Origin of the sequence: Draconibacterium mangrovi, from assembly GCF_010586825.1 — a bacterium.
GTDB lineage: Bacteria > Bacteroidota > Bacteroidia > Bacteroidales > Prolixibacteraceae > Draconibacterium > Draconibacterium mangrovi.
On sequence record NZ_JAAAGB010000001.1, the window covers coordinates 230,687 to 288,357 of the forward strand.

The window sequence follows — 57,671 nt, forward strand, 5'->3', positions numbered from 1 at the left end:
AGACTCGCAGATTAAAGGCCTTATGTTACCCGATGTGGCATTAAGTGTATCGCGCGAATTTGCCGACCAGGGAAAAGACGTGTTGGTACTGTTAACCGACATGACCAACTGGTCGAACATTTTGCGTAACGTTGCCAACTACCAGGATCAGATTCCTTCGTTGCAGGGTTATCCGGGTTCGTTGTATTCAGAACTGGCCAAACGTTACGAGGTGGCTGCCGATATTGAAGGCGCCGGTTCGATAACTATTATCGGGGCAACAACGCTTGAATCGCTTGAAGATCCGGTTCCTGATAATACCGGTTATATTACCGAGGGACAGTTTTTCCTTGACAATGGCAAGCTAAAACTGGCACGTTCGCTGTCGCGTTTAAAGCAGCAGGTTAACGACACTACCCGAGATGACCACCGCCCTATTATGACGGCAATGGCATCGTTACTTGCCGATGCTGAAAAAGCATACGAAGCAGCTGAAGTTGGTGCAGCAAACGATACATTCTCGCAAAAACTGCTGCGTTACCGTGAAGATTTTATCGCAAATATGGAGGAACCATTTGGAGAACCCATTGAGCTGGAAGCCGCATTAGACAAATGCTGGGATATTTTAAAACGACATTTTGAACCAACCGAAACCGGGTTGAGTAAAAAACTGATCGAGCAATATTGGAACTAACTACTAATCGGAAAAAGAGATGACAAAAAATAAAGAAAACCTGGAAGGAATTGTTTCCAAACTAAAAGAGCAGGGTGTTAATGCCGGCGAAGCAGAGAAACAACGCATAATTGAAAATGCAAAGCAGGAAGCCGAAAAACTGATTGCCGAAGCAAAAGCTACCAGCAAAAAAATTGTTGAAGAGGCTGAAACAAAAGCTTCGCAAGCGGAAAAGAATGCAGAAAAAGCAATTGCACAGGCTTCGCGCGATATGGTTGAAGCCACAAAAATAACCATCTTAAACCACCTGAAAAAGGTGTTTGGGAAAGAGTGCAAAACTTTATTCCGTCAGGAAGAATACCTGCAAGAACTGCTAAAAGTTGTGATCGATTCGATTTCAGGAAAAAAATCGATAAAAGTACCGCCGGAGTTGCACAAAGAAATGGAAGCATTTTTATTAAAAGAAGCACTTCAGGAAGAGGTAACTTTACAACCACTTTCAGCAAGTAAAGCCAAAATAAAAGTAAAATCGACCGACAAAGACGGAATAAGTTTCGTAGTAAGCTCAAAAGAAATTGAGAGCGGTTTATTTTCCTTACTCAACAAGGATTTAGTTGACCGGATCATTAAAAGCCAGGAGGATTAAATATGTCAAACATGGTTTATCTTATGACCAGTTTGCCATCGTTGTCCCTGGGAGAGGCACCTCCGATTACAATTGATGAATTTAACGATGACGCAAAACGCCAGCTGTCTACACGACATTTCAAGGCGTTGCAATCGGTTGATATTCAGAAATTGGATGCTAAGGTTGGAGTAAAAAGCATTTCCTCGCTTTTAAACAGTATTAAGGAAGATCTTTCAGAAGTTAGAACGGCCAAAGCGCAAAACCGTCAGCCGAAGCCGGAACGGATGCCGAATTCGTTGCTGCGCGGAAATCCCATGGAGCGCGAGATGAATATCTTGCAGTGGCAATGGGAAGAATTGCAGGACATTGAGGCCGGGAAAACATTCACGTTAACGGAAGTTTTGGTGTATAAACTAAAACTTCAGCTGGTGGAAAGATTGTATTCCTTCGATGAAATTAAGGGTGCCGAAGTATTGGCATCAGTGGTAAATCCGGGGAAAAACAAGGAGGGCAAATAATGGCAGGTATAAAAATAAAATATACAAAAACGGAACGGGCCCGTCAGAAGAAAATTCTGAAGGTATCGGAAAGGATGCTGCCGTTGTTTGAAGCGATGGAAAAATCGTTGATGGCAACGATAAATACCATCGCTGAACGGATTGAGCAAATTCGCGAAGAGATTGAAAAGAACCGAAAGGCAGCAGAACCATGGACAGCCGTGATGAGCGACTCGTGGGTAAACATCAATGAATACATTTCGGTGAATAAAATCATCACCAAAACCATTGATGTGGCCGGAGTTCGTGTTCAGCAGTTCGTTAAGGTTGACTTTAACGTAATGCCGGTTAACGACGAAACGCCTTTATGGGTTGACGATGCTATTGAGCTGATGCAGGTACAATTGCAACTGCTGGCCGAAATCGAATGTCTGAAAGAACAAATCGAACTTTTGGAAGAAGAATTGCTTGATGTGCGTGCTCGGGTAAAACTGTTCGAGAATCGTCGTATTCCGAATGCAAAACTGGCCATCCGTAAAATTGGTCAGAAGCTGCAGGACGACGAACGTCTTACAATTGCAACGGCGAAAGTGGTTAAAACAAGCAAACAAAAGGAGGGCAGCTTATGATAGCAGAAATGAAGAAACTGATGCTGTTTATGCCCGACTCAGCCGATGATATTGATGCCGAGCTTACCGCTTTGGGAGAGCTTGGAGTGTTACACATTGCGCCTTTGCAACCGGCAAAACACGAATCGATTGAACGTGTTGATGCCCGGATAAAACAGCTCAAAAATGCCATCGAGGTTCTGAATCAATACGATAATGAGCAGTATTCCGGCCAAAAAAATGAGGAAATTCCGGATTACTCGAAACTGGAACGGGGAGCGGTTTTTCTGATGGAAAAGGTGCTGGATGCTGAAAACCACCGACTGGAACTGGAAAATATTAAACTCAACCTAACCAGCGACATAAGGTGGTTCGAGAATTGGGGAAATATTACCCTAAAGGATATTAAAGACCTCAACGATAAAGGAATTTGGATAAAAACCTATCTGCTTGACGACAAGGACTTAAAAAAAGTATCCGATCGTGATGACATACAGGTTGTTGGCAAATTCTCGGATCTGAACCAGGTTATTTTATTAACCAAGGATGCCGGCGAACGGTTGCTGGATATGGAAGCACTACCATTTCCGCAGAATGAGTTGGAAAACGCAAAAGAATTATTAGCAGCAACCATTAAGGACCTGGAAAGTAACAAGGAGTTTTTACTTCAGCTACGCGAACAGAAAGCTGTATTGGTAGACGGCTTAAAAGAACGCTTGCGTCGTTATGATGTTCGTAATGTGCAGTTTGGAGGTTTGGCTGTGGATAAACACGTACGTTTCTGGAAAGGTTTTATTCCGCTGGAACACGTTGACGAATTTATCGAAACAGCTGAAAAACGTCATTGGGGTTATGTGATTGAGGATCCTTTACCGGAAGAAGAGGAAGAGGTCCCTACCCTTGTGCGAACACCAAAATGGGCACAACGCATTCAGCCGGTTATGGATTTTATGGGTCTGGTTCCGGGCTACAAGGAAATGGATGTTTCCCGGGTATTTATGGTATTCTTTACCTTTTTTACCGGAATTTTGGTAGGTGATGCCGGATATGGCCTGGTATTCTTGCTGATCACCTTTTTGGCACACCGGAAGAAAAAATTCGCCAAACAGATTGAGTTTGGGTTGATCTATACACTTTCGGTGTCGATTATGTTTTGGGGTGTGTTAACCGGAACCTATTTCGGATCGGAAGCAATTGCCGAACTACCGGTGCTGCGCAGCTTAAAAATTGATGCACTGGCCAGCTTTGGTGGCGACAACCTGATTATTCAGAAAATCATGTTCCTTATCGGAGCTGTTCACCTAACGGTCGGTCACCTGCAGGTTGCATGGAAGTTCAATAACAGCGTAAGGGCCATTGCGCAATTCGGCTGGATAGCTATTATCTGGGGCTTATACCTCATTGTAAACCAAATGGTACTGGGCATTGAAGCTCCGGGCTTAATGGTTTGGCTGTTTATTGGAGGCGCACTGCTTGTGGCTTTGTTCTCAAAACCGGGAACAAGCTTCTTTAAAGGCATGCTTTCATCTATTGGTAATTTGCCACTCAGCATAATCAACGGTTTTTCCGACATTATCTCGTACATCCGGCTTTATGCAGTTGGTCTGTCAACCGTTTTAATGGCAGCAAGTTTTAACCAAATGGCAATTGGCGACGGTATTACCACTGTTGCGTCCGGAATTGGAGCGGTGCTGGTTTTAATCTTAGGGCACGGTTTGAATATGATTCTGGCGGCAATGGCAGTGCTGGTTCATGGTGTACGCTTAAACATGCTCGAATACGCCGGGCACGCCGAAGTTGAGTTTTCAGGAAATGAATATAAACCCTTCAATTTGAAGGACAACAAACAATAAAATTTTTAAAATAGTATAAAAATGACTTTAACAACAATTTTAGCAACAACAGTTACAGGCTTTGGCGGACACGCTATTGCTCTGGGTATTGCAGGTGTAGGTTCAGCAATTGGAACCGGTATTGCAGGCATGGGAGCTTTAGGGCTTTGGAAACAATCGATCAGAGATAAGAAAAAACTTCCTTCGCTGGCTTTGGCAATGGTAGGTATGCCATTAAGCCAGGTAATTTATGGTATGATTTTTATGAATTCGATGATAGGTGCAAACCTGAGTCCCGACAGTTATACCAATCAGATGATCTGGGCATTTTTTGTAGGTATCGCCATTGCTGCCTCTGCAATTATGCAGGGTCGTGTTGGTGCTGCAGCTTGTGCCAACCTGGCTGTTGATGATAAACAAGGTTCGGGTATGTACATTGCAGCCATGGGTATCATCGAAACTGTTGCACTTCTTGCCATGGTATTTGGTATGGGAGGCATTCCGAGTGCTTAATAATACGCAAAGCATGACACTATAATATTCCCCCGCTGTTTTTCGGCGGGGGATTTTATTTTATATATGTAAATACAATTGAATATCTTTATCAAAAGAAATCGTTGAATTTACTAGATGAGTTTAAAAATATTATTTCGCGGAAGGGTCTTATTGGCCATTATAATATTCACAACAATAACCTGTACCGGAATTATTTACACCTCCATAAAAAGTTTGCGTCTCGATCGCGAACACCTTTTATTACTGGAACTATCAAAAAACATCGACCTCGAAATTTCTCACAGCCGAATATTTCTGGATGACTACCTTTTACTAAACGACTCTCCAAAAAAATCTACAATTTTAAACTGTTTCACGAACACCAATACATACATCTCCTCACTCGATTCACTTATTTCAGAAAAATATAAAGGAAGCCGCGAAGCCATACTTCGACAATCGCTTGAAGAAGTTGCCATACAAGTAAAACGGTTACAGAATAATGTATTAGCAATACTTGAAAATAATGCGGAGGGTTTTAACGAATCACTATTAAATGAATACCGCGATTTTCAGCTTTCGTACCAGCAACTGGACAGAAAGATTCATGATTATATCTTGCGCGAAAATACCGGATTCAGACAACGGGTATTTACGCTGGTGCTGCTAACCTTTTTTCTGTTGGTGGTATGTATATTTTTAATCTACCGAATAATCAATTCGTATAACGCTATTGAAAAACAACAGGCACTCAGAGCTCTTGAAGTTGAATACAAAGAACGAAAAAGAATTGCGGCTGACCTGCACGACGGACTGGGTTCAATACTTTCTAGCATTGCTCTTTTCATAAAATTAATCGAAAAAGACTGCACAAATAATGCAGAAAACAAAAGTCTGGTTCAGGTTAAGGAACTGTCGGGAATTGCTTTGGAAAACCTGGAGGCTACAATAAACAACTTAAATCCATCAATCCTTAATAAATACGGTTTAATAAAATCGCTTGAAATACTCTGCGACAAAATAAACGATATTGGAGAAGTTTCCTGCGTGGTAAATTCAACAAATTCTGAAATCAAGTTAGATCAGAATATGGAACTAAACGTGTACCGTATTTGTAACGAACTGATCAACAACACCCTTAAACACGCCGGTGCTTCAAAATTGTATATCGACATTCAACAAATTAAAAAGACAGTGGTTATAATTTATCGCGACAACGGGAAAGGATTTAATCCCGAGCTTATTTATACATCAGACGAAGAAAAAATGGGACTGCGAAATATTATCAACCGCATTGAGTCGTTTGGAGGTAAATACGAAATTAACACCGGCGAAGGAAAGGGCGTAGAAATAAAGCTAAGTTTCATGATATAATTCACGAACATGGAGAACACAAACATTATAATCGTTGACGACCACAAAATTTTTAGAGATGGTTTGATAATGCTGTTAAGCAATTTCAATTTTGTAACGGTTGTGGGCGAAGCTGCCAATGGTGAAGAATTTCTGGAACTTATTGAAGATGTAGAACCCGATATTGTTTTAATGGACATTAACATGCCAAAAATGAATGGCATTGAAGCCACAAAACATGCACTCAAAAAATATCCTGAGTTGAAGGTAATTGCACTTACTTCTTTTGCCGACGATGAATATATAGAGCAGATGATTTCGGCCGGCGTGGAAGGTTACATGCTAAAACGCTCGGATATTGAAGATTTTGAGAAGGCCATAAAAAAAGTAGCCGATGGCGGAAGTTACTTCTCTGCAGAAATCATTAAAGTAATTTCGCGCAATTTATACAAAGACAAAGAGCGTAAGTCGGGCGAGCAACTACTTGATAAATTTACTTCGCGCGAGAAAGAAATCCTGAATCTGATTTGTAAAGGCCTAAACAACGAACAAATTGCCGAATTAATTCATTTAAGCCCAAAAACGGTGGAGAAACACAAAAGCAACCTTTTCCAAAAAACAGAAACTTTCAATACTGTTAACCTTGTAATTTACGCGTTTAAAAATCAGCTTATTTCGCTGTAACAACCCGTTATCCTGTCAAAGAAAAAACAGCAAGTCCAAACTTCTGAGCAAAAAGAAAGCTGCTCTTTAAAAGAACAGCTTTCAGATGATTGGTATATATTACTTAATACTAATTTCCATTCATTTCAAGAATCGTAAATTCTGTTCTACGGTTTTTACGATGATCTTCTTTTGAACAAGCAACACCATCATCGCAATGGTTTACTAACTGCGATTCGCCATATCCCTTAGCTGTAATCCTGTCCTCATCTATACCTTTGCTTACGATATATCCAACTGCTGAATCTGAACGTTTCTGACTCAGGATTTGGTTATATGCATCACTACCACGACAGTCGGTGTGCGATCCCAATTCAACTTTCCAGTCAGGATTATCCTGCATAACTTTTACTAACTTATCCAGCTCAACTTCTGATGCAGGTAAAATATTCCATTTGTCGAAGTCGTAATAAATATTTTCCATAACGAACTTCTGTTTAACTTCAACTTTTTCAACCCATAAGGTATCGCGAACTACACCAAAAGGTCTTCCAACTGTAGTAATTGTTTTCGAATCGTTCATATAGCCATCAATATTACTGGCTACAGGATAGCTTTTGCCTCCTTCCAATTCTTTCTTAAATACAGTACCCGCAATCAACTCGGCAACGCCGTCAAATATAATATTTGCATCTTCCATCGGCTCCATTGTCTTTCTATCCATAACCACCAATTCAAGATGGTATAAACCTTCAATCAGAACCTTATAAATATCGTCGCTACCCATTCCTCCTTCTTTGTTCGAGCAATAGTAACCAACTTCTTCATCAGGATGAATTACAAAACCAAAATCATCTCCTCCAGAGTTTAATTCGGTCAATTCGGCAACTCCGCTTATGTTATCGCCAAACAACCCAACATTGTAGATATTAAGATCATCCCCGGCACCTCTTCCATTTGATGCAAAAATCAGGAATTTGCCTTTATGAATAAACGGGAACATTTCGTCTTTATCGGTATTTACTGCGCTGCCCATGTTTTGCATTTCGCCCCAGGTTCCGTTTGTGCGAACCGCCCTGTAAATATCTGTTCCTCCGAGCCCCTTTTCAGGAATATCTGAAACAAAATACAAGGTATCGCCCGTAACGGTAACGCTTGGGTGTCCTACCGAATAAGCCGGATCGTTATATGGCAACTCTCCAGTTTTCTGCCACTCGCCATCAATCTTTTTGGCAATGATAATTTTCAAACGGATATCTGCCTTTTGATAAACTTTATTTCGAACTTCGGGATTTTCGAAATTACTTAATGTTATAAAAAGCTCTCCCGTTGCCTCGCAGTATGAAACGGGGCCTGCATGATAACCTTCGCTTGCCTCAGCCAGCTCAGCACTTTTACCCGATTTTACATTACCTTTCGCGTCTGTAGGAGTTGAATACAGATTATAATAGATTTTCTTTGTTGACCCACTATTTAACTTTTCAATCTCTTCATCGGTATAAGCCGAATACCAAAGTTCATCGCCCACGAAACCAGGGCCAAAATCACTTTGTGTTGTGTTTAGGTTGGTCTTCTCTGCTTCGAGCTTGACCATTTTTTTAAAATAAACACATTCTTGCTGAGCAAAAACCAACATTGGTACAAATGCAAAAAGAAAAAGTAGTAATCTTTTCATAATTATTTGAATTTAGGATTTTCAGAAATTTTGTTCAATATTATACATATAAAATATTAAGAAAGCATCCGGCTTCTTAATACGACCCTTATTTTTGCAACTTTTAATTGCATTTAGAGACACCAAGTTAGGCTATTTTATGTAATTAATCAAGCCTTTTTCTGAGCAGAACTACATTTTCGACATGATGTGTATGAGGAAACATATCAACGGGCTGAATTTTCTCAATTTGGTACAACGAATCAAGCATTGCAAGGTCGCGTGCCTGGGTGGCAGGATTACAACTAACATAAACTATTTTATGCGGCTCCATTTTTAAAATGGTTTCAATTACATCGGCATGCATACCTGCCCTTGGCGGATCGGTAATTACCACTTCCGGATTGCCATGTTCACTAATAAATGTTTCGTTAAGAACATCTTTCATGTCGCCGGCAAAAAAGCTTGTATTTTCTATATTGTTGAGTTCCGAGTTTAATTTGGCATCCTCAATAGCTTCGGGCACATATTCAATTCCCACTACTTTTTTCGCCTTTTTCGCTACAAAATTAGCGATGGTACCGGTTCCTGTGTACAGGTCGTAAACGATCTCATTTCCTTTAAGTTCCGCAAAATCACGGGTTATCTTGTATAACTGGTAAGCCTGTTCAGAGTTGGTTTGATAAAAGCTTTTTGGACCGATCTTAAATTGTAATCCCTCCATTTGTTCCAGCACATAATCGCGCCCTGAAAATACTTTTATCTCCTGATCGGTTATCGTATCGTTTCCTTTTGTATTAATAACGTACATCAATGATGTGATCGCCGGAAACTCGCTCTTCACGGCTTCCAACAACTGTTCACGTACCGGTTCATCTTCGTGATAGAAACTTAGAATAACCATCACCTCACCTGTTGATGTAGTCCTGATTATCAGTGTTCTTAAGAATCCTTTCTGTTCACGAATATCGAAAAAAGAAAGTTTTTCTTTCAGGGCATAATTGTAAATAAAGTTGCGAATTTGGTTCGACGGATCGTCCTGTAACCAGCATTTATCGATATTCACCACTTTATCAAACAAGCCGGGAACGTGAAAACCAAGAGCATTCGGATCTATAATTTCCTCATCGCTCTGAACCTCCTCGAAACTCAACCAGCGTTTGTTCGAGAACGTGAATTCCATCTTATTCCGATAGAAAGTGTTCTTCTCAGAACCCAGAATTGGCAGCATTTCAGGCATTGCCACTTTTCCTATTCTGGATAGCTGGTCCTGCACCTGTTTTTGTTTGTAGAACAATTGCTTTTCATAAGGCAGAATTTGCCATTTGCATCCACCACATACACCAAAATGTTCGCAGAAAGCTTCAGTTCTGTCTTCGCTATATGCTTTAAACACTTTTACAATGGCTTCCTGGTAGCGTTTTCTTTTCTTTGTTACCTGCAAGTCAACTACATCGCCGGGAATGGCCAGCTTGGTAAAAACAACTACATCGCCTACACGTGCTACGGCTTTTCCTTCTGCACCAATATCTTCAATTTTTACATTCTCGTAAAACGGATTTTTTCTTTTACTTCTTCCCACAGCTTTCTAATTTTGCGCAAATATAATTCAATATTCATTACTGCATTATTATTGCATAAACAGTCATTTCCCAAATAAACATAGCTTTTCCCATTCTGGGAAAACCAACCTTTTTTATGTGCTGAGAAGTGATTTTATGTTTCACAAAGCTTTTCTGCTTTAATCATTTCCTTATATTTGCTATTGATTTAATGGTTGGTTTTATTTTCAATAAGTAAAACTTAAAAGGGGAAAGCGACTTCTGTATTTATGATTGGTTTTGTGTTTAGGGGTTTGTAAATTATCAATCATCTTCAAAAAGCGTCCATAGAGCTTTCCCCTTCCTTTTTGCCCGAGAGGGCATTTTTTATGTCTAAATTTTTGATATTCCTTGATTCGGATGGCTATTTAATGAGATCACGCTTATGCTTTGCTGATTCATTAATTTATGCAGAGTGCTGAAAAATGGAAACAAAAAAAGCTCCGAATTTCTTCGAAGCTTTTTTGTGGTGTGACTCAGCTGGGGCTCGAACCCAGGACCCCATCCTTAAAAGGGATGTGCTCTACCAACTGAGCTACTGAGTCATCCTTATAGTACCTTTGTTTTTCAAAGGCGGATGCAAAAGTAACCATTATTTTTTTTCATACAAATAATGTAGCAGCAACCGCTGGACTTTCACATTAAATATGCATCCTTTTTAACAGCGAATAATCTGGGAAAGAAGCAATTCTGCAAATCAAAAAAAATGTACTCAAACAATCAAATACATTGTTTCAATCACGTACATTAAAGAAATTTCAGACTGGTAGAAAAACGGCTTATCATACACCTTTTCCGGCAAAATCAAAATGAATACCCAATGGCTCTTCACCGCGGTCTTTCAATCCCGCCAATTTCGGAAAATAAAAAAGCGCCTAAATCAACGATTTAAGCGCTTTCGATTCGGAATGACATCCGACTTGGTGACTCAGCTGGGGGCAGAACCTCCTCCATACCGAGCTGATTACCAATATTTTAAAAACGCCTAAATCTTTAGGTCTCCAATGGGTCTCTCTCTAAATATTCGTTACTATCTCGTTTTATATTTCACACTAATATTTAAATTAAATTACTGCCGCTCTTCCTGAGCTCAAATATTCCCTAATGGAAGATATATGCAGTAATTTTTGCTTCTTATCATCATCCAACTTGATTTCTTTATTCCCGCTCATTAAAGATTCCAAAGGAATACCAAGGTATCTATTCAATAAGGTTATCATCTTCAGAGTTAAATTTCGTTTTCCATTTAATACTTCAGAGACTCTTGTTTTTCCTCCAAAAAGTGGAGCTACATCAGCCTGTTTCAAGTTCATTTGTTCCATTCTGAACTTAATAGCTTCTATTGGCGATGGAGCGTCCATCTGATGATTTTCCAGCTCGTATTTCTCAACCAACAATGAAAGCAACTCCATTTCTTCACCTTCGGGGCTGTTGGGTTCAACTGCATTCTCAGAAGCATTTATAAGTGAATATATTCTTTCACACGCTTTGTTATATTCTTCTTCTGTTTTTAAAATTTTAGTCTTCATAACTTACTGCTTTTGCATCAATTTTATCGTATTCCTTATGAGAGCCAAACCACACAATAAAAACAATCTTGAGTTTATATTCAATATCCACAATCAACCTATAATCATTTCCTTTTATATTAAACACAACCCGCTTTGAACTTATAATGCTGGCGTTCCTATATTTCGCCTTTAACTCACTTGCATTATCCCAAACAGAAAATTTAACCTCGTAAATCCATGCCTTCAAAGATTCTTCCGCATTTTTGTATTTACTTGATTTGCAATAATCCGTCAGAGTTTTTTCTTTGATAATTCTCATTATTGCAAAGATACAAAAAAGTTACCCCATATGGTAACTGCTGATTGTTTCTTTTTCTAAAATCCTATTTTGATTTTTTTAATAAACGTACCATGATTAGTTTTTTCTGTTGTGCTAATATTAGTAAAACGTGCAATATGACAATCTAACACACTCTATTACTTGCACATATAAGCATCAAAAATTGGAGGGTAACATTAGCTTATAATCAGAATTTCATGGAAAGAGAAGCCGATTTACTTTTCTTCTTTTTAGGCTCAGGAAGAACCGGTTTCGGATTAGAATCCTGATTATCCAAAATATAGTCAACAGCTTTTTGAGCTAAACCGGAAGCGATAACAATAAACTTTTTATCACTTTTTAGCTTCTTCAACCATCCTTGAATATAAGCTGCACTATTATCGATGGTAGCATTTTCAATGCCACAAATACCGCAGAGGTATGCAGCTCCCATCTCTGCAACAAGTTCTTCTTGCGAATAATCTCTACTTGCAAAATTCAGGTTGGAAAACCTTTCGTGTCGGTTAAGTCTTTTCCTGTGTCCAGTGCTGTGGCAAAGTTCATGAAAAATCGTAGAGTAGAATTCTTCATCCTGAAAGAAAGTCCTTGCCCCAGGCATGTGGACTTCATCCAATGAAGGAATATAACAGGCTTTTTTCTGATCAAGCTTTATTACCGGAGAATCGGACCAAAACTGGATAAGCTGTTCACAAGAAGCAATCGGATCGAAGTCGTGATCGTGAGCAGTATTCTCAGGTATTTTGTCAGGTTCGATACCTTCCACATCGTCAATGTGAAATACCCGATAATACCGCAGCATTGGAATTTCTTTAGTTTCATCATCCTTTTCGTATTCCACCATTTTCCAGAATACAATCATAAATGATGATGACCCTTTTTTGATCTTTCCACCAAGATCCTGAACTTGTTTGAAGGAAAGGAAATAAGGCCTTTCGAAACCAAAGCTAAGCAAGTACCAGAAATTAAATCCCCGGTATGGCTTTTTAGAAACCAGGTTACGAGGAATGGCACTGGCAGTTTTCCAAGGCATATGCCATGGAATTACTCCTGTTTCAAGGCGTTCTACAATCAAATTAGTTACTGTTTCATAAATATCAAATTTACTCATTGAATCCACCCATGCCCTTGGGATTTTTTTCAGCTTCTGGCACGCCATTAAATTTTGGCGCATGCCATTGAGCCGGATGGATTCTTGTCAATGGTGCATGTCTGTTTTTTGTGGAGTTAACGGAACAAAAAACTGAACGCACCCGATGGGCGGCTGGCTAAAAATGAGGTATCTCAGCCGCCATTGACTTTTCCGGACGGCGAAGTAACTTTGACAGGATTTAAGGGCAAAAAACTCTTTCTACTAAACATCTATAGAATACTATGGTTTATGAAAGTATTAGCAGATTATAACTTGTTTTACAGCTAATTAAAATTTGAAGTAACAAGAAATTAGTATTATATCTGAAAAAGTCAGCTTTCGAGGACGAGGATCTACTACCTTTTATTTATAGAAATTACAGAATCCATTAAGGATTTACTTATTCCTCCATGTAATTTCAGAATTTCTTTCCTTAGACTAGGTGAAATCTCTACAGAATCTTTTGTAAAAGCGTTATTAAAATCATCATGATCAGTTAAGAATTCTCGGAATTCGACATGTTTGTCTTTTGTGCAATAGCATTTTGATGAAATTTCACTTTTATAGATCTGTTCAAAATTACCTAAACGTATATTCATAACTTGAAACCAACTTAATATATTCCTCGCGTTCTTTTTCCCAGATAAAAGATCATTTAAAAAAATACGATAATCTTCTCTAATATGGTCTGTTTCTCCAATCAGATAATCTTTTAGTGCTCTTTTATCGGATATACGCTTTGACAATACAACCACTACAATGGTTCCAATAATTACATTCACAATTATTGCTACAATATCAATCCAATTTTCAGCATCGAGTGTACATAGAAAGTTCAACAAAAACATAAGTTATAATAGGTAAACATTAGTAATTACTTTTGTTGGGCGATTCTCTTTTTTTCCCACTCTGGGATTATCCTACTAAAAATAATATCAATCCAATCGGGCTCAATATCTGATATAATTTTTAGGTGATTCTTTATTTTTGACTCAGTAAACTCATACACTAAATTTCCAATAGCTTCGTCAAGAAATGAAGATGCATATCCAGCAGTACCATCTAAATCCAAAGTTAAGATACCATCTTTATCTATCACATCTTTCATAAGATCTTTTAAAACATCTTCATAAAATGCTTGACCTGAGTTCTCACCTTGCTTTCGGTATCTCGGGCCTGGATACTCAGTGTATTCTTTAGTGATTGAAAATATCTTTTTCATTTTTTAAGTTTTTTAACGTGAGTTCCCAATAATAGAAAGTGCCACTAAACCTCGATTTCAACAATTTACTTGAATTTCTTCCGAAATCCAAAACAACATTATCAGTTATAATCACAAGGTTATCAACTTTTCCATCTATTTGAACTTTTTCAATGGAAGGTAATCCTGTATTTCTGTTTATTTCTCTTGTACGCGAACCGTATTTTCTTTGAAAAGCTCTTCGCAGAACATCATCATCTTTGGTTATCAAAAGATCTTTTATCTCTTGATGAAATTTTCTTCTAATGGTTTTCAAGATACCAAATCCATTATCCGCAAAAGTAAATATTATTTTATTATTGTATTCATCATACTGCATACTCAGTAACCAATGTTTATTTTCTTCATAAGCATGTTCTACTGAATTTCCGGCCATCTCTAATAACATTGTATAAATAGGAGGATAATGTTTAGACTCTCCAGTCAAAATTTTCATTGCCCGTTTTATAGTTGCACCAAGTCTTGGTCCGGATGCAGTATCCTTTCCTTTTTTAACAAACATATCTGAGTTCTGATTCGGTTTATTATTGCTATCAGAAACATATTTCATATGGCTCAAAAAACCAGAATCTTTGAAAAACTTCTTACAAATGGGATCATTAGGGTAATTACCACCAATCGAAAAATTGAAGATCGAAATATGATATGCTGCGGATAGGAGCATGGAGATTGCACCACTATCAATATCTTTTACATCCGAAAGATCTAAAAGTATATGATCATAGAATTTGTCTTTAGAAGCCATTTTCTTGATTGATCTTATATATTCTAAAACGGCATTAGGTCTTTTAAAGAGATTAAATTCCTCCGGTGCTATCAACCGTTTTATCCGAGGGCGCTTGGGCTGATAATGTTGTTTTATTTCTATGGGCCCTTTAAAATGTTGGTGAATTCTTTTTCGCCTAAAACTGGCATTTCGATATCTTTTTTTAAGCTCATTGCGGCTCCTGATTTTAAAATATAGCTTACTTGTTACCGCAGATTTCTTCATTTATAATTGTGATTTTGAATCTCCATTTTGGGCTTATGAAAATAATTATAATTTCAATGTGGAAACATTTTAAATATGTCATCTAATAGTATTAAAATTATTCCTCTCTCCTTATGCTATTTTCGGTAAAAACGACCCTTTTCTGCTTGAGGTTGAATCATCATATTAGTTGTTTCTCGCTAAGATAATTATATTGTTAATAAGATCAAGTAAAAATGGTGCACCAATTTACTAATGTTCAAAAAATCCGAAAACATAAAGCATCAGCGACTCAGACCTCTATCCCTGTTCTTCACCTTATACTTCATGTTTGGTTCCTTTTTACGCCGGTTACTCCGCTCTATCAACCGGTTGACATCTCTGGCCCATTGCGCCAACTGAAACTCGTCGATCATGGGCGAAGTAATTTGCTGCTCTTGTTCAGCATTTTGAGAATGATGAAATCGTGGCCGCTCTTCAAATTCTGAAAGCCGGATGGGATAGCGTACCGGACTTCCGTTTTCATCCGTAATAAATACCACGTGTCCTCTTCCTGATTTCCGGACTTCCACATTAAACAGCTCCAGCGATTTGTTGTAAAGTTGTTTATTGCTAACCGATTCAATCTGATTCATCTGATAAAACAAACTCTCCAGGTTTTGTTTCAGGTTTCTGCTTCCTGCTGAAAATTTCAGATTGGATTGAACCTGGCTCTGTTCTTTGGTCAGATCATATTTTTGTTCCAGGGATTTGATAAACCGTTGCGTCTTTTGTTTCTCGTAATCATCCCTGATCTTTCGGAAAGTTGTTTTGTCAATTCGTGTGGAAACAATATGAAAGTGTGTCCGGTCCAGGTCGGTGTGTTTGAAAACGAAGTAAGGTTGATTGCCATAGCCCAGGTGTTCCATCAGGTTTCCGATCTCTGTACGCATCCCTTTGTCTCCCAGTTTTACCAGATCAGTCACAGTCGGATTCACAGAAATATGCAGTCCCTTCTTTTTTACCCGAGTATTCATGTCCTCAATCTTCTTAAGGGTATTTAGGCGGTTCTGTTTGGTTCCGGCAAAAGGATTGATTGTTGGTGTATTGTCACTTTTATAAAATACAGCTTTCTTCTGTTCCACTTTCTTCTCATTGTAAAACAAAGCGTTTTGCGTACTGGAGGACTGATGGATGACAATAACCATGGCAAGGATTAGTTTAGTTGCTCTTGTAAAAAAGCAAGGCATTTCATCATCATCTGAAAGGCTTGTTTTAACAATTTCCGGTCGTTATCGCCAACGTTATAGGTTGAAAAAGAATTCATTTTTTTGGAGAGTTGGTTTAGGGTAACACCAATTTTATTGAGTTCAAAATCCAATTCCTGTAGTTGCTGACTGGTATTTTCATCCAGAGAAATAACTTTCTTGTCCAATCGTCTGAAGATCCGGGAACGTACATAATCGCTCATACAGGGATAGCCTTCGGATCGGGTCAAGGCCTTTATCCGAAGCTTCTCATCCCTGCTTACCCTTACGAGCAGCATCTGGTCCCGTTTGTCCTTTTCAGTCGATTTTGTTGGCATTCTGAGCTATAATCTTCGTTTTAGGGGGAGGGGAATCCTTGTCGGTTTTGAAAAAACCGTCCGGCCCCTGCCGGGCAAGATGACAAGGCATTTGTATATACAAATGCACATCTTGCATTCCCCTCCCCCGTAGTTATTTTCTATTGATTTTTCGAGGTCTACTCAGGTCGTGGAATTACCCTACTTTCTGTTTTGCTCCTTTACTCTTGGCTTGTTTTTTATCCAAGTCTTTCTCCTGTTTAAAATCTGAAAAATTGATGGTTCTGTTAGCGGCATCCACCTGCAATGCTGCGCCGAATTTTTTGCCATTTCTTCCGGTCATTTTATCCAGATATACTTTCTTTCCGGCTGCCAGTTTTTGCTTTTGCTCCGCCGACAAGCTTGCTCCTTTGATCTTATCCGGGACTTTAATATTTTTGGTACGCAAGGGAATCAGTTCATTGGTTTTCGGATCAAGCGCCAGGTAGTAATTGTCTTTTTTTCCATCCTTGCCGGTAAGCTCAATGGTTTTCCCCAGGTTGCGTTCGGCCACCAGTTTGTTCCGCTCTGCATCAGTAAATTTATGTCCCATAAACTTTTCAGGAATACTTAAACGCTGAATGGGATGCACTTTTACACTTACTGTTCCGTCATCCTCCTTTTTCAAACGGAGTTTGGCCGGAATACGCTTTTGCTCGTCATTAACGATAGCATTAATGGTGTAGAGTTTTTGAGAACGAAATCCATTCAAAAAATCCCGGAGTTCATTTTCATCCATACGGTTCACGAAATCTTTGTTTACCCCAACTTTTTCCAGTTTATCAAAGGGAATCTCGTCTTTTTTAATACGGGTACTTTGTTCCATAATTAAATGTTTTAATGATTAATAAATATGCTGTCTCTGGTATTTATGTGGCATCACGGAGTATGCCCACAATGTCGTTACATATCTTGTTGCGGTTATATTCCAGTACTCTATCGATATTATCGAAGTCGTAGATATCCGGTATGCTTTGAAAATCCTTTTCCTCCTTATGAATGGCTGCCGTATCCACATCAATCAGGCAGTTAAAATTGCGCTGGCTCACCTGCTGATCAAAGTTATCGGCCACCTGCCCCACCATATAGCCCTGTGGCAGTGTCGCAATTTTCCCTTCCGGTACCAGAAAATCCATCTGTGTGGAGAAGGTTGACGACTGGGTATTCCGGTTGATATTGATGGACTGGCGTTCCTGCAGGATCTTCCCCATCCTGTTTTGGATAAATTTGGCAGTCTCGCCGATGGACTGCCCGGCAAAGACATTTCCGATGTTGGTAAGGATGGCATTGGCTTGCTCCTTCCCATAATCACGAATCAGTTGATCAATAGTCTGAATACCTACTAATGTGGAAATTTTATTACTTCTTGCCGTGGCAATCAATGTATCGAGACCGCGGAAGTAGATCGTTGGGAGCTCATCAAAAACCAGTGATATTTTTTGTTGCCCCTTCCGGTTGATCACCTTTAGCATCCGTGTGATAAACAGAGAAAGTACGGCTCCATACATTTCAATACGAAGGGGATTATTGGCCAGACAAACGACTTTCGGCTCCTGAGGATTATTTATATCCAGTGAAAAATCATTCCCTGAACAGATCCAGTAAATTTCCTTACTGATGATCTTTGAGATGGCAATTTTCAGGCTTCCCAGCTGCCCTTCCAGTTGCTCGTTCGCTCCTCTTTTATGCGCATTTACAAAAGGATTTACGATGTTTTCCACATCCTTTTCTTTGGCAAGGATGGTAAAAAGGTCATCATATTCCAGCTGCAACAGTTCAATGGCATGTGGCAAGGTGCAGTACTCACCCCCTTTGTATTTTTTAAGAAACCAGATCACTGCAGCAAAAAAGGAAACCGCAGATTCGGAAAAGAATTCACCCTGTTTGCGGATCCATTCACGGTTCAGGTTATACAATACCGTCCGGGATGATTCAAAGGCGTCAATGGGACTTTCCATTAACTCCGGGGCCAGCGGATTACAACGGTAGGATTTACGGATATCATCAATATTGATCACATAAAATTTCGTGGCTTCCGGCAAGCTCTTTTTCTTTTTGGCCTTCAGAAAATGGTTAAAGGTGACTTCCGAAAGATCCGGGTATTTAAAATCATAAACGCACATGGAAAAACCTTTTGCCAGGTGCTGTTTAATAGAGGGAAGTACCACCGAAAAGGATTTTCCGGAACCGGGCGTACCGATCACAATAGTTCCCCGAAAAGGATTGATCACATTAATCCAGCCCACCTGCTGCTTTTTGCGATACTGGTATATGGTTTCCAGGTTGACGGAATACTCATTGCCTTTATAGGACTTCTCCTGTGGAAAACTCTCATTTTCCAGGTTAAAACGGTCCTTCATCAGGTTTACATTAATCAGTTTGGAGATGTTATCAAAACCGATATTCAGCAGAACAAAGCCAAAGAAGGACAGCAGCAGATAAACAAGAGGCGTTTGAAAAACCAGTAAACTTCCCCAATACATCACCAACCCAATCAGAACCTGAGTTACAATATTGGCAACTTTCAGGTCCCGGTCTTTTTTTGCTTTGGTACCGATACAGGTTATCTCCAGAAAAGCAAGGCACACCGTTTTTGCCAATACCGTGTTTCCCAAAAACTGTATTCGCATGATCTTCCCGGTTACTGCTGAAAATTCAGCGATAACAAGCCCCACCTCGCTAAAGTATTGGAGCTGACTAATGTAGAGCGCCACAAAAAGCAACAGGTATGAAAAGAACCTGAAACCCTCGTGCAGGCGTTGTAATTCCCTGGATTCGTTTTGCATTTTTCCTTATTAGAATGATTGGGCTTTTAGGATGGCTTTGTTTTTTACCTCAAGTGTTAGTTTGCGTCCGGTGTTTCCCAATGCTTTTTCCAGCAGCTCGATTTTTAGGATACGTTTGTCGGGAACAATAAACTTGGGTAATACGACAACCTCGCGTAAGGTAGTTTTTGCTGGGATACGCTCCCACTTGTAATGCCTGTAAAGTTCTTCCACCTGGTATTCCTGAATATTGGTAGCTTTTACCCGCTTTTTGTCATCGATCCACCAGTGAATGGCTTCCATATCCAATACAATATTTGTGGAGTTGGTGATTTCCAGTTCAAAGAACAGCAGGTCCTGTTTCAGGTAAAGATTCTTCAGACGAAAAATAATACCGTCCTTTTTAGTTCTTAAGCGAACCGGTTTTTGGGTGCCGTCATTCAGAATCTGGATGCAAAATTCTTTTAACAGGTATTCCGGGACCGGACCAATATTTAGATCCCCGGCCTTCTCTCCATGAAATTCTTCCAGCTTATAAGAGATCTTATTGCCATCAGAATACCTTACAAACAGGGAATAGGAACGGTTGGCACTGACCACTGTCAGGGACGATTCGCCTTCAAAATCATCCACAGCTTTTACCCGCACCATATTGGGTTGCTCAGGTACCACTTCAGCAATCAACTTGTCCGGATCCCCCACCTGCAGATAGGTAATTTTTTCTTCGGCGATCAGGTGAGTGGTTTTGTTTTGGCAGATCTCTATTTGATTTTGAGCATTTACTGCCAGTGAAAAAAGAAAGAATGCGATAATAAATATTGTTTGTTTCATGACGTTTATTTTTGATTAATGATATAAACCAGTGTGTTCTTTTTGACGGTTACTTTTTTGAGACGTACCCGTTTAAGCATGGTCTGAGCAGCTCTGTCGGCAGCGCGAATACCGGTATAGGTCAGCGGATTGTTGGTGACACCCATCAGAGAAGAAGTATTGGTAGAAGCCCCCACCTCCTGGTAGACTTTGCGTGCGGCATTATCCGGCACATACAAACCTTCCAGTCCATCCAGATCACAGATCGTGAGTTTTACCGGGACAAAAGAATTTTCAACGGGTAATTGGGTGATCTCAATCAGCAGCCGTTCATTTTTGATCTGGCAAACTCCGTAGATAAAGCTGTTTTTAGGTATCGACTGTCCATTGATCCGGGTGTCTTCCAGCAAGCGTAGTTTTACCCGGTTGCCGTTGAGCACCGTTGTTGTTTCGTAGATCTCAGCTTTTATATGCGGAGTATTTATTGGCTCTTCCCTTTTGAATCCTGATGATTGTTTTTTCTCCAGGGTAAAGGACAGGTTTTGAATGGCCTCAATCTGTTGCAATCTCTCCTGTGCCTGTTGCAGATAAAAATTTAGAGAATCGTTTTTACGACTGAGCAGGACGTTTTTATCGATGATTTCATCCAGTTCTTCAATACCCGTTGTTGGCGAGGTCGTCGTTACTGCTTTCTTTGTTTCCGCCTGCTTTTTCACTACCGTTTCCTTTGGATTACTTTGGGATTGCGGAGATGCAGTTTTTCCACTGTTTCGAACTATTGGCTCCCCTTTTAATTCCTGCTGCACCTGCTTTTCTTTATTTCGGATATGGGCAAGAATTTGTCCCTGATCAGCATTTGGATCAAGTAGCGTATTCTCACGAGCTATTGTATCCTGAACGCTCAGCTCATCTAACTGAGTGGTATCATTTACATCAACCTCAGCGATTTCCGCCACCTGCTGATCATCTTTCTGATAGGCTTCCATCTTGTCATAGATCTTAATGGACTTTTCCGCTTCCGGGAGATCATAGTTAGCACCAATACCAGATGTATTTGGTTGCGTTTCTTTTACCGTTTCGGCCTCCGTGCCGCCACCCAACACCCAAAAGATCAGAATTACAAAAGGAATCAGAACCAGCGGAAGTAAAAACAGGGCCTTATTTTTTATCAGAAGTTCCTTCATTGATATATGTTTTTAATTGGTTTTCAAATGAATCCACAGGCAATTCAAAAGCTGAACGGCCTGTGCTTGTTGGAGCACTGGTCAGCGGTCCGGCCAGTGGTGCATCTACCTTCCTGGATTTTACTTTTCCGGATGGGATCCAGATAAAGGAGATAGCAAACAGGGCAAACAAAAAAGCGGTGATCAATATCCATTTGCTTTTTCGTTTTAAGGGATCCAGTGATTTGTCTTTATCGTCCAGTTCGTTTACCCAGCGGGTAAAACGACTGACATCTTTCAAATTATTTGCTGTCATATTTTTAATGTATTGTCGTTAATGTGTATCTCAGCCATTGGGCTGTTAGAATGATTTTCTTCGGATGCTTTCCAGGTCTTTGTTCTCATCGATCCGCCAGCTTTCCATCAGAAAACCATGCGGATTATTATCTGTCCGGGAGATATTTCTCAGGTAGCCGGAAGTTTTCAGGCTGCGAATGGTAATGTTGGATTTACGCACGATCTTCTGCTTGCCGGTATAGGTAAAGTAATAGGGATAGGCCGAAAAATCCAGTTTTATGGAATCGGTCTGCAGGGTCATACTGATATCTGAAGCGATCACCTGGTTATACAGGTTATTCTCCTTAAAGGCCTGGTATTGCTCCATTGCACTCCGGTCGGCCAGATACAGGGCTTCCCTTACATTGTTTTCAATGTAGGTTTTGTCCGGTTCCAGCGTAAAAAAGAGCTCATGAAAACGTTTAACATGATCCCGGGCTTCTGCATCGCGGTTCTCACTGATATCTTCCCGAAGGGCTACTAATAGCGATTTACCGTTATCCAGTACATAGATTTTCTCTTTGGAAAGTTCCACCAGTTGTACCGACTCATAGTAGATATAACTGCTTACTCCCATAAGCGAGACGCTGATCAGCACCAGCACATAAACGATAAAGCGAAACTTGCGTTGTATATCAAATTGTTTTTGCATTTCTTACTTGTATAATTTTAGATGAAATATTGGCCTGCTATTTCATGGCACCTTTGGTAATGGCCATTACAGCCGCTGTTCGCACCAGTCTTCCTCCTCCGGAGTTGGTTCCTGAGGCATGTATAATCCAGGATGAGATTTTGGGTACCATTGCCATTCCGATAATTCCGCAAACGGGAACGATCAGGTTGGAAACAAAAAACAGTTTGGGCTCATAGATCAGCATAGCATTGATCTGCGCAATTTCCATTTCCAGCACATAAATCAGGATCTCCTGCACGATGGACAGGATCAATAAGGCAATGGGTAGGTACAAATTGACATTGATAAAACGGGCAATCCACTGCAGGTAGTTATCCTGAAAACCATCAAAGATGGACAGCGCAAACACCAGCGGACCAAAGATTACCAGCAGCACACAGAATACCGTTCGCAGAAAAGCAATCAGGTAGACCAGCACTTCAAAAAAGGACTCCAGCAATTGCCGCGTGGCATCCATCATATAAAAGTTAATCTGGTTATGAATTGCCCGACCACTAATGATATTGTAAGAAGTCAGGATCAGATTTACCCCTTTATCCCATAGATCAGCTTCCTTTTCTTCGTTCTCATAAAACAAGGGCAGATCCGTGGATAGAATGGCTTGTTGTTTATCCTCCAGCCGCTCTTTTACGATATGCTTTTTATCGGCATAAACGGCCTCCGACAAATGGGTCAGGCCTTTTGTGGGTGCCAGTAACAGATTCACAAACGGTCCCCAGAAGGTGATCACCAGTACCAGTGCAAAAGGCCGTAACAAGGGCAAAATAGACACCGGGTTGTCAGCGATCAGCTGCTCATAAATCCGTTTGGAGATGTAAAAGAAAGCAGCGATTCCGCCAATGGCCCGTGCCATATCCACCAGGATACGGGCATGGTTTACACCCGAATCCACCAGTGCATCGGTAAAAGCAAAAAAATCATTGGTTGTCAGTACTTGTAATAACATACTTTTTCTGTTAATCGGTTAAATGCTTATTTGCTTAAAAAAGAATAGCTCAATGGTTGACTTTCGAAACTGTTAAAAAAGAGCAGCTTGCCATGGGTATAATCCAGTTCGCCCAGTAGTTTCCAAAGCTCCTGGCTGATTCGTGTAAAAGCATCCAGCTTGCGGCCGTGATCGGTTTGAAACAGGTTCACCATTAAAAACTGCATCAAAAGCTGATCAGCTTCTTTCTCATAAATCGAATAAATTTTTCCGGAGTTACTCAGTCCTCCCAGTTTGTTTACCTTTTGATAAAGTTTTATAAACTGTGCTGCCAGGTTGTAGATATCACTCAGCTCATCCGAGCGTGCACTAAACAATTGATCACTGATCTGTTGAGTAAAGCCAGTATTGACTTTTATGTCATCCGTTTCTTCCTGCCTGCCTTTCATCTGGCTGCGTTCGATTGCTTTGGCTGCGATGCGTAAAAGACCGGTTTTTAGCTCTCCGGCAATCTCTCCTCCATCGGTAACAGGCAGTGCTCCCACTTCAACATAATAGTGTGTTGGCCAGGTACGCACAAAAACATGAGGAATAGGAATCAACCAGCCGGTAAAAGCGATAAACGTAAGCGGATAAGTTCCTTCCATTTCCGGGTAGTAACCATGCCAGGGTTTGATCTCAATAAGCTGTGCTTTTGACTGTTCTGTTGCAGTAAAAAGCAGCAAAACCATTATAAGGATTTGAAATAATCGTTTCATCGTTTTTCGTTGAGTTAGTTGTACAGGCTGTAATACATGGCAAATCCTTCCAGCGTACCACTGTCATGGCTTTTCAGGTAGGAAGCATAGAGGAGTTTATTGTGTAGGTAGCAGATGGTACCGTAATGTTGTTTGACACTCAGGTAAATTCCATTGATGGCATCATAACGCTGTTTATCATCCATCATAAACAGGTTGTCCTTAACGATGATATTTAGTATTGAACTAACCAGCGCTTTGCTGTCATCCAGTATCAGGTCAAAACTTTGCACAATGGCGGCTGCCTGTTGGGTGGTAAAGTTTCCATCCTGCACCAGCAAGGGAACTTTTTCGGTATAGATGGCAATGATCTGCTGCAGGATATCTTTGGTTTCCTGTATACGTTTGTAGTCTTTAATCAACAGGGAAACTTTCTCCAGGCTTTCCAGCATCTTTTGGTCGATGCCCAGGATCTCTCCCGTCAGTCCTTTGATGTCACCGTTCAGTGCTTTTATCAGAATATTGTACAGGTTGATTTTCGAAAGAATTCCTTCCTCCTGTGTCCAGAGTGCTTCACGTTGTATTCCGGCTCCAACATCTGTTACCGGGGTTTGGGCAGTAGATCTACCTGCATTTGCTGCAAGTAGAATTGTAAGGATGAGTACGATTAAATTTTTCATGATTGTACTTTTTTAGGATTTTACATTTGTTTTAAGATCTCAAGGATAGACCGGTCCGCGATCAGCTGTTCCAGTATCTTTTCCTTTTCCTTTTGTTCGGTGGTATAGCAGTAGTATTCTACCCGGCTGACTTCCAGGGCAAACACCCGGGAATACTCCCCCAGTGCGATAAATACTTCCTTAAAACTGCGATCTGAAGGCAGGTTTTTATTAATCGAAAGGATCTGTTGTTGCTGAAAAGCGGTTAGTCCCAAAAAGCTGCTGATCTGTTCAAATTTGTTTTTGAATTTGCCCATGTCCAGCAGGATGCGGGTATCGGCATTGTTAATGATCGCATCACGGATGATTGGTGATGAAATCACATCATCCACTTCCTGTGTCACCACCATGGCTTCCCCAAAAAACTTGCGAATGGTTTTAAAAAAGTATTTCATATACCCGGCCATTTGGGGGGTAGCTATGGCCTTCCATGCTTCTTCAATACAGATTACCTTGCGCGTGTTTTTCAACCGTCGCATTTTTTTGAGAAAAATGTCCATGATAATAAGCGTAGCCACCGGAAAAATCACCGGATGATCTTTGATATTATCCAACTCAAAAACAAGGAAAGGACAGCTGAAAAACTCATCGGTCTTCATCGGCTTGTTCAGCAGGTAATCGTATTCTCCTCCCCGGTAGTATTTTCCGAGGATGAAGAAAAATTCATGGGTATTAAATTCCAGTGACTGCTCTTCCACCAGCGGTGGGATATAATCCCGGCAGAACTCATAAAAACCATTAAAGGACCGTTCAATATCTTCGGTTTTGAAGAACTGTTTTAGCGCGTGGGCAATCACATCCTTTTCCATTTCCGAGAGCTCAGGTTTATACACCGTGTAGATCACCGATAGAATAGTTTGCCGGTGTTCCAGATCCGCGTCACCCTCCACCACAAAGGGATTAAAGGAGATGGGATTGTCTTCGGTAAATTCGATCATCCGGGCACCTCCCCTTTCCTGTAGTCGTTCATCCAGGTATCGTGTCAGTATCTCATAACTTCTTCCCACATCCAGCAGCACCACATGGCAATTGTCATTTTCTACATACTGTCGCAACAGGTGATTGGTAAAAAAGGATTTTCCGGATCCTGATCCACCGATAATGATTTTGTTGCGGTTATGAATCAGGTGCTGGTGCATGGGTTCATCCGACAAATCGATCTTTACCGGGCAACCTTCCATCCGATCCGACAAGTAAAGTGTGAAATCTGATTCGGAATTTCTGACTTCTCCTTCAAAATTGGTCAGGCAGCAGGCCTGCGGCACCTGGGTTAAAAACAGTTCTGTTTCGGGTAGCTGGGTGCTAAAAGGCAATCCCGCAAAAAACAAAAACGGCAGGTCAAAAGTGTGTTGGTATGGAAAACAGTTCATTAGCGAAAAAGCGGTCGCTGCCTCACTTTTGATCTTTTTGAGTTTCGGGATCGAAGTATCCAGCAGGGTCACGTTAAAGTGGGTTTTTACGATCTTTTCTCCTGAGGCTTGTACTGTATCCAGAAAATTTTCGATCAGCCCGGCATTGATCTTATTCTCCGAAGAAAATTTTGAAAGACTGTAAATCTTTTTGTAATCCCCTTCCAGTCCTGCTTTTACCTCCTGTTGTCCGGGTATATAGATAAACTGATTAGTAATATGCGAATACGGCAGATGCCAGCTTAGAGGATACACCATCGACACAGGCAGGCCGGTCCGGGGATGGCCGCCTGTTGGACGAATTTCCGAAGGCAGATGTGAATAATCACTCAGGCTAAGGATTTCCACAAAACGATCCATCACCCGTAAGCGGTCCCTAAAATCAATTCCTCCCAGCAGGGGCTGTCCTTCTCTGAAGTTAAGTGTCAGATAACGTTCAATCAACCCGATTTCGGAGGCTGTCCCCATGGCTTGCTCTCTGGTTATCGGTATACTTTCTATTCCACTTTGCCGGAAAATAGAAGCCAGGTTGGTTTGCAGCTCCCGGATCTTTTCCAGTAGCCGGGCTTCTTCCAGCTTTGCTTTGCGTGAGAAGATCAGCGAAGATCCCAGGTAATTTTTCAAAAGACCGGTGTTCAGCAGGCTTACATAGAGGTAGCATTCGTGTTTAAGATACCTCCTCCCCTGAAAATGATCCAGATAGTTTCCACTCAAACTGCGTTCGTGTTTCAAGGCTGAATCGCGATCGGTGCAAAATTCTTCGGTAAAAAAGAAGTCCTGTTTATGCAGCAGGGTATTTTCCGGAAGGATGTTTATTGCCCGCTGTACGGTATCGTGTAGCATATAGATATTCTCTGTACTGCAGGACAATAGTTCCGGCAGGAACAGCCGTAGTCCAAAACTCATATCCAGGTTATTGGAGATCAGGATATCCCCGTCAAAACCCAAGACGGGCAGACTTATTTGTATCGGTTTTACTCTCATATCAGTGTTGATAAATGCGTTGTTTGATGGTGATAAATTCCGGGAGTTGGCGGGCAATGCGTTTTTTATGCCAGCCCCGGTGTCCGTAGTTTTTCTGAATCCGGTTCAGCCGGTACAGCCAGACAAAAAAAGCGGGTACACAAACTGCAACCGAAACAAAGGTTCCGGCAGCAATGTAGAGCACTACAAATACAATTAGTGTTATAAGTATACCGTACAGTGCCAGGTAAACCAACTGCCCGGAAAATCCTTTGATGTAAAGGTTGGTATCGATCTTTTGAATGGTGTAAGTTTTCATTGTTATCCGTTGATTTAAAAGGTGAGGGAAGATTGAGGAACGATACAGGATCGTCCCTCAATTACACTCTGGTCACACTGTCCGGTTCTCCCCACCGATAATTTTTTAAGCAAAGAATGAGCGAATAACTACACCAACCAGTATCAGGAAGAGACAGGCACCAAACCAGCCCATTATGGCCTTTTGAGTATCCTGGTCCCCGCTCTGCCATTTGATGTACACACGTACTCCGCCGATCAGCCCCACTACAGCCCCGATGGCAATAATCAGGTTAGCAACCGGATCCACATAAGAGTTTACTTCTGTGGTGGCCTGATCGATCCCGGCCGAGCTTTGTGCCATGACGTTATACACTCCCAAAATCAGCATAGCCACTACTGCCATGCCCCTGCGATAAATCGCCTGCATTTGTTTTCTCATAATTTTAATTTTTAATGGATTATTGTTGACATTGAAAATCGTCGATCTTAGCTGCCAGAGCTGGGTGGTTCTTTTGTGTAAAATGGTCCAGTGCCATTCCATCATCTATTCCGGTCTCTTCATACATCGATGCTTCAACCCGCTGGTTTTCGACAGGATTTACCGGTAAAATCGTTGAGGGAAGTTCATGAGAATAAACAGCGATGGGCTGTAATCCTGTTCCGGGAATAATTTCGGTATCACTTGTTTCAAAGTGCCGGTCATTATCTTTATGTTTTGATCTGTACCAGCAATAAACAATTAGAAACAAGTACCATGCTGATAAGCATAGTGCGAGAAAGGATAAAAATTCTGACCAGGTAATTTGATTGATTCCAAACATTTGCCTTAAGTTTTAAGTTTCTTTTCTTTCCGGTGGATTGTATTCTGCACCTATCCGGTTTTGCAAATGTGATGGACTTCAACTTAAGTTTCACCCCATGAACACCCTACTGGGGTGTTTTATATGGTTAAATAAATTCCTTCTATATCATCAGAATTATTCGAATCTGGAGGGAAATAAGCTTTGATTGAAAATGCTATTAACAATTGCATTTAAAATGCTTTCAATTGTTTTTAAATAGTAAAATAACTTTCCCTCAAAAGAAAAGAAAAAAGGGAAAAAAGAAAAGAAACCAATGAAACTGACGGCCGTGGATAAAATGCAGGATTGCCACGGAACCGGTAAATACAGAAAAATAAACCTGTAAAATCAGTAATCCGGGGCATTCATCTTGATCTTGCATTTTTCCCAGGGTGGATTTTGTGGGGAGGCCGGCGATCTTGGGTTTCTTTTTGGTTTTTCCACCTGTTAATTCATTAATACCTGTAAAGCTGTATTTGTGGGCGGCTAAAGAAAAGTGCAGGACTGGAGTGAAACAAAAGGATGGCTCTTTTCGTGCGGTGTCTGAAGGCTCTTTTCCCTGTAACGACGAAACAAGCGACCGTTTCCCGTGAGTGGGCGAACGGGTTTAGGAAGCGTTGCAGGCGGTCAGGGGAATGTGCCGGGGCACTGGAAAAATACCTAAACTACCTGTAAAATTATTAATTGCGGGCAGGCTAATGGCAAGTGCAGGAATGCAGGGAAGCTCAGCGAAACAAGGAAGCGCTGACCGGAGCCTGTTCCGGGTTTTCGCTTTGGGCAGATCAGGGGCGGACGAAAATACGGGGCGGGTGAAGGGAATGCCGGGTAAGGCCTTGAGCATAGCGTACCGGAATTCCGGCTCTTGCCGTGGGGTGCATAAGGCTTTTCATTCCGGGATATAACAAGGAGAGCGAGTAACTGCGAATCATGAGCAGAGCTGCTTAAGCATGCCGGAATGATGGGCCGATGCATAGGAAGATCAAAATTCTGCTCCAACTTTCATGGTTTTGTTCAGTAATACTAAATTTGTCATTTCTTGCAGAAAATAATCAGTTATCCTTTTGAGAAAAACAAACTAAGTCATGAAAACCCACGATATAAAAATCAGAGAAGTAAAACCAGATGATATTCATTTGGTGCAGGAGATTGGCAAAAAGACTTTTAAAGAAACATTTGAAGCCAGTAACAGTACCGAAAATATGCAAGAGTATTTGGACAACTCCTTCTCCATATCAAACCTGGAAACTGAATTATCCGACCAAAATTCGGCATTTTATTTTGCACTTATCGATGAAAATGTAGTTGGCTACCTTAAAGTTAACTGGGGAGAATCACAGACTGAAAATTCGGATAAAAATGCACTTGAAATTGAGCGTATTTATGTCTTAAAAGAATTTCATGGAAAGAACGTTGGACAAATTTTGTATGAAAGAGCAATTGAGATTTCAGTACAAAAAGGCGTAGAATTTATTTGGCTTGGGGTATGGGAGGAAAATCCTCGGGCAATCCACTTTTATAAGAAAAATGGATTTACAGAATTCGACAAGCATGTTTTCCAGTTGGGTGATGACAAGCAGACAGACATAATGATGAAACGGCCAATCAACTATGATTAACCCGTAGCCAATATCAATTATATCCGTTTATCTCCGGCATTTTTGTCAAATGCAATCAGGTTAAACATCTCACGCATACGGCTGCGGACACGGTTGCCATACTTTTCTTCTATTTCACTGGCAGATAAATTGGTGGTCAGGTGTGTAGGAATTCCTCTGGAAACAAAAAGATCATAACGGCTAAGCAGGATCTCCCCCATCACATTGCATTCATTACCGTAGTGTTTTTGAACCTGTTCTACTCCCAGATCATCAAAACAATAAATGTTTGGAACGGGATTGGAATATGTCAGGTTTGCCGGATTTTTGCTGTAACGGTTAATCACCTTGTAACCTTCTTTTTCAAATTCAAAACTGATATCGCGGGCGGATACAACCCGAAATTGCTTTCCGTGTTGAAAAAAATATTTTACCAGGCTCATTAGTGTTGTTTTACCACAACCAATAGGGCCGGTAAGTAAAATACCTTTTTTCAGGTCCAGGTTCCATTTTTCAGCTACTTCTTTGTCTTCAATGGCATAAACAATCAAACGGTAAAGCAATTCCGAATCCTCAGGATACAACAGGAATTGCGACCCGTAAGTTTTTTTCCCAAGGTCTTCCAGCCACTTTCTACAGGCTTTGAACCCAAACTGATGTTTCCCATTTTCAAAACCGGCAATCTCCTTATAAGGGTTCGGAATAATCTTTATCGGTTTCGACATGGAGGGGATTGACTTTTCCGTTTTGTTTTTTTCTTCCATTTTTTTTCAAATTTTGGGAGGAATCTTCTTTACTGTTTTTCTTGTTTATATAGTTTATAAAAGGTGTCCCACTAGTGGTCCCGGTAGCAGTCCCGGTAGCGGTCCCACTAGCAGTACCAGTAGCAGTCCCGGTAGTGGTCCCGAATCTGGTACAGCTAACTTTGCTTACCTGGTAGCGGTTAGCTCCCGGCGAATACCGAATATATCCCCAGTTGTTCAATTCTTTCATACACTTCGAGTAGGTGGTTTTTGAACCGATCCGGGCCATGGCCATCACATCCTGCCTGTTGATTTCAAATTGATCCCTGAAGCGGTTCAGGTTCCAGAGGTTAAAAAGTGCCATATACAGGCTGATGTGCTGAGATGTGATGTTTGCATCTGTTTCCAGGTGGTCGAAAAAACCGCGCAGGTGCCGGATATAATTCATTTTTTCCGGCCCAGGTCAAAGCGATTATGCACCCGGTTTTCTACCATCATTTTCTGGATTTCTTCGCTGTCGTAGAAGATTACACCGCCAATTTTGGTAAAGGCCAGTGTCCCGTTGATACGCATGTTCTGAAGGGTTCCCGGAGAGATTCCCAGAAGCTTTCTTACTTCGTAAGATTTTAACCATTTTTTTGTGGGTTGCCCGTGATGAGCGGCAAAGAGTAGTTTGATTTCTTTGAGTAATTCAAGTTTGAATTCCCGAAGATCGTCGGTGGTTACAATTTCTGTTGGCATAACTTTTTGTTTTTAAATGATACAAATTGAGTTTTGCCAAATTTGAAAAATCTAACTGGATTTTATTCCCCATGTTTTCCCTACTAGGAATTCATTTTTTATTAACAGGAGACAATACCTGCCTGCTTAAAATGCTCGATTAGAACAGGTTGAAGCAAATCTCAAGAAACACTACACTTTCTGATTTTTATAGACCTGTGATGTTCTTTCCTTTGCCTTCTCAATTTTTATTGCAAGACATTTGTGATGAAAGACTCTAAGTTCGTCCAGCTTTACTTCAGGCAATTCGTCTATTATCTTTATCCGCTGTCCCTGATCCTCTATTTTCCAGTATTCCGCAAAAGGACAATCCTTTGTAGGATCCCCCAATGGGCATTTGGTAAATGGTACGACTAAATCTGCGTACTCAACATCCTTTTCAGTAAATATCATTTTGTATAATTATCCCGTTCTGTCCCTAACGGTATTTTATTAAAAAAAGAGCGTGAGACAATAACATTATCTGACTTGAGGTGCCGCTAAACACCCGTACAACAAATAAGTACGTCCCACGCAATACGTGGGCGTTGTACTTATACTCTTGTTGTACTGTAAAATTTAGCGGATTTTCAAGTCAAGAATAAAAGCTAACGCTCTAAATCATTACTATGTTTTACACCCTTTTTGCTGGGTGTTTGTATATCTTATTTTCATGCCAAAGATAATTCAATTCCGGCTTATTGCTATTTATGTTCAAATGTTTCTTTCCCAAAACAGCTCAAATATTATTCTTCCAGATCATCCAGATACTTTTGTAAGGTTTCTATTAAATGCCTTAAAAAACTCGTTTGATCGGCTCGTCCCTGAATTTCCTTAAAAGTTCCATAAATATTCTTGAATTTCAGGTTAAAGATTCTTTCAAACGCACGTGCAATATCAATTTTACTGGCCTTTCCATTATTAATAACTTTTGCGAAAAAAAGTGCATACACGAGTTCCACTGCATCGACATTATGATTCGTCCAATACAAGTTAGATACAAATTTGTTGTTTTCTCCAGAATTCCAGTTCTGCTTTCTTTTCAATTTCTGAATTTCATTACCGATATAGTTTTTAAGCAGTTCACACGCCATAATTTTTGCCAAAGTATTATCATAGCCTGTGGAAAATTCGGGATCAAGATGATTGGGAATGTGATCAAGATGAATTCGATGATCTCCGTTACCTCGCAAAAAATATAAATGATCTGAAGATGTTCTTTTCCTTCTATAGTATTGGTAAAAAGCTTTTTCTTCTTTCTGAACACGACAGTGTTTTTGCAGCTCATCTCTCAAGTACCTGATTTGTGCTTTTATGTCTTCTTCCGGTCTATTTGATTCGATATCAAAAACCTCAGTATAAAAAATGAACTTACTAAACACGCTTGGCTTGATGTGTTTAAAGAAATTAATTTCTTCATTTTCGTTTGAGAAACCCTGACCTAAAACTATTTCCCGGAACTTAAGCATAACTCTTTTACACATTCCAATCGCTTTCTCCGTCGTTTCAATAAAACAATCTGGATTGATTTCCAAGAAAGATAACTCTTTATCAAGTTGTTTGATTAATTCATTGTATGTTGGGTACTTCATAGCTATAAAGTTTTAATACAAATACAGTTATTCCATTCTTAATTTAAAACACTGTAATCATATCAAGATAAAAGTTTCTTAATGTCTCATCCCATCTCCTTATTTTGACGTTAATAAGAATCCCAGAAGAATATTTCATCTCCTGGGGATACTTCTAGTTATAGATATCAATTATGAAAGCTTTCTCTATCTACATTTGAGTGTGGATTTTCAGACTATTTTTTTTCTACAACAAGACGGACCTCGTTCTAATTGTTAATATATTTAAATAAATTTTCCTATCCTTTATATTGAGTAAATAATAGTGAGATAAATATTAGAAGAGATTATTTCTGCCCTCTTCTGTTTTATCTGTTTCCTTTTATACAATATAAACCACAGGAATGTGGTTTCAGTTTTTGACTAAATGATTCAGAGAATTCACCTAATTCAAGATTTAACCACATATCCTTAATAGCACATGAGGTTGTAATGTCTAGCTGTATCAAATCAACTCCAACATTTTGATATTCTTCTTCTGAAATATTGAACAAAGCCAGGTAAATTTCTCCTGTATTTGGGTTTTTTGACGTGATACCCACTTTACTTTCATCATGGAAAATTTGTTTTACATCGGTGCTTTCGCGATGCATTTTCAGCACGTCTTCGTTTGTTAGTAACGACAGGGTGAAATCATCGTTACTTGGCAAATCACCGCCAAACATCAGTGGCGATTTAAAAATGGTAAACAAGGTCATTAACGAATATTGCTCATCAGGTGTAAGGCGCGTCATACGATCTTCACCACGTTCGCCACGAATTGAAATACGTCCCAGCGGAATCATATCGCAATCTGGCCAGGTGCCGGGAGCAATGTGCGGATACCATTGTTCGCACACTTTTATGAGGTTGGTGAAATGATGCCAGGTGTCCCAAACATCATCAACCATACGCCACATATTAGCATGATTTTTCACATGATCGGCTGCCGTAATTGGCGTTGCACCAGGCGATGTACTCAACACGATCGGGCGGCCACAATTGTCGATGGCGTTACGGATCAGTTCAATTTCCCCCTGGTGGTACGGACGCGACAAATCGTCGATCTTAATAAAATCAACGCCCCATCCGGCATACATATTCATAATCGAATTGTAATACTCCTGCGCACCTGGTTTGTCGGCAACAATGGTATAATTATCTCGTAACCAAGTGCACTGCAATTCGGTTGTATAAATCTGATCAGCAGTGATTCCGTCGGTTCCTAAAATCGGCAATTTGTTTTCAACTGCCACTTTGGGAATACCGCGCATAATATGGATACCAAACTTTAATCCTTTGCCGTGCACATATTCGGCCAGCTCTTTAAAACCTTTTCCATCGGCAGCCGACGGGAAACGGTTTACGGCAGGTTGGTAACGTCCGTATTCATCGATTACATAAATTGGATCGGTTTGGTTGTAACCTCCGGCTTTGTCGTTCTCAACAAACCAACGAATATCAACCACAACGTATTCCCAGCCATAATCCTTCAGATTTTCAGCCATGTAGTCGGCATTGGCTATTACCTCATGTTCTTCAACGGTTGGTCCGTAGCAGTCCCAACTGTTCCACCCCATTGGTGGTGTTTCGGCCCAGTTTTTAAACTCACCTTTGGCAAAAGGTTCTGGCAGTTGATTTGTTGTACAGGAAAATGCCGAGTACAACAAAATGAATGTGATTAATTTTAGATTTTTCATATTTGATCTTTTTTTAGTTTAATAAGGATAGATCAATAATCTTAGTGTATTGAGCGATTAAAAACGTACCTGAAATCAGGCACGTTTTTTATATTTCATTAATAATTTGGATTCTGTTGAAAATTCGGATTCTTATCCGTTTCACTTTTAGGAATTGGCATCCAATACATAGCCGGGGCATTAAATTGTCGCTGTTCAACCAAAATTCCAGGTGTATATTTTTTTGTTCCATCAGGATTTAAAACAATTTCAACTCCTGTTGCATTCCTATTCAATACATCTTCGGCGATCATCCATCTTCTAACATCAAAATAGCGATGTTCTTCGAAACACAGCTCTACACGACGTTCATTTACTATGCGTTGCCAAAGTTCATCTCCTGAGTCCTTTACATCAGGCATTTTAGCTCTATTTCTGATAACATTTAAAGCCTCACGTGCTTCCGATTCTAGGCCTTGCTGATACAAAGCTTCAGCATAATTTAGGTATTGTTCGCCTAAACGAAACCAAATCCAGTTTTTGGGATTAGGGAAGTTCCAGCTGTTTGTCTGGTAAGTTTCGTCCATGAATTTGCGAATATTATACCCTGTAATACTGGCATTCCAGTTATCTTGTCCGTAACGGGTATCTTTTCCTCCACTTACAATTGTTCCTGACTCATCAGCAATTAAATAAGTTTCTACTTCTCTGCCCATCCACTCATCGCCATCAGAAAGTATCGCTGCATACAAACGTGCGTCGCGATTAGCATAAGGATTGGCACTGTGATCCGGATTCGACCAGTTGAATTTAGTACCGTCTGCCATTTCAAAGTCATCAACCAATTCGGCAACTGGTGTGTTTCCTCCCCACTGTCCATAACCGTTTGGGCCATTTGATTGATCAAGATATGATAAGTTTAAGCCATCAGAACTTGAACCTCCCTGACGATCAAACAGTACTTCGCTATTTCCACAATCTAGAAATAACTGAGTGTAATTTGTTTTCACATCGTCATAATTATCATATAATGCATAACCGTTTTCCAGGGCTGCATCGATACAGGCCTTTGCCGCATCAGAAGCTTTTTGCCATCTATCTGCATCTGGCGACGGATATCCTACCAATTCGTTTACTCCTGACTGGTTCATCAGTGGACTGGCTGCATATAAAAGCATTCTTGATTTTAAAGCTAAAGCAGCAACTTTTGTAGCTCTACCTATATTTGATCCACTATAAGATCCAGGCAATAATTCTGCCGCTTTATCACACTCCGAAACGATAAAATCAACATTCTCTTTATAGGTATCTCTTTCTACATTCAAAAATTCTTCCCGGTCGGCCAATGTATATGCATCAGTAATAATTGGCATAGCTCCCCAACGTGAAACCAGATCGAAATACATTAAGGCGCGGATAAAGGTCATTTCTCCAACCAGCCTGTTCTTTAAGGCTTCGTCGGCAAATTCAACTCCTTCAACACGTTCAAAAAACATATTACAGTTGCTAATATTACCCCAAACAGTACTCCAGGCACGGTTATCCCAACCCCACCAGGCACCATTCATACGGCCCAAATCGGTAGCACTAACATAACCCTGAGTATAAGGTTCGCAACCTCTGGACCAGGTAAGGTAACTTTCATCAACTACTGAACTTTGCCATGATTCTGCCCATCCATGGCCAATTTTATTGTAACGAGCATTTACAAATGATTCAACAAGTGCAGGATCGGTCCAAACATCTGCTTCAGATATTTCAGTCAGGGGACTTTTATCTAATATATCCTCCTCACGACAAGAAGCTAAAAGAGAAATAGTCATTACAAGTAGGTATAGAATTTTAATGTTATTCTTCATAGTTGCTTAATTTAAAAAGTTATGTTTAGTCCAAAATTAAATACCCTTGCCTGTGGAGTACTCCATGCGGCAAAGCCTTGAGAACCCTCGGTTGTTTCCGGATCGACATCATTCAGTTCAGTAATTGTTAACAAGTTAGACGCACTGCCAAACACACGTACATTGCTAAATGGTAAACGTCTGGTAACTGTTGACGGAAGGTTATAAGCAAGCTCAATATTTTTTAAGCGAAGGTAGCTGGCATCTTTCAGCCAAAAAGTATTTTTCTGTGCAGAAGAAGTTACTTGACGGTCGTAAATTCTTGGGTAATCTGCATTAATATTATTTTCTGTCCACCTGTTATCGAAGAAGTCCTGGGTAAAGTTACCAATACCTCCTGATTCGAAGAACACATATTGCCAGACATTAGTGGCTCCTTGCCAAAGCATACTTAAATCCCAGTTTTTATAATTCAATCCCACGTTAAGTCCGTATACAATCTCAGGAGTGGTAGTTTTATCCGGACGAATTCTGTCATTTCCATCAATAGTACCATCCTCATCCACATCTCTGAAAATCAGATCCCCAACCTGTGCATTACTCAGGTGTGGAGTATTATCTAGCTCTTCCTGCGTACTGAATACGCCAATTGCCTCGTATAAAAGCCAGTTGGCACCAATTGATTTACCAGTTTGTTTTTGCCACTCAAGCATGGTTTCAGGTTCGTCGAAATAAAGGATTTTACTTTTTGCATACGAGAAGTTGGTACTGGCTGCCAGGTTTAACTCTCCGAAATTTTTGTTGTAGCCCAAAACGGCTTCAAGTCCTTTTGTTTCGCACTCACCAATATTTTCTGCAGGCAATGAAAGTCCGGTATAATCGGGCACATACGATGCGCCGTTAGCCAGAATATCTTCGCGTTTGGTTTTAAACAAATCAAAATCGAAACTAAAGTTATCCAGAAATCTACTTTCGAAACCAATATTTGATGTTGTTGCAACTTCCCATTTTACGTTAGGATTTGCAGTTCTCACCTGTGTAATACCCACTTGCGATTCAGGAGAACTTCCGCCTAAAGTGGCATTGTCACCAAAAGTATAAGTGGTTAAATACTGGTATTTGCTAATTCTGTCGTTACCCATTTGTCCCCACGATCCTTTCAGCTTAAAATAGCCAATAAAAGAGAGATTATCTTGCCAGAAATTTTCTTCAGATATACGCCATCCTACAGATGCTCCTGGAAAGAATCCAAAACGATTTCCTTTTGGGAAGTTCTCAGAACCATCGTAACGCCAGTTAAACTGAACCAGGTATTTTTCTTTAAAACCATAGTCGAAACGACCAAAATAGTTCATTCGCCCGGTTTCGCTGGCACTACCATTATTTAAAGCCGTATTCTCATCACCTGCAAATAATTCTTCAATTGAGGTGGATACAAAATCTTGTCTTCTACCATATAAATAGTCGTATCTACTTTCGTATTGCTCATAAGCAACAAATGCCGACACACTATGAATATCGTTGAAGGTTCTTTTATAATTTAACTTGATGTTGGCAGTAATTCCAAGGTTTTGGCTCATATCTTCGTTTAAAGCCGCATTGTTTGGCCCGTACTGACGAGGAAAATATTCATCGGTATTAATATCATATCCATATAGGAAGAAAGCTTTTTGGAAGTGTTTGTAGAAATTATCAGAACGGTCGATATACAAACCTCCATCAAGCGACAAGCCCTCGGTTACTGATGCTAAATCAAGGTTAAAACCTAAATCGATATTCACATACGAACGTTTGTTTGCCTGGTAACCCATTTCACCATTGGCACAAGTTACAGGATTAAAATCATCTTGCGGCGCTAAAACAGGCAAGCCATTTTCCGGCCATCTGATATTCACACGCGGGTCCCCTTTAACAAGGTAACGCCAAATTGCTTCAGAACCGTAGTGTGGTGAATTACGATTTTCCTGACGAAGCGAAATATTAGCGAACAACTTTAAATAATCGGTTGCCTGCACATCGATATTCGAACGCAGGTTGTACTGCTTGTAATTACTGGCACTTTTTTTATAATAGTTATCCTGGTATTGATAACCTGTTGAAAGGAAATATTTTACTCTTTCGGTACCACCTCTGATTGATAGGTTGTGTTGAGTTTGAGGTGCAAAAGTGCGCAATGTTTCGTCCATCCAATCAACATTAGGATAACTTGTTGGATCCGAACCGTCTCTGAATTTAGCAATCTGTTCATCCGTGTACATTGGGCTACGACCATAAATATTCGTTTCAATTTCATTCAAAGCAACTGCATAATCAGCCGAATTCAGCATCTCAGGAATAACTGTTGGCTGCCTGATTCCGAAATTTGAACTCAGGCTTATTGTTGGTTTTCCACTCTGTCCGCGACGGGTAGTAACCAAAATTACACCGTTTGCAGCCCTTGATCCGTAAATTGCAGCCGATGCATCTTTCAAAACAGAAATACTTTCAATGTCGTTTGCATCAATATGATCAAAACCTCCTGCACGATCGGCAACTCCGTCAACAACAATAAGCGGACTGTTATCGCCCAAAGTACTTCTACCACGAATTAATATTTCAGTATTTTCATACCCCGGTTCACCCGAGCGGTTATTTGTAATCAATCCGGGCAAACGTCCGATAAGTGTATTTGCAATGTTTGGCTCCGGTGTCTTTAAAATGTCTTCGCCCTTGCTCGATACTACAGAACCTGTTACTGTAGTCCTTTTTTGCGTACCATAACCAATGGTAACTACCTCTTCGAGACCAATCGCATCAACTTTCATTATTACATCAATGGCGGTTTGGCTTCCAACAGGTATTTCCTGCGAAAGCATTCCAACAAACGAAAATTGTAAAACATCTTCTGGCAATGCCTCGATTGAATAGGCTCCGTTAAAATCGGTAACGGTTCCCTTTACGGTTCCTTTAATAACAATACTTACGCCGGGCAACGGTTCGCCAAATTCGTCTGTAACTTTCCCAAAAATAGTACCCTGCCTTTCAGTGGTCTGATTTGAGGAAATTGTACTCTTGGTTTGCTTTGGTTTTATCAATATCAGATTACTTTCTGTGATTGAATATTCAACTTCACCTTTTTCAAACAACAGCGTTAATATACTTTCAACTGTTTGGTTTGTAACATAGACATCCACTCGTTTATCCATATCAAGTTTCTCGTTTTGATAAATAAACCTGAAGTTTGACTGTAGTTCAATTTTTTCAAGAACCTCTTTTATCGAGGCTTGTTTCATTTCCAATGTTAGTTTTGTGTTTTGCGAATAAACTGATGCATTTACACAAATAATGGATAGTTGGATTAGGACTAAAGTTAGTGTAGAAATTAATACTAACTTTCGGAAGAGTGCACCAAGTGACTTTCCAAATTCATAATTTTTTTTCATAAATTTGTTTGATTTTAATTATAAAAATCTAATGTTGGTAGCATTAGATGTTAATTATCTCAATACGGGAAATGCAGTATAATTTCCCGTATTTCATTATCACTAATTCAGTTAGACATTATTATTATTTCCTTTCCTTTTTGTTTAAAACAAATGTCACTCAATTCTTTAAGTGCGTTTAAAACATCTATTATTGTCTCTTCTTGAAGTACACCAGTATAATGAATCTGCTCTCCAATCTCGGGAGGATTAAAATAAATTTGAACGTCATACATCCTCTCTAATATTTTAGTGATTGCCGCAAGTGATGAATTGTCTAGATAAATTTTGTGTTCTCGCCATGCACTACTCAGATTTGCATTACCGGGGATCATCTTCATATTTTCTGTTTCTTTCTCAAATTCTACGATTTGCCCAGGCAACACATGTACCTTTTGCCCGTCCTGATTACTTATCTCAACTTTCCCTTCTATCAACGCGGTTATAATATTTTCATCATCACAATAAGCCATTAGATTGAATTTTGTACCTAACACTTCAATCTTCATTCCTCCATTAGTTTCAATTACAAAAGGCTTTTCATTTTTAGCTACTTCAAAAAATGCTTCTCCATTAAATTCAACCTCCCTTATTTTATCTTTATCATTATAATGGTAAGATAAATTGGAGCCACTATTCAGATATACTTTTGTTCCATCAGGTAAAACAGATTCTGTTTGGTTCCCGTACGATGTCGCCAGTTCAATTCTATTATTTAACTTAACTGATGGATTTGATAGAAATAAGAAGCCCAGAATAATCAAAAGTATTGCAGTCATTGCTGCTATCGAAAAAACAACATCTTTTCTTACTCCCATTATGACTACTTGATTAAATATAGATTGATTAACTTTAATCCAACCTTCTTCTACGTTAAATTGTTTAGAAATGCAAAGTGTATCAACCGTTCTCCAAATTGTTTTGAATTCGTTAAGTTTTGTTTTGTTTTCTATTGACTCATCCAACCATGTATTCATCTTATCTTCATAAATTACCGATTCCTCTTTTAATAAATAATCGATAATTGTATTTCCTATTTTACTATCTGTTGGCATAATCTATTACTTTATTATTTGACACGTGTGATTCCAGAAGGTCCTATTTAGTATTCATCTTTTTTTTAAATAATTATACCGGAATCTCTTACACATATATACCATTCAAAATCAAAATAAATCTGAACGGCTAATCTTCAACGTAACTGTCTGATGTGATTTGACTCCAAATTGTCTAGGGTTCGTCTGATCTGGTGTATTTATCATAAATGAATATTAAATAGCAGAATACCATAAAATATGTGTTGCATATTTTCTTGAATCTTAAAGATCCGAGTAATTTTTAATACCCATAAAACTAATTACATATATATAACCATAAACCAAGTAGCTATTGTTCTCCAAAACTTAAGTATCAATATTCGCAAAATATTTATAATATTTCGCTTGTGGTTAATCTTTAAAATGATGATAGTTTGTGAGAGAACCTGATTTGCGACCTACAAATTATAAATTCTATCAATTTGTAGAAGCAATTAATTTAACAACCTAAAAATAAGGCACTTTAATGTTCCGCTACTTTTAAAGTTTTATTGAGAAATTTTTATATCTATATGTTAAACTGGAATGTTTCAATTTCCCATTTTCATATAATCTGCAAAAAGCCTTGTCCATATCTTCAATAATCGACACTGGAACTTTAAGATCATGATGTCCAGGTAGAATCTTTTTTACCGATAACGCCAATAACTTCTTGATCGAGTTCATATAAGCAATTGGATCTGTTGAAGGAAAAAATGCAAACAATTCACCAATATAGATTAAATCTCCCGTATATAAATAGCCTTTATCCTTTTCGTAAAAACATAAATGGCCTGGAGAATGTCCGGGAGTGTGTAATATTTGGATCGTTCGTTTTCCTAATTCAATTGTATCATTATCTTTCAATACTCTTGTCGGTGCTCCTTTAAACAGATGGTAATTATTAATATTAAAATCTTCTGGAAATTCGCATGGCTTTTCCAACAGGAAGCCTTTAACCTGTTCTATTGACAAGGGAAATCCTCCGTTTATCCATTCAGTTTCTGCCTCATGTACATAAAAATCAGAGAAATATTCATGTCCTCCAAAATGGTCATAATGTACGTGTGTTGTGACTACCGTAACTGGCTTATCCGTCAATTTTTGCACTTGTTCCCAAATATTTCCTACCCCGAGTCCTGTATCAATTAGTAAACAACGTTCCGTTCCATTCAACAAATAACAATGCGTTTCTTCCCAATGTTTGTATTCACTTATAATTGACGTATTTTCATCGATTTTTTCAATTGTAAACCAATCAACCTTGTTATTATGTATCATTTATACAGATTTAATTTGTTATCGTTTATATTTTTCATTTTAAGATCCACTATCTCGAATCACATTCTATAATCTCACTATCAAAAGCCATAACAGTCTAGAGAAGCTTATAAAGTCTCTAAAATAGCAGGACATGTTGTTTATTTCTTCTTTTATTCTTAACGTTAGTTTCATTAAGAGTATTATCAACCAACTAAACAGTTTTAGGACTTTTGAACAGAAGTACCGGTCTTCCGTCGGCATCGAACTGTACTTCCATCACCCGAGCATGACGGTTAGGATCGTATAACGGATCCGCAACAATCTCTTCCAGCGGTCGGGTATCGCTTGCAGGAACAACTGCCGGATCGCCAACAGCTTTTTCGTAATCGCGCGCATGATAGATACAAAGCGGCGTAAGGTCGTCTTCGGCCACGGTAAAACAGTTGTGTCCCGGTCCGTAAATTTTCTTTTCGTAATCGGTTTCCAATACCGGGTATCTCGATTTTTTCCACGAATTGCGGTCCAGCAGATCGGCATTTTCATCAGCTTCCATCAGTCCCATACAATAACAAGCACCTGTTGCACTTGCCGAAAAGGTGATATAGATTTTGCCTTTATTCTTTATTACGGCCGGTCCTTCGTTCACCCAAAAACCGATTCTTTCCCAGTCGTAATCGGGTGTGGTAAGCATAAACTGCACAGTTTTCAGCTTAACTGGCGATTCCATTTCAGCCAGGTACAAGTTGGATGCGGCAAACTGCCCGCCGGTTTTTTCGGCCCAGCAGAAATAGCGTTTTCCCTTATTCTCGAATACCGTACCATCCAGCGAAAAGTCGATAAATGTTTTCTCATCGCCGTCGGCAGGCTGCATTTGTCCCAACTCAACCCACTCGTCGTTTAACGGATCCTGACCTTGACATTCCAACACATACGGACGCAAAGCCCAAATGTCTTCTTCTTCGCTGGCAGCAAAGTAAACATACCATTTGCCATCGAGGTAATGAATTTCGGGTGCCCAAATATGGCGACTCATCGGGCCGCTTTCGTGCTTAAACCATACATCGAAAGTTTGGGCATTTTTCAAGTCGGCAATCGTTTTACTTTTTCGTAATTCGATGCGATCGTAGGTTGGTACCGAGCCGGTAAAGTAGTAGTATCCATCGGTATGTTTGTACACAAACGGATCGGCGCGTTGCTCAACCAATGGTGCATTTTTAGCTGTAGTATCCATCTTAGATATGAATTTTTGCTTTTATCGTTTCGTAATATTTGTCGGTGATTTTATAACGGTAGATCAACAAGCCATTGATAACGTGGAAAATACCCGGAATTAAAGTGAGCATAAGTGCCAGCCCGGTAAGTGCTGCTTTTGTTTGAACCACATCGGGGATATAACCAAAGGCATCGAGCAACAGACCAACCACTGCACCGGCAATTCCCATACCCGCTTTCTGAGCGAAAGAGATACCGCCGAATGCCAATCCTGAAACACGTTTGCCGGTTTCGGCATGTCCGTGGTCAACCGCTTCGGCAATGGCCGACCAGAAAACCGGCGCATGCACATCAACCACCAGCGACAGGATAAAATAGAGCACATAAGCCAGCAGTACACTGTCGGGATTCGGTTTTACCAAAATAAACATCAGTACACTAAGTACACCTACTCCAAGTTGCGACATCCAAAACAGTTTCACTTTACAAAAACGTTTGGTGATTAGCGTTGATAACGGCATAGCTAAAATGGCGGCTGCCACACCGGTTCCCATAAATGTCGACTGCATACTTGCATCGCCTCCAAGGTAATATTTTGCATAAAAGATAGCCACCGAACTGCGAATTACATAACCAACAGTACCCGACAGGCAAGAGCCCCATAAAATAAGCCACTGGTCGTTTTTCACCAGGTATTTTAACTGCTGAAAGAAAGGTGTTTTATCTACAACGTGCTCGATACGCTCGCGTGTAGTAAAGTAGCTGAATAAAAACAGCAGGGTTCCCATAAGCGCCATTAATCCCATGGCCAGCTGATATCCTCGTCCCATGTCGTCCCGTCCTAGTTTTTCGGCCAGAATAGGAACCACAATCGACACCATAAACGCGGCAACTTTTGCAAAGAAAAGGCGGTAACCGTTGGCCGATAAGCGTTCCTGCGGATCGTTTGTTAATACCCCGATGAGCGAGATATACGGAATAGTAACCGAAGTGAACATCAACGTTACAAAAATGTAAGTGATGTATGCATAAATCAATTTTCCGGCGTAATCAAAACCCGGCGTAGTGAACGTAAGAAAAACCGAGATACCAAACGGAACTGAGAGGTACAGGAAATACGGTCTGAACCGGCCTCCTTTAAATTTATACTTGTCGGTAATCAGTCCCATAAGCGGATCGCTAACGGCATCAATCAAACGAACCAGTAAAAACATAAGGGCCACATCGGTTGGTTTCAGCCCAAAAATGTCGGTGTAAAAATATGTAATGATGAGGAACATGGAGGAGATAACCACATTTACGGCAGCATCGCCCGAGCCATAGCCGATTTTTTCAAGTACGCTTAGTTTTTGAGCTTTCATTGATTTGTTATCACTATTATCCGACTATAGTCGGGATTACTAAATTTTATTTCTATAATTTTTTTCATCTTGTGATTTTGTGTGCAGAACAAATCTACAACATGGAGAGAAACCTTTCAGGATTAACCCTATTTACTTCCTTATTTAATTATTTTCTTTTTTGTACAAATTGAATGATGCTTTAAAATAGTTTCCTTATCCTCATCATTTAGTCCATTAATCCATTCAATCTTTTCTTTAAAAGAAAAATGATCTATTTCCAAGAATGGACAATCATCATCTCTCCTATTTTTAGGACATCCATAAGCTATAGAATATATTCTAGTGATCATAGCTAATCCTTCAAATCTCAGCTCCTATAAATTAATCGGACACTTATGATTTGTTATATTTAATTGCTTCACCTAAATACAACTGGGTTAACTTTAATTAAATAGCATCTTTTAATTTCAGACAAGACCTTATGTAAAATAACGATTTCCAAATTTGATTTTTGATAGTCTTCACAGAGATGTTCAATCTTTCTGAAATCTCTTTTTGGGTTAATTCTTCAAAACGACTCATCTTAAACACTTCTCGAGATCTTTCAGGAAGATTATTAATACATTCTTCAACAATCATGAGAAACTCCTTTTCAACCATTGGCTCATAAAACTGTGCTTGATTATTGATTATAATTTCGCCAATGATTTTTGTTCGGTTTTTCTCATTCCGAATATAATTTAGTGCTGAATTACGTGAGGCACGATATAAATATGCGGCAACATTTTGATCAATTGTTAATGACCTTCTATTATTCCACAACTTTATAAATAATTCTTGAACAAGATCTTCCGACGCTAACTTATCTTTTATCATGTCAAATACGAATTTACATAAACAACTATAATACTTTTCAAATAGATGATTAAAACTTAAATAATCGTTACGTCTAATTTTCCTGATAAGTTCCTCGTCGTTATTAACTGTCATTATAGTCAAATAATTATTTTACTATATTCTTCATCAGAGGATCTGATATTCAAATTTATTGGTAGTTACCTGAACAAACTTTTCATACATCTTACTATCAATGGATAATGTTATATATCAATCCAAATCTTGTTAAATTTTTAACAAACGAAATTATTGGGTTCCTTAATATCAATCAAAGACCCCAATAATTACCGTAGTCAGATTTGCTCACTATTTAATAAGCTTCATTATATCAATACTTGTATCCAAACATTTTGTTGCTCCAAGAAATACACTTCTTTCTCCTGGTAAAGATCCTCCAACCCATAGTTTATATTCTCCATCTCTAAATACACGCTTACCATCATTGTCAACTTCACTGAAAGACTCTCGATCAAGATTAAACACAACAATCTTTGCATGACCAGAAGGAACTGAAACACGTTGAAATGCCCTTAATGAGTACAAAGGATCACCATTCCCCGCAATAGGAGAACACACATACAACTGCACAACTTCCTCCGCATCATACTCTCCTAGATTTGTTACAGTAACAGAAGCTGTTATTTGATCTTCAAAAACAGAATCAATTTTTAAATCAGAATACTCAAAAGTTGAATAAGATAGTCCAAATCCAAATGGGAATTGAGGTTCCTTTGTCATATATTTGTATGTACGGCCTTTCATAGAATAATCCTCATAGGGAGGTAAATCATCAACCGACTTAGGAATTGTAAACGGCAAACGCCCTGAAGGAACAGCATCACCAAACAATACATTTCCTACAGCAGTACCTCCTTCTTGTCCAGGATACCATACATACAAGACAGCATCAGCAAGTTCATAAATTTCGGGAATTGCAATTGGGGATCCACCTGTAATAATAACTATTAGAGGTTTTTCTTTTCCATATGACCTAATTTTCTTTATGAATTCTATTTGACTTTGTGGAAGATGTAAATATTTCCTGTCCCCTTTAAAGTCCGAGGCAATGGCGTCACCTTCTTCTCCCTCAACAAGACCACTGAGTCCCAAGACGGCAATACAAACATCAGCTGAAGCCGCATCCTCAGTCACATAATCCATAGGATTAATATTTTTCTGATATGGAAGCTGACCATAACGATAATTTACAGTAGTCCCTAAATCCAACTTACTAATAATTCCATCTAAGATGTTGACAGTATTGTTATTAACACCATAATAATTACCAAGTAAGACTCCTTCATTAGCAGCCTGAGGACCAGTAATAAAGACATTCTTCAAATTATTCTCTAATGGAAGAATCTGATTCCTATTTTTTACAAGTACTATCGACTTCTCCGCTTCTTCAAGAGCAAGTTTTCGATGTATATCAGATCCAACAACTTCTGATGAAATATTAGAGTATGGATTCTCATCATTGTTATCAAAAAAGCCCAACCGGAATTTTGTTCGTAATAAATCACATAACGCATTATCCAAATCATCTTCGTTAACAAGTTTTTTAGAGAGGGCTTTCTTTAGGCTTTCAAAGGCTATACCACAATTTACATCTAGACCTGATTTTATTGCCATTGCCGAAGCTTGTTCTGGGGTCTCACACAACTGATGATCTTTCCATATATCTTGGATAGCACCACAATCAGAGACAATGTGTCCTTCAAATTTCCATTGATCTATCAATATATCTTGTAACAAAAATGGACTAGCACAACAAGCTTGACCATTTGTACGATTATAAGCTCCCATAATTGCCTCAACTTTTGCTTCTTTTACTAAAGCTTCAAAAGCAGGCAGATAAGTTTCCCATAAATCTTTAGGTGTTACTTCTGCATTAAACTCATGTCTTAATTCTTCAGGGCCCGAATGAACTGCATAATGTTTGGCACAGGCAGCTGTCTTCAGATATTTCTCATCATCTCCTTGAAGACCTTTCACAAAAGCGACTCCAATTCTGGAAGTTAAAAAAGGATCTTCTCCATATGTTTCCTGACCACGTCCCCATCTTGGATCACGAAATATATTCACATTTGGTGTCCAAAATGTTAATCCAGCGTAGCGATTATAATTTCCTAAACTTTGTGCAATATTAAATTTGGCTCGAGCCTCATCGGAAATAGCAGTAGCAACTCGATAGGCTAGTGTAGTATCAAAAGTTGCCCCAAGAGCTATCGCTTGAGGAAAGACTGTTGCTCGTCCATTTCGCGCCACTCCATGAAGACATTCATTCCACCAGTCGTATTCCTTGATTCCCAGACGAGGAATGGCAATATTGGCATTTACAAGTTGCGTAATTTTTTCATCAACAGTCATTGCTGAAATTAATGCCTCAATCCTTTCTTCAATAGGCAATGAAGTATCCAACCATAAAAACTCAGTCTCACCCTTTTCTTGTGCATTAATATTAAGCACTACAAACAGTATTAAAATTACAGGTAATATTACTTTTTTCATTCTCTTCTTAAATAAATTAATTTTACATTGTTACCACACATTAGAAACTTAATACTAAAACCAACCTTTCCTTTTGTTACTAATTTTATTTGTGATATCTCCTATTCATTCTATAGATTATCAAATCAGCGATAAAAGATATTCATAAGTTTTACATTACGTTATTATTGTATATACCTGAAAAACACGCTGAAATAAAAGATAATTCATTAGTTCATTAACCAGACAATCCAGTTAAATCCATTCATATTAAAACCAATTATTCTAATTGCGTTTTAGTCTATAATTAATTAACCGGATTAACTCGATGGCGAGACATTAAACACTCTTTTAAAATTTATTTGCAGGAAATTCCTAATAATGTGATATTAAACTCACCTTCCAAACATAAAACTATGTCTAACAAGGAAGGTGAGTTTCTGGCTTTTATCAATATGCTACATAAATAACATCAAACCAATTGATTAAATTTGGTTCTTCGATAATATTAGTACCCCCAGTTTTGTATTAACTTAGGATTCCGGTCAATTGCTTCCTGAGGTATAGGATTAAAATACTGTTTTTGACTAACAGAATGTGGATGACTTTCCAATGCTGTAGGAGTATAAATCCATTTTCCACTATTATTTTCAGGAACGGAATTTCGAATTACCATAGAATGTAAAGGTTTGTTCATTACATCCATCATAATTTTCCAACGCCATATATCGAAAAGTCTTTTACCTTCATAATGTAGCTCTACTCGCCTTTCTCTGCGAATTATTTCACGCATTTCATCTTGGCTCAATCCTTCTTCTAAAGGTGGGAGATTAGTGCTAGGACGTGCTCGCAGATAATTAATTGCATCGTATACTGAAGCATCCGGCCCTACGGCTTCATTCTGAGCTTCCGCATAATTTAACAGCACTTCTGCATACCTGTAATAAACATAGTTTTGTCCAGATGTATTTGATCCCGGGATACTATTGGGAGGAATTCTTTTTTTCAAATAATATCCTGTATTTGATACATCATCTCCTCCAAAATCAATTTCATTTTTAGATGGATTGACCAAATCAATTCTTGTATAAACAGTATCAGTCTTTGGCATCCAATCTTGTTTATATGGTGCTCCATCGTAAACAATAAAATTATAAAATCGCTTTTCTCTTCCAACGTATGGATTTTGAGGGTCATACCCCGAGTTAGGATCCTCAATAGGCAATCCATTTTCCATCATATACTGATCGACAATTTCCTGTGTTGGGCAATAGTTTCCCCAGCACATATATCCATCAAGCAACCAAACAACTCCTCCATACCGATGAAACAAGTTAGGCATAGTAACAGCAACTTGCTGCCTGTCAAAAATAACTTCTTTATTATATTCATTCGCCTCGTACCAGAATTTAGTCATATCGGAAAATAAATCATATTCCCCTGATCCCTTATGACCAAATGTTTCAATAAATTTTTTATTAGTTTCAGCAGCAGCAGTATACCTGCTATGATCAGCTTCCGCAAAACTCTGAAGGTTATCAGAACTACGAGGGATTGCTGGATCTTCCGAATTATATGCAGGACTTGCTGCAAATAACTGAATCCATCCTTTTAGAGCAAGAGCGGCACCGAGAGTTGCTCTGCCGGCATCAGCTTCTCCTGAAGTATATTTTACAGGAAGGTTCTCATTGTTTATGATATCTGTTAATTCATTCACAATATAGTTATAAGTCTCTTCAAACGTACTACGGGGAATAAGAAGTTCATCTTCTTCCATTATCGTTCTATCTTGAGGCACTTCAATTATTGATAGACCTCCAATTCGATAAAATAATTCACTATATTGAAATGCTCTTAAAAATCGAGCCTCATCAATTCGTTGAGCCACCCATTCAGCTGATAAACTTTCAGCATTTTCATTAACTTTTTGAATAAAAGTGTTTAGCCTTCGTATCTTCTCATATGTCCCCGGCCAATTTGCATCCCATGCTGGTCCTGATTGGCCAAACCAAATGCTATAGTTATTTGTATTGGCATGCACTGTACCTCCCCGCCAGTTCCAAGAAGTATAATAAAAGGCTGCATCATTGTCGTCAGTAAAATTATCAAGGTTGTCTGATTCACTACTCTTCTGGGCAAGATCTCTATAACATTCTAATAAATAAAGGTCTGCATTTTGATCACTTGTCCAAATTGTGGCATCGTTAAGATTTGATTTATCAATTGTCTCAAGATAATTTTCCGTATCACAAGAAGAGATAGGAAGTAATATCGCTATCATTAATCCTGTTAACACAAATATATTTTTTATTTTTTTCATAATTCTGGAGTTTTAGAATGTTACCTTTACACCTAAATTTATAGATTTCATATTAGGATATTCTGTTGCTGATCCTAACTCTGGGTCTAACCATTTTAAATTACTTATGGTTAATAGGTTTTCTGCTGATGCATATACTCTTACATTGTCAATCCCCACATTCTGCGTGAATTTTTCAGGTAAAGTATAACCTAATATTACTGTTTTTAATCTCAAGTAATTGACATCTCGTTGCCAAAAATCTGTAGATTGACCGTGATTATTAGGATTCGATGATGGACTTGCTCTTGGATAATCAGCATTTTGGTTATCTGGGGTCCAACGATTTTCAAAATATTCATAATCAACATTACTGTTATTATTCAAAAAAGGTACAGTATGAAAATCTTGTGTACTAATTGAAAACATACCCGCTCCTTGAAAGAATAAATTGAGATCAAAGCCTTTCCATTCCGTTCCCAGATTTAAGCCATATATTAATAAAGGGTATTGCGGATATCCTATCTCTACCTCATCATTAGCATCAATAACTTTATCTCCGTTAACATCCTTATAGATTATATCTCCGGGACGTAAAGTTCCAAATTGCGTAATATCGTATCCATCTTCACCGTTAATAATTCCATCTCCATTTACATCATCCTCTAAAGAAAATAGTCCCAATGATTCGTACCCAAACTGCGTGCCGTAAGGTCTACCTGTCCTTCTTCTATTAGGATTATTATATGTGGCGTTTGTCTCAAATACTTCAATCATTTTATTGTGGGAATAACTTAAATTTCCTTGAATATTAAGACTTAAACCATTATCGAATTTATAACGGGATCCCAGTACCACGTCAATTCCTCTATTTTCCATTTTTCCCGCGTTTTCATCTGCAAGAGAAATACCATATTCTAAAGGAACAGTCACATTAGGTGGCAACAACATTCCTGATCGATTTTCATGGAAATAATCCAATTCAATTGATAACAAACTGTTCCATAGATTAGCTTCGATTCCTATATTGCTTTTTTTAGAGACTTCCCATGTTATATTTGGATTTGCTTCTTGTGTTTGTCGAACGGACTGTAGCATCGATCCACTCCCTAATGCATAGCGATTTCCCTCGAGAAGATAACCTGATAAATATTGATAAGCAGATCCCGCGAGATTTCCTGATTTACCCCAGGATCCTCTTAATTTCAGATTAGATACGAAATCAATATTGTCCATGAATTTTTCTTCTGAAATCCTCCAGCTACCAGAGAATGCGGGGAAAAATCCCCATCTCTTACCAGGAGCAAAATAATAATGGCCATCATATCTTCCTGTAGCCTCGATAATATATTTTTGATCAAACACATACCCAAGTTGATATACAAAACCAAGCTGTTTACTCTCAAAAGACATTCCTGAATTATCGAAATAAGATCTATCCGAAGGTCCCATACTCATTTCATCAACATTCACATTGAATTGATCTCTACGTGCTCCCAAGGTCGAAGTTTCGGTTTCTCTTGCTTCTGCAACTAACAAGCCAGATACCTCATGTTTGCCAAACGTATTATTATAATTTAATACACCTTGATAAGTTTTAAATAATCTGCGTGTATCTTCTTGATTTAAATAAGTGTAAGGCCCCCAATGCGTATTGATTTGTTCATCAAATGTGTAAGGATCTGTGGATGTATCCAATGTCCAGTATTTGAATGGGATATGCCATCCTTTTTCAAAACTGTTTCTAATGTCCCAACTAATTTTTCCACTAAACTTTAATCCTTTGATAAAAGATAATTCCTGCTCTACCCCTAGAGTCCCTAATATCGTATATTGATTATTGACTGAGTAACCACCTGAATTTACGGCCCCTACAGGAGAACTACCTCCATATTCAGTCCACAATCCATTTGAATAATAGAGTGGTACGGTTGGTACTAATTTATATAGATCTCTAAATACACTTGCAGAGGAAGTTTGTACATCTAGGTCATTATATTTTTCTACAGCCCCGATAATATTAAATATGACACTAGTCGAATTAGTTACCTTTGATTTGGTATTTAGTGTATAACTAATTCTATTATAATTTACTTGATCGAACAAACCATCTTGTTGCAAATATCCCAAGGAAGCAAAATATGTAATATAATCGGAACCTCCTTCCAACTGAAGATTATGATTTTGTATAGGAGTATTAAAATTTGCCAGACTGTATGGATCATCATCAGGATAAACATCTGGATCCTGTGCATGCAAATTGGCATAATTATCAATAATTTCTTGATCAAAATCTAATTCCGTAGTTCCTGGATTTTCATTTAATAGAGCTTCATTACGCAATTTCATATAATCAACAGCGTTCAAAACATTTGGGGTATATGTTGGAGTTTGTATTCCATAATAAGAATTCAGAGTTAATTTTGGCGCACTCTTAATTCCTTGTTTTGTTGTGATTAATATTACGCCATTTGCTCCTCCAATTCCATAAGGTGCAACAGATGATGCATCTTTTAATATAGTAACTGACTCAATCGCATTTGGATCAATTTGTCTCATATTACTCCTTGGAACCCCATCGACAACAACCAGTGGTGCTTGATTTCCTGTAGTAGAGACCCCCCTTATGTAAATAGTTGGATCATCATAACCTGGCTGACCATTGGTTGATCTCATTGTCACACCTGCCATTCTACCTGCTAATGCACCAGTAACAGTACTTACAGGGGCTGATGACAATTCCTCCCCACTTGCCACACTTACAGAACCTGTCATTGTAGTTCTTTTTTGAGTCTTATATCCAACAGTGATAACGTCTCCAATTACGAAACTTTCTTCTTCTAGGATAACATTTATAACGTTTCTTCCTGTAATTTCGATTTCCTGAGACTTCATTCCAACAAAAGAAAACACTAATATTGAATTATTGGCAACGTTAGATATAGAGTATCCACCCTCATTGTCACTTACAGTCCCTAGTGTTGTTCCCTTTACAACAATTGTTACTCCGGGAAGTGGTTGTCCGTTTACATCCTTAACTGTACCAACAATAGTATTTTGTTGTGTTACTCTTTTCTCAGAGCTATTTTCTATACGTTTTTTTTGAGGACTTAGTATTACCAAATCGTCATCAAGAATTTTATAGTAAATATCTTCTTCTGAAAATATTTCATTGAGAAGAGCTTCAATAGTTGCATTATGAGATTCTATTGAGACACGACGCTCAACATCAATCTGTTCTCGTATGTAGAAAAAACGAAAATTACTTGTTTCTTCAATTTCTTTCAATACATCAATTATTTGTTTATTTTCTACATTAAAGTTGAATTTAGTTACCTGCGAATATACCGTAGCCGAAACTTGCATCAACCCAATCAGTATAAATATGGTTGTTAGTTTCATAATTAATAATACTTTTTTCACCTCTCTACATCGCAGAAAAGTATTAATACTCTTTTTTTTCATAAATTTGAATGTTTTGATTAATAGTTACTGGTGACGTAATTCTCACCAAATAATTCAAGACAAGTTAAGCCGTTCGGTGTGTCCGCACCTTTCGGCTTCTTTTTTAAGTTTTAGTTCATCGCATAATAATTTCCTCCCATTAAATTTAAGTTTTAGTTTTTACTGGTAATTTCAATTTTTTGTCCCACAATTCGATAATTAATAGGTAGTGTACTTTTAATAATCTCTAGAACCTCAATTATTGATTCATTCTTAATAATTCCATCAAAATGTAGATTAAGTATCTGTTGGCTCTTAACTTCAATATCCACCCCATATTTCCTCTCAAGAAGAATTACCAGATCACTTAAATTCATATTTACAAATATGATTTTATTATCCTTCCACGAGGTGTACCACTTCGGATTAACTTCTTTAATCGTTAATTCTTTCAAATCCTTGCTTAATACAGCTTGCTCCCCTGGTTTCATAACTACATCCTCTGCAAACTTATAATCACCCGTTGACTCAAGAACTATTTGACCTTCTTCCAGAGTCGTTGTAATATACTTATCACTATCATAGGCCTTAACATTAAACTGGGTCCCAACTACATTTACATCATAGAATGGAGTATGGACAACAAAGGGCTTCTTTCTGTTTTTTGCAACATCAAACCATGCCTCTCCTTCGAGAAACACCTCACGAATTCCGCTTTCTCCATTAATACTATATCTAATTCTAGAATCTGAGTTCAAGATAATAAGCGAGCTATCGGGGAGCACAGCTTCTGAAATTGAACCTCTTGGAGCATGAACTGAATAATAAATCGGATTGTTTATTTGATTATTATAAAAATAATAGATCATAACACCTGTGATTAAGCCAATAATTAAGACTGCGGCAATTTTGGGAATATTGCTTGTGAAATTAAAGTATCGGTATTTGCGTTCTTGTTTCTTAATTCTACTCCAAGTTTTTCTGTAAAGACTTTCAAATTCCAGATTTTCTTCCGCAGAAGTATAAGGCTCCGATAATAGATCGTTAAACAACTTTTGTTTTATATCAAACTCTTTTTCTGGCTCAAGAAAGAGATTAAACATCTTCCTTACATCTTCAAAATTACAATCTCTCGCTCTCCCCTTATCAAGTATACTTTTGATATGATCCTTCATTCTCTCCATGTTTATTGTTATACGTTTTCACTTCTAATTTTACTCAGTTTCATTCAGGAATTTTTCTATGTAATTATCCAATATGATAATTACATGGAATATCGGCAACCATCTTTTGCGTAAATTCATTAATAGAAATGCTTAATCTTCAATTTACGAATTTTGTTTTTCCGTTACCCGATATGAACAAAAGATAAGATGAATTGATATTAATTATATGACACTCTGATTCAATTGGTATAAAAAAATGAGACCATCTCATATGAGATGGTCTCCTCTAACCAAAACTAAACTATATGGAACACATCCATAAGGTTCCACTAACAATTCTCTAGAGCGGGGGTACTCACATTCGAATTCATGTTAACTCTCTTTTTCTGTTGTAAAGTTCTATTGTTTTCCTGGAATTGATTCCTGAGCTGGCAAGAATCCTGAGGCTTTACCAAAAATTGTAAACTCATTAAGCTTAAGTGGTGATGTTTTAGGCCAATCTGTTATTGTTAAACGAACAAATCTACATTCAATTGGGGGTATTTCTTCATAAATAGTATTCTTGGATATATTATTACTAGTTTGATCAAAAGCAGTGAGATAGTTTTTCCCATCCAAAGACACCTCAATTTTATATTGATAGATATAAGATGGAGGATCCTCTCGTAAGCGTTCGATGGTTCGCCAATCCTGATTAAACATTAATCGCAGACCATCAATTGTAAATAATTGCACAACATCGAATTCTGTTGCGGGAGATAGTTCAATTGTGATACTTGGTTCGACGTCGTTAGGCTTCGGTTCCCACCATGTTCCACTGAAATTATCAACGGCATATGAAGCATATCGACCATCTTGTTCCGAAGAAAATTTAGAAAGAGCATTCCATGCATTCACTTTATTGATAGTAAGTGGCAAAGAACCACAATCTTCTTTTTGAGAATCCGTTTTAAAATCCGGAGCCCATTGAGGAGTATCAGTGATTTTTACAGACATATTACCATTTTCATCAAAAACAATTCTATCCATACCAATCCGCCTTCCTCCTGGAGGATCAGACAATACAATGGTATAAAACTGCCATAAATTTCCATCAGGTCCCTCAACAATACTACCATGAGCTGTACCTGTTACAAGACCTTCTGTTTTTCTTAGTAACGGATTATTTGGAGCATAAGTAAATGGCCCTGTTGGAGATTTTGAGGTATAATAGCCAGAAGCATAAGTTTTCCATTGCGTCCCAGAAGCCGAGTATTGAAGATAGTAGATTCCATTGTGTTTTTGCATCCATGGACCTTCAATCCACGCCACATCTGGGTACTCGTTTGATTCTCCGTAACGTTCCCAAACATGCTCATTATTAAATTCGATGAGATGTTTAACCGGACTTGAGAAACTTGTGAGGTCGTTAGGGTCTAGTTCTACAACATAAATACCGCTAACTCCTTTTCCTGAATAGTACAAATATGGTTTATTATCATCATCTATAAAAATATCTACATCAAATGCACCGTTCCAGCCTCCAGCAACGTCTGGAGTATTTTTCCAATCTCCAAGCACTGTAAATGGTCCCAATGGATCATCTGCAATGTATAAAGGACAATCATTCCCACACATATAGAATTTCCCATTATATTTTGTTACATCAGGTGCCACTGGAACGTTAGCGACTGTCTGAAATGACCAGTTCATCATATCCTTAGAATACCATGCACCACCACCGGTACAATACATATAATAAGTTCCATTTTCTCTAATAACAGTAACGTCCCCAGCCGCATTTCCTCCTGGTCCCAATATCATAGGTAGGGGATTACAATAACGAGACGACCTATTAACTTCAAGGTTCTGCGCACATGATAAAAAGGTCATAAAGCTTGCACAAACAAACAAAACAAAGATTAATTTTTGATTCATAATATTATTTTAGTTAATGTGAAATATAAATTGAAGCAAAGGTTTATTCAATGAAATATTTAACTGTATTTAAAATCATTAGATTTACATCCAACTTTATTCATGTAAATACAGCTTCAAATATTATTTTCAAATCTCAAATATCATTTGGTTCAATTTCCAATTTATTCGCAACTGATAAGTAATACGTTTTGATCACTTTATTTACTCAGTGACTTTTCTTTTTTTTTTGTAATCTGAAGCATCTATTGTCCTTAGAATTTGTAACAATAGAGAAGTCATAATATTTTTTGAATAGAAGATGGAGCTGTATGTACAATGAATAGTGGGAAAGCCACGGAGTACATCAAACAAAGACATTTTTAGAAGATCGAGATTATACAATAAGCATGATGTTTGATAAATACATCTTTATTATGCAGAATAATATCTTGATTCGT

The 57,671-nt window shown here is 38.8% G+C and carries 50 protein-coding genes and 1 tRNA gene (1 of these 51 cut by a window edge); 9 read left to right on the forward strand and 42 right to left on the reverse strand.

The genetic code is table 11. The annotated features are described in order from the left end of the window. The 8 genes from G4420_RS00905 to G4420_RS00940 form a co-directional block, all read left to right on the forward strand. Positions 1-673 carry the 3' portion of a V-type ATP synthase subunit B gene (locus G4420_RS00905; protein WP_052670641.1) on the forward strand. The gene continues 632 nt to the left of window position 1, outside the view, so the window shows 673 of its 1,305 coding nt (coding positions 633-1,305); the start codon falls outside the window, past its left edge; it ends in the stop codon at positions 671-673. 19 nt (positions 674-692) lie between these two features. Continuing rightward, on the forward strand, positions 693-1,298 hold the full coding sequence (locus G4420_RS00910; protein ID WP_045026962.1) for a hypothetical protein: 606 nt from the start codon (positions 693-695) through the stop codon (positions 1,296-1,298). Positions 1,299-1,309: 11 nt separating this feature from the next. Continuing rightward, a complete protein-coding gene (locus G4420_RS00915; protein ID WP_163321746.1) occupies positions 1,310-1,798 on the forward strand; it encodes a DUF2764 family protein in 489 nt (162 codons plus the stop codon). Continuing rightward, the gene (locus tag G4420_RS00920; protein ID WP_163321747.1) at positions 1,798-2,406 is read left to right on the forward strand and encodes a V-type ATP synthase subunit D; all 609 of its coding nucleotides are present in this window, start codon (positions 1,798-1,800) and stop codon (positions 2,404-2,406) included. Before G4420_RS00915 ends, G4420_RS00920 begins: the two co-directional genes overlap by 1 nt. A gap of 8 nt (positions 2,407-2,414) precedes the next feature. Continuing rightward, positions 2,415-4,238 carry a V-type ATP synthase subunit I gene (locus G4420_RS00925; RefSeq protein WP_163321748.1) on the forward strand — a complete coding sequence of 608 codons (1,824 nt, stop codon included), beginning with the start codon at positions 2,415-2,417 and terminating at the stop codon, positions 4,236-4,238. Between the two features lie 21 nt (positions 4,239-4,259). After that, entirely contained in the window at positions 4,260-4,730 is a 471-nt protein-coding gene (locus tag G4420_RS00930; protein WP_045026960.1) for a hypothetical protein, read from the forward strand. A 117-nt stretch (positions 4,731-4,847) separates the two neighbouring features. After that, positions 4,848-6,086 carry a sensor histidine kinase gene (locus tag G4420_RS00935; RefSeq protein ID WP_163321749.1) on the forward strand — a complete coding sequence of 413 codons (1,239 nt, stop codon included), beginning with the start codon at positions 4,848-4,850 and terminating at the stop codon, positions 6,084-6,086. A gap of 9 nt (positions 6,087-6,095) precedes the next feature. Then, a complete protein-coding gene (locus G4420_RS00940) occupies positions 6,096-6,749 on the forward strand; it encodes a response regulator transcription factor (RefSeq protein WP_163321750.1) in 654 nt (217 codons plus the stop codon). Between the two features lie 109 nt (positions 6,750-6,858). Here G4420_RS00940 and G4420_RS23475 read toward each other — a convergent pair whose 3' ends face one another. The 24 genes from G4420_RS23475 to G4420_RS01060 all read right to left on the reverse strand — a co-directional run bounded on the left by G4420_RS23475 (position 6,859) and on the right by G4420_RS01060 (position 28,418). Then, entirely contained in the window at positions 6,859-8,403 is a 1,545-nt protein-coding gene (locus tag G4420_RS23475; RefSeq protein ID WP_317165260.1) for an OmpA family protein, read from the reverse strand. Positions 8,404-8,548: 145 nt separating this feature from the next. Continuing rightward, a complete protein-coding gene (gene rlmD / locus G4420_RS00950; protein ID WP_163321751.1) occupies positions 8,549-9,964 on the reverse strand; it encodes a 23S rRNA (uracil(1939)-C(5))-methyltransferase RlmD in 1,416 nt (471 codons plus the stop codon). 491 nt (positions 9,965-10,455) lie between these two features. Then, a tRNA-Lys gene (locus G4420_RS00955) sits at positions 10,456-10,528 on the reverse strand. A 519-nt stretch (positions 10,529-11,047) separates the two neighbouring features. Continuing rightward, a complete protein-coding gene (locus G4420_RS00960; RefSeq protein ID WP_163321752.1) occupies positions 11,048-11,512 on the reverse strand; it encodes a helix-turn-helix domain-containing protein in 465 nt (154 codons plus the stop codon). Then, the gene (locus tag G4420_RS00965) at positions 11,502-11,813 is read right to left on the reverse strand and encodes a type II toxin-antitoxin system HigB family toxin (protein WP_163321753.1); all 312 of its coding nucleotides are present in this window, start codon (positions 11,811-11,813) and stop codon (positions 11,502-11,504) included. Before G4420_RS00965 ends, G4420_RS00960 begins: the two co-directional genes overlap by 11 nt. Positions 11,814-12,021: 208 nt before the next feature. Then, complete coding sequence (locus G4420_RS00970) at positions 12,022-13,005, reverse strand: ArdC family protein (RefSeq protein ID WP_204273561.1); 984 nt, start codon at positions 13,003-13,005, stop codon at positions 12,022-12,024. A gap of 314 nt (positions 13,006-13,319) precedes the next feature. Beyond that, positions 13,320-13,805 carry a hypothetical protein gene (locus G4420_RS00975; RefSeq protein ID WP_163321754.1) on the reverse strand — a complete coding sequence of 162 codons (486 nt, stop codon included), beginning with the start codon at positions 13,803-13,805 and terminating at the stop codon, positions 13,320-13,322. A gap of 32 nt (positions 13,806-13,837) precedes the next feature. Beyond that, positions 13,838-14,185 carry an STAS-like domain-containing protein gene (locus G4420_RS00980; protein WP_163321755.1) on the reverse strand — a complete coding sequence of 116 codons (348 nt, stop codon included), beginning with the start codon at positions 14,183-14,185 and terminating at the stop codon, positions 13,838-13,840. Further along, on the reverse strand, positions 14,160-15,215 hold the full coding sequence (locus G4420_RS00985; RefSeq protein ID WP_163321756.1) for a hypothetical protein: 1,056 nt from the start codon (positions 15,213-15,215) through the stop codon (positions 14,160-14,162). Before G4420_RS00985 ends, G4420_RS00980 begins: the two co-directional genes overlap by 26 nt. A gap of 263 nt (positions 15,216-15,478) precedes the next feature. After that, on the reverse strand, positions 15,479-16,381 hold the full coding sequence (locus G4420_RS00990) for a relaxase/mobilization nuclease domain-containing protein (protein ID WP_163321757.1): 903 nt from the start codon (positions 16,379-16,381) through the stop codon (positions 15,479-15,481). Positions 16,382-16,389: 8 nt separating this feature from the next. Then, complete coding sequence (locus tag G4420_RS00995; protein WP_262888293.1) at positions 16,390-16,758, reverse strand: plasmid mobilization protein; 369 nt, start codon at positions 16,756-16,758, stop codon at positions 16,390-16,392. A 175-nt stretch (positions 16,759-16,933) separates the two neighbouring features. Then, complete coding sequence (locus G4420_RS01000; RefSeq protein WP_163321759.1) at positions 16,934-17,602, reverse strand: DUF3945 domain-containing protein; 669 nt, start codon at positions 17,600-17,602, stop codon at positions 16,934-16,936. 43 nt (positions 17,603-17,645) lie between these two features. After that, positions 17,646-19,562: a type IV secretory system conjugative DNA transfer family protein gene (locus G4420_RS01005; protein ID WP_163321760.1), complete on the reverse strand. Its 1,917-nt coding sequence runs from the start codon at positions 19,560-19,562 to the stop codon at positions 17,646-17,648. A gap of 9 nt (positions 19,563-19,571) precedes the next feature. Then, the gene (locus G4420_RS01010) at positions 19,572-20,372 is read right to left on the reverse strand and encodes a DUF4138 domain-containing protein (protein WP_163321761.1); all 801 of its coding nucleotides are present in this window, start codon (positions 20,370-20,372) and stop codon (positions 19,572-19,574) included. A gap of 5 nt (positions 20,373-20,377) precedes the next feature. After that, entirely contained in the window at positions 20,378-21,535 is a 1,158-nt protein-coding gene (gene traM, locus G4420_RS01015; protein ID WP_163321762.1) for a conjugative transposon protein TraM, read from the reverse strand. Beyond that, entirely contained in the window at positions 21,510-21,830 is a 321-nt protein-coding gene (locus G4420_RS01020; protein ID WP_163321763.1) for a hypothetical protein, read from the reverse strand. Before G4420_RS01020 ends, traM begins: the two co-directional genes overlap by 26 nt. A gap of 45 nt (positions 21,831-21,875) precedes the next feature. Then, entirely contained in the window at positions 21,876-22,502 is a 627-nt protein-coding gene (gene traK, locus G4420_RS01025) for a conjugative transposon protein TraK (protein WP_163321764.1), read from the reverse strand. Positions 22,503-22,539: 37 nt separating this feature from the next. Further along, positions 22,540-23,490, reverse strand: a complete 951-nt coding sequence (locus G4420_RS01030; RefSeq protein WP_163321765.1) for a hypothetical protein — start codon at positions 23,488-23,490, stop codon at positions 22,540-22,542. Between the two features lie 26 nt (positions 23,491-23,516). Then, positions 23,517-24,227, reverse strand: coding sequence for a hypothetical protein (locus G4420_RS01035; protein WP_163321766.1), 711 nt, complete (start codon positions 24,225-24,227; stop codon positions 23,517-23,519). 14 nt (positions 24,228-24,241) lie between these two features. Continuing rightward, a complete protein-coding gene (locus G4420_RS01040; protein WP_163321767.1) occupies positions 24,242-24,886 on the reverse strand; it encodes a hypothetical protein in 645 nt (214 codons plus the stop codon). Positions 24,887-24,906: 20 nt separating this feature from the next. Next, complete coding sequence (locus G4420_RS01045; RefSeq protein WP_163321768.1) at positions 24,907-27,318, reverse strand: TraG family conjugative transposon ATPase; 2,412 nt, start codon at positions 27,316-27,318, stop codon at positions 24,907-24,909. A gap of 1 nt (position 27,319) precedes the next feature. Next, positions 27,320-27,616: a DUF4133 domain-containing protein gene (locus tag G4420_RS01050; RefSeq protein ID WP_163321769.1), complete on the reverse strand. Its 297-nt coding sequence runs from the start codon at positions 27,614-27,616 to the stop codon at positions 27,320-27,322. 105 nt (positions 27,617-27,721) lie between these two features. After that, the gene (locus G4420_RS01055) at positions 27,722-28,141 is read right to left on the reverse strand and encodes a DUF4134 domain-containing protein (protein ID WP_449390401.1); all 420 of its coding nucleotides are present in this window, start codon (positions 28,139-28,141) and stop codon (positions 27,722-27,724) included. Continuing rightward, positions 28,056-28,418, reverse strand: a complete 363-nt coding sequence (locus G4420_RS01060) for a hypothetical protein (protein WP_163321771.1) — start codon at positions 28,416-28,418, stop codon at positions 28,056-28,058. The genes G4420_RS01055 and G4420_RS01060 overlap by 86 nt, the downstream gene beginning before the upstream one ends. A 1,103-nt stretch (positions 28,419-29,521) precedes the next feature. On the opposite strand from G4420_RS01060, the gene G4420_RS01065 reads away from it, so the two are divergent. Further along, positions 29,522-30,055: a GNAT family N-acetyltransferase gene (locus tag G4420_RS01065; RefSeq protein ID WP_163321772.1), complete on the forward strand. Its 534-nt coding sequence runs from the start codon at positions 29,522-29,524 to the stop codon at positions 30,053-30,055. Positions 30,056-30,072: 17 nt separating this feature from the next. Here the strand turns inward: G4420_RS01065 and G4420_RS01070 are convergent, their stop codons facing one another. The 18 genes from G4420_RS01070 to G4420_RS01155 form a co-directional block, all read right to left on the reverse strand. Further along, entirely contained in the window at positions 30,073-30,798 is a 726-nt protein-coding gene (locus G4420_RS01070; protein WP_246241508.1) for an ATP-binding protein, read from the reverse strand. After that, complete coding sequence (locus tag G4420_RS01075) at positions 30,722-31,225, reverse strand: hypothetical protein (RefSeq protein WP_163321773.1); 504 nt, start codon at positions 31,223-31,225, stop codon at positions 30,722-30,724. The genes G4420_RS01070 and G4420_RS01075 overlap by 77 nt, the downstream gene beginning before the upstream one ends. Further along, complete coding sequence (locus G4420_RS01080; RefSeq protein WP_163321774.1) at positions 31,222-31,518, reverse strand: helix-turn-helix domain-containing protein; 297 nt, start codon at positions 31,516-31,518, stop codon at positions 31,222-31,224. The genes G4420_RS01075 and G4420_RS01080 overlap by 4 nt, the downstream gene beginning before the upstream one ends. A gap of 171 nt (positions 31,519-31,689) precedes the next feature. Next, positions 31,690-31,950: a hypothetical protein gene (locus G4420_RS01085; RefSeq protein ID WP_163321775.1), complete on the reverse strand. Its 261-nt coding sequence runs from the start codon at positions 31,948-31,950 to the stop codon at positions 31,690-31,692. 332 nt (positions 31,951-32,282) lie between these two features. Beyond that, positions 32,283-33,128 carry an RteC domain-containing protein gene (locus tag G4420_RS01090; RefSeq protein ID WP_163321776.1) on the reverse strand — a complete coding sequence of 282 codons (846 nt, stop codon included), beginning with the start codon at positions 33,126-33,128 and terminating at the stop codon, positions 32,283-32,285. 347 nt (positions 33,129-33,475) lie between these two features. Continuing rightward, the gene (locus tag G4420_RS01095; RefSeq protein WP_163321777.1) at positions 33,476-34,846 is read right to left on the reverse strand and encodes a glycoside hydrolase family 27 protein; all 1,371 of its coding nucleotides are present in this window, start codon (positions 34,844-34,846) and stop codon (positions 33,476-33,478) included. Between the two features lie 98 nt (positions 34,847-34,944). After that, positions 34,945-36,684, reverse strand: a complete 1,740-nt coding sequence (locus tag G4420_RS01100) for a RagB/SusD family nutrient uptake outer membrane protein (RefSeq protein WP_163321778.1) — start codon at positions 36,682-36,684, stop codon at positions 34,945-34,947. 11 nt (positions 36,685-36,695) lie between these two features. Continuing rightward, positions 36,696-40,085 (reverse strand): SusC/RagA family TonB-linked outer membrane protein, encoded by a 3,390-nt coding sequence (locus tag G4420_RS01105; protein ID WP_163321779.1) that lies wholly within the window; start codon positions 40,083-40,085, stop codon positions 36,696-36,698. Positions 40,086-40,192: 107 nt separating this feature from the next. Further along, on the reverse strand, positions 40,193-41,179 hold the full coding sequence (locus tag G4420_RS01110) for a FecR family protein (RefSeq protein WP_163321780.1): 987 nt from the start codon (positions 41,177-41,179) through the stop codon (positions 40,193-40,195). A gap of 522 nt (positions 41,180-41,701) precedes the next feature. Then, positions 41,702-42,481 carry an MBL fold metallo-hydrolase gene (locus G4420_RS01115; RefSeq protein ID WP_163321781.1) on the reverse strand — a complete coding sequence of 260 codons (780 nt, stop codon included), beginning with the start codon at positions 42,479-42,481 and terminating at the stop codon, positions 41,702-41,704. A gap of 193 nt (positions 42,482-42,674) precedes the next feature. Next, on the reverse strand, positions 42,675-43,694 hold the full coding sequence (locus G4420_RS01120; protein ID WP_163321782.1) for a glycoside hydrolase family 43 protein: 1,020 nt from the start codon (positions 43,692-43,694) through the stop codon (positions 42,675-42,677). Position 43,695: 1 nt separating this feature from the next. Beyond that, entirely contained in the window at positions 43,696-45,036 is a 1,341-nt protein-coding gene (locus G4420_RS01125; protein WP_163321783.1) for an MFS transporter, read from the reverse strand. A gap of 429 nt (positions 45,037-45,465) precedes the next feature. Beyond that, positions 45,466-46,008: an RNA polymerase sigma factor gene (locus tag G4420_RS01130; RefSeq protein ID WP_163321784.1), complete on the reverse strand. Its 543-nt coding sequence runs from the start codon at positions 46,006-46,008 to the stop codon at positions 45,466-45,468. 213 nt (positions 46,009-46,221) lie between these two features. Further along, positions 46,222-48,426, reverse strand: coding sequence for a glycoside hydrolase family 3 C-terminal domain-containing protein (locus G4420_RS01135; protein WP_163321785.1), 2,205 nt, complete (start codon positions 48,424-48,426; stop codon positions 46,222-46,224). 487 nt (positions 48,427-48,913) lie between these two features. After that, the gene (locus tag G4420_RS01140) at positions 48,914-50,725 is read right to left on the reverse strand and encodes a RagB/SusD family nutrient uptake outer membrane protein (protein ID WP_163321786.1); all 1,812 of its coding nucleotides are present in this window, start codon (positions 50,723-50,725) and stop codon (positions 48,914-48,916) included. 12 nt (positions 50,726-50,737) lie between these two features. After that, complete coding sequence (locus G4420_RS01145) at positions 50,738-54,169, reverse strand: SusC/RagA family TonB-linked outer membrane protein (RefSeq protein ID WP_163321787.1); 3,432 nt, start codon at positions 54,167-54,169, stop codon at positions 50,738-50,740. Between the two features lie 152 nt (positions 54,170-54,321). Further along, the gene (locus G4420_RS01150) at positions 54,322-55,323 is read right to left on the reverse strand and encodes a FecR family protein (RefSeq protein ID WP_163321788.1); all 1,002 of its coding nucleotides are present in this window, start codon (positions 55,321-55,323) and stop codon (positions 54,322-54,324) included. A gap of 390 nt (positions 55,324-55,713) precedes the next feature. After that, positions 55,714-57,231: a family 43 glycosylhydrolase gene (locus tag G4420_RS01155; protein WP_163321789.1), complete on the reverse strand. Its 1,518-nt coding sequence runs from the start codon at positions 57,229-57,231 to the stop codon at positions 55,714-55,716. Positions 57,232-57,671 lie beyond the last annotated feature (440 nt).

Bases quoted from the DNA above. Each gene is read 5' to 3' on its own strand.
- G4420_RS00910 (WP_045026962.1), top strand. From the start codon at position 693: ATGACAAAAAATAAAGAAAACCTGGAAGGAATTGTTTCCAAACTAAAA.
- G4420_RS00915 (WP_163321746.1), top strand. From the start codon at position 1,310: ATGGTTTATCTTATGACCAGTTTGCCATCGTTGTCCCTGGGAGAGGCA.
- G4420_RS00920 (WP_163321747.1), top strand. From the start codon at position 1,798: ATGGCAGGTATAAAAATAAAATATACAAAAACGGAACGGGCCCGTCAG.
- G4420_RS00925 (WP_163321748.1), top strand. From the start codon at position 2,415: ATGAAGAAACTGATGCTGTTTATGCCCGACTCAGCCGATGATATTGAT.
- G4420_RS00930 (WP_045026960.1), top strand. From the start codon at position 4,260: ATGACTTTAACAACAATTTTAGCAACAACAGTTACAGGCTTTGGCGGA.
- G4420_RS00935 (WP_163321749.1), top strand. From the start codon at position 4,848: ATGAGTTTAAAAATATTATTTCGCGGAAGGGTCTTATTGGCCATTATA.
- G4420_RS00940 (WP_163321750.1), top strand. From the start codon at position 6,096: ATGGAGAACACAAACATTATAATCGTTGACGACCACAAAATTTTTAGA.
- G4420_RS23475 (WP_317165260.1), bottom strand. From the start codon at position 8,403: ATGAAAAGATTACTACTTTTTCTTTTTGCATTTGTACCAATGTTGGTT.
- G4420_RS00960 (WP_163321752.1), bottom strand. From the start codon at position 11,512: ATGAAGACTAAAATTTTAAAAACAGAAGAAGAATATAACAAAGCGTGT.
- G4420_RS00965 (WP_163321753.1), bottom strand. From the start codon at position 11,813: ATGAGAATTATCAAAGAAAAAACTCTGACGGATTATTGCAAATCAAGT.
- G4420_RS00970 (WP_204273561.1), bottom strand. From the start codon at position 13,005: ATGCGCCAAAATTTAATGGCGTGCCAGAAGCTGAAAAAAATCCCAAGG.
- G4420_RS00980 (WP_163321755.1), bottom strand. From the start codon at position 14,185: ATGAAAAAGATATTTTCAATCACTAAAGAATACACTGAGTATCCAGGC.
- G4420_RS00985 (WP_163321756.1), bottom strand. From the start codon at position 15,215: ATGAAGAAATCTGCGGTAACAAGTAAGCTATATTTTAAAATCAGGAGC.
- G4420_RS00990 (WP_163321757.1), bottom strand. From the start codon at position 16,381: ATGGTTATTGTCATCCATCAGTCCTCCAGTACGCAAAACGCTTTGTTT.
- G4420_RS00995 (WP_262888293.1), bottom strand. From the start codon at position 16,758: ATGCCAACAAAATCGACTGAAAAGGACAAACGGGACCAGATGCTGCTC.
- G4420_RS01000 (WP_163321759.1), bottom strand. From the start codon at position 17,602: ATGGAACAAAGTACCCGTATTAAAAAAGACGAGATTCCCTTTGATAAA.
- G4420_RS01005 (WP_163321760.1), bottom strand. From the start codon at position 19,562: ATGCAAAACGAATCCAGGGAATTACAACGCCTGCACGAGGGTTTCAGG.
- G4420_RS01010 (WP_163321761.1), bottom strand. From the start codon at position 20,372: ATGAAACAAACAATATTTATTATCGCATTCTTTCTTTTTTCACTGGCA.
- traM (WP_163321762.1), bottom strand. From the start codon at position 21,535: ATGAAGGAACTTCTGATAAAAAATAAGGCCCTGTTTTTACTTCCGCTG.
- G4420_RS01020 (WP_163321763.1), bottom strand. From the start codon at position 21,830: ATGACAGCAAATAATTTGAAAGATGTCAGTCGTTTTACCCGCTGGGTA.
- traK (WP_163321764.1), bottom strand. From the start codon at position 22,502: ATGCAAAAACAATTTGATATACAACGCAAGTTTCGCTTTATCGTTTAT.
- G4420_RS01030 (WP_163321765.1), bottom strand. From the start codon at position 23,490: ATGTTATTACAAGTACTGACAACCAATGATTTTTTTGCTTTTACCGAT.
- G4420_RS01035 (WP_163321766.1), bottom strand. From the start codon at position 24,227: ATGAAACGATTATTTCAAATCCTTATAATGGTTTTGCTGCTTTTTACT.
- G4420_RS01040 (WP_163321767.1), bottom strand. From the start codon at position 24,886: ATGAAAAATTTAATCGTACTCATCCTTACAATTCTACTTGCAGCAAAT.
- G4420_RS01045 (WP_163321768.1), bottom strand. From the start codon at position 27,318: ATGAGAGTAAAACCGATACAAATAAGTCTGCCCGTCTTGGGTTTTGAC.
- G4420_RS01050 (WP_163321769.1), bottom strand. From the start codon at position 27,616: ATGAAAACTTACACCATTCAAAAGATCGATACCAACCTTTACATCAAA.
- G4420_RS01055 (WP_449390401.1), bottom strand. From the start codon at position 28,141: ATGATGGAATGGCACTGGACCATTTTACACAAAAGAACCACCCAGCTC.
- G4420_RS01060 (WP_163321771.1), bottom strand. From the start codon at position 28,418: ATGTTTGGAATCAATCAAATTACCTGGTCAGAATTTTTATCCTTTCTC.
- G4420_RS01065 (WP_163321772.1), top strand. From the start codon at position 29,522: ATGAAAACCCACGATATAAAAATCAGAGAAGTAAAACCAGATGATATT.
- G4420_RS01070 (WP_246241508.1), bottom strand. From the start codon at position 30,798: ATGGAAGAAAAAAACAAAACGGAAAAGTCAATCCCCTCCATGTCGAAA.
- G4420_RS01075 (WP_163321773.1), bottom strand. From the start codon at position 31,225: ATGAATTATATCCGGCACCTGCGCGGTTTTTTCGACCACCTGGAAACA.
- G4420_RS01080 (WP_163321774.1), bottom strand. From the start codon at position 31,518: ATGCCAACAGAAATTGTAACCACCGACGATCTTCGGGAATTCAAACTT.
- G4420_RS01085 (WP_163321775.1), bottom strand. From the start codon at position 31,950: ATGATATTTACTGAAAAGGATGTTGAGTACGCAGATTTAGTCGTACCA.
- G4420_RS01090 (WP_163321776.1), bottom strand. From the start codon at position 33,128: ATGAAGTACCCAACATACAATGAATTAATCAAACAACTTGATAAAGAG.
- G4420_RS01095 (WP_163321777.1), bottom strand. From the start codon at position 34,846: ATGAAAAATCTAAAATTAATCACATTCATTTTGTTGTACTCGGCATTT.
- G4420_RS01100 (WP_163321778.1), bottom strand. From the start codon at position 36,684: ATGAAGAATAACATTAAAATTCTATACCTACTTGTAATGACTATTTCT.
- G4420_RS01105 (WP_163321779.1), bottom strand. From the start codon at position 40,085: ATGAAAAAAAATTATGAATTTGGAAAGTCACTTGGTGCACTCTTCCGA.
- G4420_RS01110 (WP_163321780.1), bottom strand. From the start codon at position 41,179: ATGCCAACAGATAGTAAAATAGGAAATACAATTATCGATTATTTATTA.
- G4420_RS01115 (WP_163321781.1), bottom strand. From the start codon at position 42,481: ATGATACATAATAACAAGGTTGATTGGTTTACAATTGAAAAAATCGAT.
- G4420_RS01120 (WP_163321782.1), bottom strand. From the start codon at position 43,694: ATGGATACTACAGCTAAAAATGCACCATTGGTTGAGCAACGCGCCGAT.
- G4420_RS01125 (WP_163321783.1), bottom strand. From the start codon at position 45,036: ATGAAAGCTCAAAAACTAAGCGTACTTGAAAAAATCGGCTATGGCTCG.
- G4420_RS01130 (WP_163321784.1), bottom strand. From the start codon at position 46,008: ATGACAGTTAATAACGACGAGGAACTTATCAGGAAAATTAGACGTAAC.
- G4420_RS01135 (WP_163321785.1), bottom strand. From the start codon at position 48,426: ATGAAAAAAGTAATATTACCTGTAATTTTAATACTGTTTGTAGTGCTT.
- G4420_RS01140 (WP_163321786.1), bottom strand. From the start codon at position 50,725: ATGAAAAAAATAAAAAATATATTTGTGTTAACAGGATTAATGATAGCG.
- G4420_RS01145 (WP_163321787.1), bottom strand. From the start codon at position 54,169: ATGAAAAAAAAGAGTATTAATACTTTTCTGCGATGTAGAGAGGTGAAA.
- G4420_RS01150 (WP_163321788.1), bottom strand. From the start codon at position 55,323: ATGAAGGATCATATCAAAAGTATACTTGATAAGGGGAGAGCGAGAGAT.
- G4420_RS01155 (WP_163321789.1), bottom strand. From the start codon at position 57,231: ATGAATCAAAAATTAATCTTTGTTTTGTTTGTTTGTGCAAGCTTTATG.